The following is a 56,319-nucleotide window of genomic DNA, read 5'->3' as shown; positions in this document are numbered from 1 at the left end:
CCCCCCAGAATGTTCAGCAGGGCGTGCGAGCTGGGCCAGAACTCCCCCAGCCCCCCGGCCCGCACATACCACTCCTTGACCGGGGCAATGGCCTGGAACGGCCCCAGAAAGGTGCCCACCAGCAGCGCAGCCGCGCTGGTGTAGACCGTAGCGCGCACCGCAGGTGCGGCCTTGCGGGCGCTCCGAATCAGCAGGAAGAGGAAAAACCACAACCCGCTGCCCATCCACAGCCCCCCCAGCATCAGCGGCAGGGTGTGCCACAGGCCCATGCGCTCCAGCACCTGGCTGTAGCTGAGCCGCCCGTCCACCACCATGTAGCCTTCCACAAATCCCAGGGTGAGGGCGGCCAGGTAGAAGGCCAGCGAGCCCAGCACCAGCGAGACAAAGAGCCGGTTGGCCGTCCTTGGGCGCACCGGCTCGAGCCCCAGCCGGGGCCCCAGGAACAAGAAGGCCGCCACCAGCAGGGCGACCGAGCCGGTGACCAGGTTAATGTGGGCATGGCTGACCGGGTCAATCAGGGCCCCAGCCTGTCCGGCGGCCTGAATCCAGTCCTCGTTGGCCGGGAGTACCTGCAAAACCCCCTGCACGGTGCCCACAAACAGCCCCAAAACCCCCACCGCGAAGAACTTCAGCAAGTAGCCATAGGGCTTGGGCCCCTCCACCTGGCGGGCGTAGTACAGGGTGAGCAGGGTGTTGAGGGTATAGGTCCAGTACCCCAGGCCCAGGAAGAGGGCGGTGCTGCGCAGGGGAACCCGGTGCCACAGGCCCATGGCCTCTTTAGCCTCGGGATAGGACATCCCCTCGTGCACCAGGCGGGCCTCGAGCACCCCCAGCACCACCCAGGAGAGGTAGAACCCACTCACCCCGATGGCCGTAAGCCAGAAGGAGGCGTTGGCCAGGGCCGCCGAGTAGAGCGGGCGCCGGGCGATGCGGGGCAGGATGTACCAGGTCAGGCCGGTCAGCAGCACCGTGCCAACACCCACCACGAAGATGTGGGTGTTGGAGAGGTCGCGGGCCATGTGCCCGCCGTGGTCACCCAGAATCAGCCACTGGAAGGGGCCGGGCAGGTTCTTCAGGAGGCCCTGTATCGCGCCCACCACCAAAGCCCCCAGGGCAAAGAGGGCGTAGTAGGGCAGTTGCCGGTCGTAGGCGGTGATCTCGGCCCCGCTGAAGCGGCGGGGTGCGGCCTGCTGGCGCCTGGCCGCGGGCACCAGCCAGGCCACCAGCCCGGCCAGGGCCGTCGCCACAAACAGGGCCAGCACGATATCCCAGTTGCTCAGGTCACGTACCCACATAAAACCCCTAGCGGTAGCCGATCCCGGGCTCGAGCAGGTAGATCAGGCCGAACCACAGCACATAAATCACCATCAGGCCCACCAGGATCAGCCAGTCCCGCCGGGTGTCCTTGGGATCCATGCGTTCATAGCCTTCCCAGGCCTGGTTCACGTCCTTATTGCGTTCAAAACGGGCCATCGGGTCTCCTTTCAGGCCAGTTCGGCCAGGTAGCGGGCCTCCAACCGCAGGGGCGGGGGCTCCATCAGGGTCAGCACGTCGTAGGGGGTCTCCTGAGTTTTGAGCCAGGCCTCGAGCTGCTCGGGATGCTGCCAGCGGCTGATCACCACCAGCTTGACCTGTTCCTGGGCCTCGTCCAGCTCGCCCAGCACCTCCATCCCGCTGAACCCCGGCAGGCTTTGCAGCAAGCCCTTGACCGCGGTGAGGGCGAAATAGGCCTCATCCCAAGCGGCCAGGGGCAGCTCGGCCTCGAGCACTTGAGCGACAAAGGTGGTCTCCGGCATATCAGTACACCTGCCCCTGAATGAGCTGCTGGATGGTCAGGGTCAGCATCCAGAAGAACATAAACCAGTAAAACCAGGTCATTCCCCCGCCTACCGGCCCCACGTGTTCCTGCAGGTAACCGCTGTATTCCTCCGGGGGGTAGAGGTCGTTCTTCCAGCGGGCGCGGCTCTGGTAGCGGGTGTAGCGGTACAGACCCCAGGCCATCAGGATCAGCCAGCCAAAGAAGATCAGGACATAGCGGGCGTTGTTGTACAGCGAGAACCACTCCCAGGTCACCGGCCAGTGGTTGCGCAGGTAAAAGCCGAAGAGGTATTCGTAGTAGGGTTGCATCTGGCTAGGCACGTCCACGGGACACCTCCTGGGCCCAGTCGGGCAGGGTTTCCCACTCGCTGGGCGGGGTTTCGTAGTCGGGGTCGGGCTCCTTTAGAAAGTAGCGCTTGGACTCGCCCTCGAGGTCGTGAAAGTAGCCCTTGCGCCAAGCGATGACGGTGACGATCAGGGCCGGAATCATGAACCCAAAAAAGGAGCTCAGGATCATCCAGTCGGTCATCACGAAGTCGCCCACCGGGTCTTCGGGCTGGTCGTGGGCCAGGGCCAGCCCAAAGAACAGCAGCAGTGCCAGCCAACGCCTCATGGCTTGGCCTCCTTCCAGACCTGCGGCAGCGTGGCCGGGCTAATGGTGCTGGGGTCCAGCCACTTCCTGGGGATGAAGGGCGTCTGATCCACCCCCTGCACGGCCCAGCCGGGGGTGGTCTTTTGCCGCTCGGTGGCTTGCTGCATGATCACATCCAGGGTCACGTTCTCGTAGCCCTGGCTCGAGGCCGGGATCACCCCGGGGTGCTCGAGCATCCACAGCGCCACCGCATAGGTGGGGTTGATGCGGCCCTCCTTGACCATGGCCGCCACCGGGCCGCCCACCGCCTCGGAATCGTAGGCCTTGAGGGTGGCAGAGCCCAAAGGATAGAATTTCTCGGCCCAGGGGAAAAGGGCCCCATAGCCCTGCCAGGTGATGTACTGTTCAGGCTTGGGCACCGAGCCTACCTCCTTGAGGGTGCCGTTGGGGATGGTCTTGATAAACAGGGTCAGGCGCCAGGTATCCTCCACGGTCAGGCGGTTGCCGAAGTTCTCCATCAGGGCCCCCGGCACCCCACGCAGGATGCGCCAGTAGTAGGCCCCAGGGCTAGTGTCGGAACCGTGCATTTGGTCGTTGGCCACGTTGAACCCCGGCGGCTGGGGGTTGGCAAAAGACCGGGCAGGCCCCTTGCCATCGCCCTGCGGGCCATGGCAGCCGGTGCACATCTGCAGGTAGAGCACCTTGCCCCGCAACAGGTTCTGCTCGTTCACCGGCAGCGGATTCTCGTGAAACCAGTAGCCCCGCTCCATGGTCATTAGGTTGTGGATGGCCCCTGGGGTCGGGCCGTTGCCCGGCACCCCAGCGGGCCCCCGGTTGCCCCCCGGCAGGTTGTTCACCGCCACGTTGAGGGCCTTCATGTTCTGCTGATGCAGGCGCCGGGCGGCGGCAGCCTTGCCCCCAAGTTCCTGCATGAAGGCGGTCAGATCGGCCACCTCGGCCTCGCTCAGGAACTTGAACTGCGGCATCAGCGAAGGGGGGTTGGCATAGCGGGGGTTCCAGAAGTGGGCGTAGTGCCAGTCGTCGGGGTGGAGCCCCCCTTCCTGCGAGAGATCCGGGCCGGTACGCACCGTGCCAAACAGGTTCGGGGTCCATTTGACGCCGGGCCAGTCACCGGCCTCGGAGATGCGGTTATACACGTAGTACTGCCCCACCTCGTAGTCCTGGGGCCGGGAGAAGTTCGAGTGGCAAAGGAAACAGCCGTTCTTCTGAAAGACCTGCTTACCCCGCCAGGCTGCCTCGGAAAGCTCGGTGGCGTTGGCGTTGGCCGAGGGCTCAAAGGTGGTCAGGGGCAGCACCACTACAAACCCCACCACCAGAAAGAACACCGCCAGGGCCCCCAGGCTCACGATGCCGGGCCCCATCTGCATCAGCTTCTTAGGCGGGCGGCGCCAGGTTTTGGGGTGGCGCGGAACCCCGGGATCCATGGGCTCAGGCATGGCTACCCTCCTGGGCGGTTTGAGGCCCTGCCCCTGACCGGGCTACCTGTTCGAACTCCCGTAAGGCCAGGGCCCGGGTATCCTGGCGCACGGTCTGCCAGAGGTTGTACATCTGCACGATCCCAGACAGCACGATCATCCCCCCGAAGGCGGCCCGGGCGATGTACCAGGGCCTTAGCCAGGCGATCAGGTTGATCTCTGGGACCCCCTGCAAGAAGGCTTGGCCCTGGATGAAACCTGCAATGGTGAGGGACCAGAAGAACCCGCTGAACCCCACCAGGATCAGCCAGTAGGTCCACTCCGAGAGGGCCCGGCTATAGATGGGCTTGCCATAGATGCGCGAGAAAGCATACTCAATGAAGCCCATGCCCACAAAGGTGAACGCCCCCAACAGGGCCAGGTGGGCATGGGCCACCACGAAGTTGGTGAAGTGGGTGAAGCGGTTGAACTGCTGGATGGCCTCAAAGGAACCCTGGATGTTGACCAGCAGGTAAAAGATCAGGGCGGTGAGCCCGTAGCGCAGGGGCATGTTGGTGAAGAACTTGCCCCAGTGCCCGCGCATGGTCAGCACGATATCGGTCACGAAGGTAAACACCGGTACCAGCAGCATTACCGAACGATAGGGTGGCATACGTTTTGAGCCAGCCGGGGATGGGAGCTTGCAGGATGTGGTGATGCCCCACCCCGGTATAAAAGAAGGCCATCCCCCAGAAGGAGATGAACGAGAGGGTTTGCGAGTAGAGAGGGGTATTGGTGATGCGCGGCACCAGGTAGTAGAGCACCGCCAGGAGCATGGGGGTCAGCCAGAGCCCGAAAAGGTTGTGAGCGTACCACCAGTTGAGCATGCCGTCGGCGATCCAGGTCGGGGCTGCCCCGGAACCGCCGGTCCCGGTCAGCAGGTTTTGTATGGGGTCTCCCACATAACCCTGGGGCCGCCACAACACGTTTCCGATGATGTAGTCGGCGGCCAGCCAGAGCGGTGAGGCCACCATCCACCAGACCGTCACGTACAGGGGGCGCACCCGGCGGGTCAGCACGGTGGCGATCACGTTGTAGATGTTGAGCAGCCAGGCTATCACCAACAGGACATCCAGCCACCAGACCAGCTCGCCGTACTCCCGACCCTGGTTCCAGCCCAGGATAGCTACCGTCACAAAAGCCCCGATGAACATCAGATTCCACAGCACCGCGCTAAACCGGGCCAGGCCAGGACTGTAGAGGCCCCGGCCCAACAAGCGGGGCAGCATGAAAAAGACCGCCCCCCAGTACATGGCCGAAAGCCAGGCAAAAATCACCCCGTTCACATGCAAGATGCGGATGCGCGGAAAGGTCAGAAACTCGACGCCCGCGAAGGTCTGGGGGGCCACCAGCTCGGTGGCGATGATGAGCCCGAACAGGTCCACGATGGTCAGCCAGACCACCCCGCTCACCAGCCACCACAAGGCCGCGCGGTCACCGTCGCGCAGCTCCTCCCTCGAGACCAAGCGATTAACCGGCAACAGCTTCTCCAACCAACCAAACCCCTGTGCCATCCTGGCTGCCAAGCTGATCACCCCCAGTTGAATGGTGTTGCCGACCTGCGTTTTTGTTTGTTTTGATTCTTCCGGCAAACCCTACCACTTTGCAGGGCGCCAATGCAAGGGGGGGTAAGGGCCTACCCAGGCGGCTTGATCTTCCCTTTTCGGGAATCCCATAATCGGAAGGGAGCACAGGCATTATGGCTCCAAAGGAGGCCCTTATGGACGAGTACGTGGTTAGCGCGGTTTTCCAAACCCATTCGGCGGCAGAGCAGGCGGTAAGGAAGATGGGAGAGGCCGGTTTGCCCATCAAGCAGGCCTCCATCGTGGGACAAAATCTCCAATCCACCGAGCAGGTGCATGGCTTCATTACCACCGGGGATGTGGCTAGAGGCAGCGCGGGGGTTGGGGCCTGGGTAGGCGGTATTTTTGGCCTGTTGGTGGGAGCGGCTTTCCTGTGGATTCCTGGTGTAGGGCCCTTGGTGGTCGCGGGACCCTTTGTGGCCAGCCTGATTGCGGGCTTGGAGGGTGCGGCCCTAGGAGCCGCGGGCGGGGCTTTGGTCGGCGGGCTGGTGGGCTATGGCCTGAAGCGGGATAAAGCCCTCAAGTACGAGACTGCCATCAAGGCCGGCAGCTACTTGGTACTCATGCATGGCAGCGAAACGGAGTGCAGCCAGGCCAAGGAAATCCTGAGCGCCCAAGGGGGCCAGGACATCGCCCTCGAGGCCAAGGGAAAGTAACCCCCAGATCGCCGGGTATATACAGAGATACGGTATAGCCGGGGTTCGGCTAACCCCGCCCGGCAAAGAAGCCGCCCCAGGTTTGGCCCTGGGCGGCTTTTTTAGAAGATTTGAAACCCCCTCAGGCCGGTGGCCTCGCTCCACTGCACCTCGAGCTGATTCACCCTCGAGCCCCGAGGCCCCTGCCGCAAGTGGTGCAAGAGGTGCTCCAGATCGGCCCGGGAGCCCTCCGCCACCACCTCTACCCGCCCATCGCTCAGGTTTTCGGCGTAGCCCACCAAGCCCAGCTCGAGGGCTCGAGCCCGGGTGAAATGACGATACCCCACCCCTTGAACCACCCCACCAATCAGCACGGTCATGCGCTCCATACCCCCAATCTAACAAGTCGAAAAGCCTTGTGGCTTGAGCGGAGAGCCTAGCCAACCCAGCACATCTCTGGAATTTCGCGGAATCTTTGGGGTATATCCCTGAACTTCCCGTTTTGCTTTCTCCTAAGCTCCCCTCAGTTTTTTCCGCTATCCTGAAAGCCGAGATGCGATTTTGGCGCTGGATTCCGACGGTTGTGTTGCTGGTATTGCTAGCGCTGCCCGCATTCCCACCGCTCATCCAGTATGTGCTCAGCGAAGGCTTGAAGGCTGGAGGGTTCAAGGGCCAGTGGGGAGGGGTCGGGGGGTATCTGCTCACCGGCATCCACGCCAAGGATGTGCAGCTCGAGGGGGGCGGAATCAAGGTACAGGCGGCCCAGCTACACCTGAGCTACAGCTTGCTGAGCCTGGCCCGCAAGGAGCTGCCGCTGCGCATCTTTGCCCAAGATGGGGTGGCCTCGATCGGTTGGGACACCCTCATCCCCAGCAAACCGCCGGGGCCACCGGGGGCGCTCAAGCTGCGGGTAGATGAGCTGCGTTTGGAGAACATCCAGGTCTCGATCAATGAGGGCAAGCGCTTCCCCATCCCCACCCTAAAAGCCCAGATCAACGGGAACGGCCCCTATCAGGTGCGGGTCGAACTGCCCGAGGGGAAAATTAGCGCGGAGGTGCGCCGCACCGGGCGGGAATTCGAGGCTTGGGACCTTCAGGCCAAGGGGGAGCTGCGGGCCGCACGCTACTGGTACTCCGGGATCGAGGGCGGAACCTTCACGGGGCACTGGGTGGTTAATTCCAAAGGGGTTCGCGGGGACAATCAGATCAGCGGGGGCGTGGTGCGCTTCCCCGGCCCCATCACCGCCAGTGCGGTGGCTGGACCGGTGCGGTTTGATGGCAACGTGGTCAGCGCCAACCTCACCGGATATGGGCTGGGCGGGCCACTCAAAGCCAGCGGAACGGTAAACCTGCGCAGGCAACGCTACACCTTTCAGGTCGAGGGCAACCCCACCCTACCGGCCTTGGCGGCCAATTGGAACCTCAAGCTGCCGGTTGAGGGTTCGGGGCCGCTGGTGCTGGAGGGTCATGGCTGGCGGGAGCTGATCCTGACCGGGCGCTACCGCGGGGTGGGCAGACTGCTGGGGGAACCCCTGAACTACCAGGGAACCCTCGAGTTCAATAAGGTCTTTCGCCTGGATGCGGCTGCCGAGGGGCGTTTTTTCGACCGAAGCTTCAGCGCGGAGGTCTCCCTGGTGGGCAGTGGGTATAAGGTAGGCCTGACCGACTCCCTGGGAAGCCAGCTCCAGCTCAGGGGAGCGGGCTCCGACACCACCGGCAGCGGCACCCTGGTCTGGCCCAAACCCCTCCAGGGCAGCGCCGATCTCAAGTTTGAGAGCACCGGCAGCCGGTGGAGGGCTGCGGTGACCTCAGAGGGGGTGGGGTTACCGGCGGCCAAGCCCTTCCGCCTTTCCGGAAGCCTGAGCGGCAATGGCAACCAGGTGGCCGGACAGCTTGGCCCCTTGGGGTTAGATGGATCCTGGAGCAACCTAGGCCTGCGCTTGAGCAGCCTCGAGCTGCTGGTGGGGAGCTTGAGCGGAAGCGGTGCGCTGCGCGACGGTCGGCTAACCGCCCAGCTCAACTACGCCTCGCCCTACACCCAGTTTCCCCTCGAGGTGCGCCAGGAAGGCAAAACCTGGCGGCTTAGCAACCGCTATGCCGACGGGGCCTACCAGAACGGAGTCTTTAGCCTGAGCCTGAAGGCCTTACCCCTACAGCTCGGCGAGGCGCTGGCGCTCTCGGGAAATCTACGCTACGCCGATACCCGCCTGAGTGGAAGCTGGGATCTGCAAAGTCCGCATGCCCGCGTGCAGGGGGTGCTCGAGGGGCTCGGCACGCGCTATCAGGGCCAGTTGCGCACCCCGCTGGGCGATCTTCCCCTCAGCGGAACCGCCGACAGCAGCGAGGTCCGGGCTACCCTCGACACCCTGAGCCTCACGGCCAGCGGAACCGAGGGGGTCCGCATCCGGGGCCCGCTCAAACTGGGGGTGGTGAGCGCACAAGCCGACCTCAGCCTTAAAGGGGGCGCCTACCTCGGTAGTGCGCGGCTTTCCACCCCTTGGCTACAGGCCGACCTCGAGGGGCAAGGCCGCACCCTTTACGCCACTACCCGTGGTTACGCTGAGCTTTCGGGACCCCTGTGGCCTACCCCTGCACTGGCCGGCCAGCTCACCCTGCCCTTCCGAGGAGCGGTAGAGGTGCCGCCCCTGCCCCTGGAGGTGAACCGGGAGGGGGTCCGCCTGCAAGGCGGGAGCGTTCGCTTTCAGGGTGACTTTCCCTTTCAGCTCAGCCTGCCCCTGCGCATCCAAGGGCAGTCGGCCCAGCTCGAGGCCAGCGGCAATCTGCAGGGCGGACGCGTCCAGGCTTTCACCCCCTATGGCTCCTTGGCCGGAACGGGGCCCTGGAGCAGGCTGAGCCTCAGCGGTGCGGTACAGGCTGCCGGGTACAGCGGCCAGCTCTCAGGCCAGGCCAACCTGCTGGAGGCCCGCTACACCCTTGGCCTGGACCTGCCCCAGCTCGAGGGAAGCCTCAGGGCCCAGGGCAAGGGTACTGAGCTGCGCTACAGCGGGCAGTTTCAGGGGGGTCGGCTCTCGCTGTCCGGGGAATATCGCCAGGTGAGCGGAGACCCTTTGGAGGGGTTGCGCTTGCAGGCGGTTGCCCGCAGTTTTGACACCCAGCGCCTGGGGTTTCCCGCCCAGGTTTCTGGGCGCTGGAGCGACCAAGGGGGACAGCTGCGGCTCGAGAGCCCCTATGGGCAGGTGCTGGCTAGCGGCAACGGCCTGCTGGGGCCGCTGAAGGTTGAGGTGCAAAGCCTCTACGGCCAGTTACAAGGCCGGGCCAGCACCGAGGCCCTCGAGCTGCGGGGCAGCCTGCGGTTGCCCTACCTGAGCGGCAGTCTGGCGGTACAGGGCCCCTGGGAACGCCTGGAGGCCAGCGGCAGCGGTGAATACCGGCTCCCTTACCTCGAGCCCCGGGCCTGGCGGCTTTCGGCAGATGTGTTGAAGCAGACCTGGCAGCTCGAGGGGCCCTTGCAGCTCGAGGGCCGGGGCCTTGAGTATCGGGGCCAGGTGGACTGGCCCTACACCTTCCAGGGCCGCTCGGGAACCCTGCGGGGCCAGATGGAGGGCCGCAGCCTGAACCTCGAGGCCCAGTTCCAAACCGAGTACAGCGGAATTCCCCTGAGCGCCGAGCTCCGTGCACAAGGGGCCGACCTGCACAAGTTGGTCGGGGCGGTGCATCTGCCCGAGGGCCAGATTCAGATTGCCAACGCCCACGCGCGCTTCGACCTCGAGACCCGCAGCCTGGCCCGCGCGTTCAACGTCGAGGTGGCCGGCCGGATTGCGGGAAACCTCAACCTGGAGGGAAACGGCGAGGCCAGCGGGCACCTGCAGGTTTATGGCCAGGAGGTCGAGCTGGCCTACCGGGATCGGGTGGTCTCGGCCTTCCTCCCCAGCCTCTCCGCTGGCCTCAGGCTCCAGCTTGGCTCGTCGCTTCAACTCACTGGCCTGGGGGATCTGTCGGGCAGCGTGCGCCTGAGCGAGCCGCTCAGTGGCCGCCTGACCTATCCGCTGGGCCAGACCCGGCTCGAGGCTGAGTTCAGTGGGCCGCGCTCCCGGCCTGGGGTTCAGCTCTCGGCCAGCGGCCCTTGGGGACAGGCCCTGGGCCGCGGCAGCTACCGCCTCGAAGGGGCGCAGGGGCAGGCCAGCCTGGAGGTAAGCACCCCCTACGCCAAAACCCAGCTCGAGCTCTCCAGCAGAGGGACCGCCTACCAAGCCACGGGGCCGCTCGAGACCCTGCAATACCTGAAGCAGCGCGGCCCACTGCGGATCAGCGGGGACGGAGCCCGGTGGAGTGCGGTCTGGGCAGCGCCGCTGCAGCTTCAGGCCGGTGGCCAGGGTGCCGAAATCCTCTCGGCACAGGCTCAGGGGCAAGGCACCCTCGAGGCCGCCGGACGCAGCTTCTCGCTGAGCGGGGAGTTGAGCAACCAAGGGGAGGATTTCAGGGGCCTGATGACCGTCTCCAGCCCCAGCATCGCCTTGGAGCTGAGGGGCCAGGCCGGGGGGGTTCGGGCCAGCGGCCAAGCCTACGGGGTTTCGGTAGCGGCCCAGGTGAGCCGTCGGGGCGATTTGGGCGGCACCCTCTCCTATGCCCAATCCCTGGCCTCCAGTCGCCTCAGCCTCGAGGCCACCCTGAAGGGCAGCGTGCTCAAACCGTTGCTCCAGGGACAGGGGAGCTTGGCTGGAAAGGGCGCCCAGATCGCCCTGAGTTTTGCTTACGATGGCCAGGTACAGGCCAGTGCCCTGGGGCCGGGGCTCCAGGCAGAGTACACCAACGGGGTACTCAAAGCGCAGGCCGAGACCGACCTCGAGCCCTTCCTTGGCCTGCCGCTCAAACTAAAAACCTCGGGCGAAGGCCCGCTCGAGACCCTGGAATTGCCCCTCAAACTGACCGGTCCCCAGCTCGAGGCTTCAGGAATCCTGCTCCCCATGCAGTTGCGTGCCAGTCTGAGCGGAACCTACCAAAACCAGGGGTTTGAGCTGAGCTACGACCGCATCCTGCAAGCCCGGCTCTCCGGCCCCTATGTCACCGGGGTGGTGCGCTACGACCAAACCCCCTCGGGTTCGCTGCTGCTGGATTTACCTGTGCCAGGAGGCCGGCTGGTGGGGAGTGCTGAGGTAGCGACCGGACGCCTCAGCCTGGCAGGTCAAGGGAGCTGGAGCGGCACCCTAAATGCGAGCCTGGCCCAGGGCTGGTCACAGCCCACCCTTTGGCAGGTCGAGGCGGATCTCGGGGGTCCGGTGGGGCTGGAGGGACGGTTTGGCCTCGATCTTTCACCGCTCCGCCTGAATGGAAGCGGCCAGGTCACCCTGCCCGGCTGGGGGCGGGTAGCCCTAAGCGCACAGGACACTCAGGTCAGGCTCCAGGGCGCGGAAGGGCTGGAGCCCTTGAAGGGCACCCTGCGCCTGAACCCTCTGCAGCTGAGCTGGTCCTATGGGGGAGCGCTTCCCAAGGGTCTGGGCCAGCTCGAGGCCTCCGGTACCTATCCTGGGTTATGGGCCTCCGGCACTTACCAGGCCTTGGGCCAAACCTTGATCCTGCGGGGCCAGGATACCCAGCTCAGCCTGAGCGGTTCAGGGCTTCAGGCCCGTCTCACCCCTGAGGGGGTAGAGGCGAAGCTGGACAACTTCAACCTGAGCTCGCTCCGACTGAATGGAAACCTCTCCGGCCCCTGGAGCGCCCTTCAGGCCTCGCTGGACTGGAGCGCTTTGGGGCGCGGGGGACAGATCCAAGCCCGCTGGGAAACCCGCACCCTCCAGGCAAGCCTCGCGGGGGATTTAACTGGTTCGCTCCGCTATGCCCAGGGCTGGAGCGGGGTTCTGAGTTTCCGAGAGGGGCAGGCCAGCCTGAGCGGGGACGGCCTGCCGATCCTGGAAGGGCAGGTGCTGGGCTTCGGGGTACGGCTGGCCTATCCGAGCCTCGAGGTCTTCAACCCGACCCCTTCAGGAGGGTCCAAGCCGGCCCCCCCCACCCTCAACGCCCGTACCGCTTCATCCCAGGTGCTCCAGGGGGCTGGAGGGGCTCCGGCCCAGCATCTCAGCCTCAATCTGGCGGAGCGCAGCGCCTCGGGAAGCCTCGAGGTGCGGGGAGTGACGGTGCAGGGCCAGGGAAGGAGTCTCGAGGCCGCTTATCCGCTGGCGGAGGGGCAGATCACCGCTGGGTTCAACCTCGAGACCTATGCCCTCACCCTGGCGGCTCCAGGGTTGGGCCAAGGAAACCTGGTCTACAGCGGGGGAAAGCTGAGTGGCCGCCTGGACGCCGCACTGTACGGCCTCGAGCTAAGCCTGAAGGGCGAGGACCAGCAGGTGAGTTTCAGCGGCAGCCACCCGGCTACCGAATGGCTGCCCTGGGGGGATGGAACGCTGAACGGGCGCGTGGGGCTGGATGGAACCTATCAAGCCACCTACACCGGTGCAAGCGACAAGCAACCCCCGCAGGTGTTGGAGCTTCAGGGTAAGGCCCTCGAGGCCCGCTTGAAGGCCAAGGGGCCCTGGCTGAACGGGGGTCTCGAGTACGGGTCAGGCGGAGCCTGGGCGGGCTCACTCTCCGTCAACCTACCGCTCCCTGCCCTCGACAGCAACGCGGCCCTCCAGCTACAGGGCAAGGGGGAGCTCAGCGCCCAGGGCAAAGTGGAAGGCGGGGTCGGCACCCTCAACCTCAGCGCTTCGCTGGGGGGCTCCGGGCCTAGAGCCAGCCTCCGCTTCAGCGACCTCAACCTCAGCGAGATCCCTCTGCTGGCCAGCCGAATCCCCTATCTCGAAGGACGGGCCAGCGGGCAAGCAGAGTACAGTGCCGACAAGGCCACATTCAGCCTCAGCAGCCCCGGCCTCTCCATCAAGAACGATGGCCTGAGCCTGGCCACCCGGCTCGAGGGCCACTATCAAGGGGGGGTTTTCCAGGCGGATCTAACCTTCGACCAGGTGAAAAGCGAGGGCCTGTTCCGCCAGGATACCGACCTGGGCTCGAGCCGCAGCCGCATCCACCTGCAAAGCGACGGCCAACACCTCTCCGGCGAGGCCAGCGCCTCCGCCTTCCCTCTGCACTGGCTGCTCTCAGCCTGGGTGGGCGATCTCTCGGGACAAGCCTACTGGACGGGCAAAGCCAGCTTCGACCTCGATTTGCGCAATGCCTGGGCTTCCAAAGGGGTGTTTGTCGGGCAGAATCTGCGCTTCGAAGGGGGCGGGGACGCGCTCTCAGGTCAGGCCGTGCTGCGGTTTGAAGGCGAGCGGCTCTACATTGATGAGCTAGCCCTGGCGGGAAAGGGAACCTGGAAAGGCAGCGGATACTGGGGCCGCAACCGGAGCAATCTCCGGCTCGATCTGGAGAACACCACATTTACCCCAGTCCTTCAGGTCATTCCCAACCTCAAACCCTATGCCCCCGAAGGGAGCGGTACCCTGCGGCTGCGCTCGGATGGCCAGGTTTTTGACCTGAGCTTGGAGAACTTCCGCTTCAAGCTGGGGCCGGTGCGGGCCGAGACCCCCCGGGCTACCCTCCAGGTTGGCAAAACCGCCACCGCTACCGGACGCCTCACCCTGACCGCCCCCTATCCTGCGGTGGCCGATCTTTCCGGTGAAGGCGACGCTGAGGGGTTTACGGTGAGTGCTAAAGGCAGCGCCAATCTGCCCTTGTTATCGCCCAACGAACCGTTCGCCCTCAGCTTCAGCTATCCCAGTTATGTGCTGGACGTGCGGCTGGTCAATCAGCAAGCCCGGCTCAACGGAACCCTCTTCCCTCGGCTGGCCCTGGCCCTGCAAGGCCCGGTCCCGGTGAGCTACCCGCAGTACTTCTTGCTGGACGGCCTGGTCAACACCAACCTGGTGCTCAACTACACCGATGGGGTTTATCGCATCCTGGGCTCGGTGGAGGTCATGCGGGCCCGGTTGGGGCTCCCCCAAGGCCAGCAGGAGGTCTCCATCCCGGCCTCGAGCCCGCCCAGCAACCCCGGCCAGAGCCCGCCGATCCCTGTGCAGTTCGTCAATGTGGAAATCCAGGCGGAGCGTGGAATTCTGATCCAAGAACCGCTGGCCCAGGGCGAGCTGGCCGGGGACCTCTACCTCAACGGTGACGCCTCCAACCCCTACCTGTCCGGGGAAGTGGTGCCCTTGCGCGGGAGTTTCAGGCTGTGGAACCGCGAATTTACCCTGCATGATCGCAGCAGCACCGAGCGCAGCTATGCCCGCTTCAGCCCCGACAACGGCATCCTGCCGGAGATACAGATCACCGCCGATACCCAGGTGCAGGATCAGGCCAAGAACGAGACCGTCAAAATCTACCTCACCCTCAAGGGGCAGTTTGTGCGGCAGAACGGCAAGATCAAGATCAACCTGGACCCGACTTTCACCGCCCAGACCTCGAGCGGCCCCTTGAGCCAGGCCGAGATCTACGCCCTCCTACTGCTGGGGCGCTCCGACCTCTCGGTGCTGCCCAACGATATCGCCCAGTCGGGCATCCAGGGGGTGGTGCAAAACTTCCTGTTGGGGCAGCTCGAGACCGAGCTCTCCAAGGTTTTAGGCCTGGATCAGGTCAAGGTAGATATCCCGCTCTTGAACGGAGGCAAGGTCGAGGAAACCAAGTTCACGATTGGCAAGTACCTCTCCCCCGAGCTGTTTTTCGCTTACTCCGTGGATCTGCGGGGCTACCAGACGGTATATGCCGAGTACCGGCAGGGCGACTACAGCTTCCGCTTTAGCAGCGACCTCATCCCTTACCTGCGGCCAACCTTCAGCTTGGGGTACTCCATCCGGCCCATCGGAGCCGATCTGACCTTAGACATCTCCACCCCCTCGAGCAGCGACAGCCAGACCGATGGATTCCGCTTTGGCGTGGGGTTGACCTTTAGGTTTTAAGCTGCATACCACTTGAATACCAAATCGCCCCACCGTAGAATGGCCCGACAAGCCGGCTAAGGCTCAAGGAGGCGGTATGCGCTGCAGATGGTGGGGAATCTCATTGGCTCTAAGCCTGATGTTCGGTCTGGCCCTGGCTCAAACCCCGGTGCGGGGTGGAACCCTGCAACTGGCCGTAGACTCTTCGCCCGCTGGGTTGGATCCCCAGGTGGCCACTGCCTTTGCCACCTTCCTGATCACTGGAGAAATCTACGAGGGGTTGGTCGAGGTCAATGAGCGCCTGGGCATCCAACCCGCACTCGCCGAGTCCTGGAAGGTCAGCGACGATGGGCTCAGGTACACCTTCAAGCTGCGCTCCGGGGTCACCTTCCACAACGGCCAATCCCTGACCAGCGCGGATGTGGTGTACTCCTTTGACCGGGTTAGGGATCCCAAGACCGGCTCCCCCTTGGCCAGCCGCTTCAATTTGGTCAAAGAAGCCAAAGCCACTGCTCCCAATGAGGTGACCTTCGAGCTGACCCAGCCCTTTGCCCCCTTTCTCAGCGAGCTTGCAGGGCTTTCCATTGTGCCCAGCGAGTATGTCAAGGGCGGCGGCGATCTTCAGCGCAAAGCGGTCGGCACCGGCCCCTTCATGCTCAAGGAGTGGGTGCCCGACACCTTCATCCTGCTCGAGCGCAACCCCCGCTACTGGCGGGCAGGGCGGCCTTATCTCGATGCACTCAAATTCAACATCGTCCCCGATGCCGCTACTCGGCAAGTGGGCCTGGCCAGCAGCACCTATCAGTTCCTGCCCAACATTGACCCTTCGCTGGCGGTCACCCTCAAGGACACCCCTGGGGTCAAGCTGCTGCAAACCCAAGACCTCTCCTACAGCCTGATTGGGATGAACGTCAGCCGCAAGCCCTTCGACAACCCTAAGGTGCGCGAGGCCCTCAACTACGCAATTGACCGAAAAGCCCTGGTCCAGGCGGTGTACTTTGGCAATGGCACCCCTGCGGGGCCGCTCTCCCCCGCCCTCAAGAGCTGGGCTTCTCCCACCAGCGCCTGGGCTTGCTATGACTATAACCCCGCCAAGGCCAAGGAGCTCCTGGCCCAGGCGGGGTACCCCAATGGGGTGGACTTCACCATCCTGACCCTGGGTTCGGTAAAAACCGTGGTGGACGTGGCCCAAGTGGTACAGGCCCAACTCGCTCAGGCCGGGTTCCGTGCCAAGCTCGAGGTGATGGAGTTGGGCAAGTTCGTGCAGGATTGGCGCAACTCCAACTTCGACGCCTTCGCCTCGCTTAACGGCGGCAGCATTGACCCGGACGGTTACTTCTTCCGCACCTTCTCCACCGGGGGCAGCACCAACGTCTTCAAATACTCCAACCCCCAGGTAGATCAGCTGCTCAACCAAGGCCGCACTGCCACCAGCCTCGAGGCCCGGCGCAAAATCTACACCCGGCTCCAGGCCATCCTGGCCTGCCAAGGCCCCATCGCCCATCTGGTCTACGGAACCCTGTTCTCTGCCGCTCGGGATAATGTGCAGGGCTTCCGTCCGAACCCCACCCGCTCGCTGGCCTCGCTGCGCGACACCTGGCTGGCCAAATAAAGTGTTTCCCCCACATGATTTCCTACTTCCTCAAGCGCCTACTAGACCTGATCGTGGTCATGTTTGGGGTCTCGCTGGTGGTGTTCTTGATGATCCGGTTGATCCCGGGCGATGCCGTGGAGATCATGCTGGGGGCCAACACTGAAATCACCCCTGAACGCCTGAATGCCCTGCGCGACAAACTGGGGCTTAACCAGCCCTTGCTGGTGCAGTACGGGCACTGGCTCGGCCAGGCCCTGAGGGGCAATCTGGGCCAGAGCGTGTGGACCGGAACCCCGGTCACCCAAGAGATTGTGCAGCGCTTGCCGCTGACCCTCGAGCTCACCCTGCTCTCGTTGGGAATCGGCTTGTTGTTCGCCATTCCGGTGGGCATTCTCACCGCCTACTGGCGCAATTCGCTGGCCGAGATGTTGATTCGCATCCTCTCCATCACCGGGGTAACCCTGCCTTCGTTCTGGCTGGGCACGCTGTTCATCTTTTTGGCCTTCAAGCTGGCTCCTGCCTGGCCCACCCTGGGGTATGTGCCCTTTAGCGAGAACCCCATAGGCCATCTACAGCGGATCATCCTACCGGTGCTGACCTTAGCCCTTCCCCTTCTGGCGGGGCTCTCGAGGCTGTTGCGCAGTTCGCTGCTCGATCTCTTGAATCAAGACTTCATCCGCACCGCCCGGGCCAAGGGGCTCTCCGAGCGGACGGTGGTCTACAAACACGCCCTGAAGAACGCCCTGATCCCCCTGGTCACGGTGGTGGGCATCCAGGTCGGGTACCTGTTTGGAGGGGCCATCGTGGTCGAGCAGGTGTTCGCTCTACCGGGGATGGGCCGGCTCATCGTAGGGGCCATCAATGAGCGCAACTACCCCCTGGTACAGGGCTCAATCCTGCTGATCACGACCATCTTCGTCCTGATCAACCTGCTGGTAGACCTGTTGTACGCCCGCCTAGACCCTCGAGTGGAGTACGCCTAAACCCACCTATGACCCTGAAGCGCAGCCTTAAGCCCCTTCTGCATAGTCCCCTGGGACTGCTCGGATTGCTGCTGAGCGTATTGGTTATCGGGGCGGCGCTGCTGGGCCCTCCCCTGGCTCCTTTTGCGCCCACCCAGCAGGATATCCTGGCGCGGCTTTCCGGCCCCAGCGCGGCCCACTGGCTCGGCACCGACCAGTTTGGTCGGGATGTGTTTTCAAGGATTCTCTACGGCTTTCGCAGCTCGCTCGAGGTGGCTTTTGCGTCGGTGGGAATTGCCCTGATCCTCGGGGCCCCCCTGGGCATCCTGGCCGCCTACAACGGCGGTTGGCTCGACCGCGTCACCCTGCGGGTGATGGACGTACTGCTGGCCTTCCCTATCATCCTTCTGGCCATCGGCATCGTGGCCCTGCTCGGACCCAGCCAGTGGAATGCGGCGCTGGCCATCGGCATCGTCTACATCCCGATTTTTGTGCGGCTTACCCGCGGGCCAGCCCTGGTACTGCGGGCCTCGGATTACGTCCAGGCCGCACAGGCCTTGGGGGCAGGGGTTGGGCGGGTGGTGCTGCGACACATTCTGCCCAACCTGGCCTCGGTGATCTTGGTTCAGACCACCTTAGCCCTCTCCACCGCCATCCTGGTGGAGTCTTCGCTGGCCTTCCTGGGCCTGGGCACCCAGCCCCCCAATCCCTCACTGGGGCAGATGCTGGCCGAGGGGCGGGCCTACCTGACCCTCTCCCCCTGGACCTCGCTATTTTCCGGGCTGGCCATCCTCCTGGCCTCGCTGGGGTTTAATCTGCTGGGGGATGTGCTCCGCGATACTCTGGACCCCCGACTTCAGGGGCGCTAAGCCTCGCGGCCTCCCGCTTAGCTCGAGCGCAGCTCGGCCACGAAGTCGTAGCGATCGCCGCGGTAGTGGCTGCGGGTGAACTCGAGCACCCCACCGTCCGGCAAAAAGCTGAGCCGCTCGATGTACAGCAAAGGGCTTCCCGATCGCACCCCCAGCAGACCGGCTTCTTGGCGCCCCGCGGCTACCGCCCTTAGCCGCTGTAGAGCCCGCCAAGGCCGCAGCCCTCTGCCCTCCAGATGGGTGTATAGCGAATCCTTCACCGCTTCCGGCTCGGGCAGCAGGTGGGCGGGGATTGCCGCACGCTCCACCGCCATCGGCTCCCCTTGGGCGCTGCGTACCCGCTCGAGCCTCGCCACCCGCTCGCCCGGCGAGAGCTGAAGGGCCAAGACCTCCTCGGGACTGGCAGCGAAAAGCCCCCGCTTGAGCCAACGGTCGCTGGGCTCCAGACCGCGGGCCCGCATGTCCTGGCTGAAACCGGTCAGGGCTGAAAGGGGCTGCTCGAGCCGGGGCGCCACGTAAGTGCCCGAGCCTTGGCGGCGCTGCACCAAGCCCTGGGCCTCGAGGCGCTCCAGAGCCTTGCGCAGGGTTAGCCGCGAAACCCCGAACTGCTGGGCCAACGCCCGCTCAGGAGGCAGGGCCTCCCCGGCTTTCCAGGTGCCGCTGCTCAGGGCATCGCGCAGCCTGGCCTCGAGCTGCAGGTACAGCGGAGTGGTTGCGGTCTGGTCCAGGGTGAGGTACATGTGGCCCAGATTATACCATTCACATACCAATCGGTTGCCAAGGTGGGCCCTGAGCCGTATACTCAGCCTCGAACCTCAGCAGCAGCGGCCCGGGAAGCGGGCAGGTTCGTCAGCTCCTCAAGGAGGCACCATGAAGAAAACCCTTTGGCTCCTGGCTGCCCTGGCGAGCGGTGTAGCCCTGGCCCAGACCAAAACCGTCACCGGCTATGACAGCCTGGGGGTGGTCATTGGCAAGCCCGGCGGCACCCTCACCCTGGCCCTAAGCAGCGCTCCCCAGACTTTTTTTTACTATGGCGCCATAGACAACGCCGGCTCCACCATTGCCAACCAGCTCTTTGAGGGGCTGATCGAGTACAACCTGGCCAACTACAAAATCGAGCCGGCCCTGGCCACCTCCTGGACCATCACCGGGGGCAGCAAAATCTACACCTTCAAGCTGCGCCAGGGGGTTAAGTGGTCGGATGGGCAGCCTTTCACCGCCGATGATGTGGTGTTCACCTACACCCAGGCGGTCGCCAACCCCGAGGCCAAGGGGGGGGATCCGGGCAACTTCGCCGGGGTCAAGGTCGAAAAGGTGGACGCCAGCACGGTGCGCTTCACCTTGCCCAAACCGGCTCCCGCTTTCATCCAGTACATGCGGCTGCCGATACTGCCCAAGCACAAGCTGCTGAGCTTTAGCCAGGAGGCGGGTAAGCCCGCGGCTGAGATCAACAATGCCTGGCCCACCAACGTAGATCCCAAGGAGGTGGTGGGCACCGGGGCCTTCCGCTTGGTGAGCTACACCCCTGGCCAGAAGGTGACCCTCGAGCGCAACCCCAACTATTGGAAGAAGGACGCCGCGGGAACCCCTTTGCCTTACCTGGATCGGCTCGAGTATCTGGTAATCCCTGACTCGCAGGCCCAAGTGGCTCAGTTTTTAGCCGGAAACCTCGGGCAGCTCAACATCACCGGAACCGATTTCCCCACCCTCAAACAGCGCGAGGTCAGCGGGGCCCCCATCAGGGTGGTGCAGTTCCGCGCCCTCTTCGGCTCACCGCCCCACCTGGCTTTCAATTACGACGACAAAAACCCCGAGCTGGCCAAGCTGTTCAAGGAAACAGGCTTCCGCTTGGCAATCCAGTCCGCGGTGAATCGCAAGCGCATCATTGACGATGTTTATAACGGCCTGGCCGAGCTTCCGGGCAATGGGGTGGCTCCAATCAGCGAGTGGTACTACAACACCACCAAGCTGCTGGGCGACTTTGACCTAAAAGCCGCCAGCGCAGCCTTGGACAAGTTGGGCCTAAAGCGCGGACCCGATGGAATCCGCCTTTTGCCCAGCGGTAAACCCCTAGAGTTCACCCTTACCTACGGCTCCAACAGCTCCACTTTTAGCGCCATCGCCACCATCATCCAAAACGACCTCAAAAGCATCGGGGTTAAAGCCGATCTGCAAGGTGTGCTGACCTCCAACCTACTCTCTACCGGACGCGGCAAGGATTGGGATGCCATCATCCTGGGCTTCGGCGACCAGCCCGACCCCGAGCTGCGCACCCCCATCTGGAAACCGGGCGGGGCCCTGTACTACTGGCACCAGAGCACCATGCCTCTCAAAGAGGGGGACCCGCCCCAGTTCAACAACTTCCTGCCCTGGGAAAAAGAGATCTACGACATCTGGGATAAAGCCGCCAGCACCACCAACTTTACCGAACGCAAGGCCCTCTATGACCGCTGGCAAGCCATCTTCGCCCGCCAGGCCATGGTGATCATGATTGCCAAGGCCAACGCGGTGGGCGCCGTGAGCACCAAGTATGGCAACTATATCTACGACCTGGGGGTGATCCCAGGGTACTATCCGGTTCCGCTGATGTACCAGAAGTAAGGATGGGGGTTCGAGGCCTGAGGGCAGCCTCAGGCCCTTCTCTATGTGGGTCTTCCTGCTCAAGCGTGTTCTTATTGCCATTCCCACCCTGCTCTTGATCTCGGTGCTGGTCTTCGCCGTGATCCAGCTCCAGCCTGGTGGGTTCTTGGAAAATATGCTGGACGATCCACGGGTCTCGAGGCAAACCGTGGAGCACATCCGGGCTCAGTATGGCCTGGACCAGCCGGTCTGGGCGCAGTATCTGAACTGGCTTAAAAACATCGTGTTGCACGGAGACTTTGGCTTCTCCTTCCTGAACAACCGCCCGGTCTCGGGGTTGATCTGGGAGCGGATGGGGTGGACGGTGCTGTTGGCCGTGCTCACCATCCTGGCCACCTGGGCCATAGCGATTCCGCTGGGCATCTACACCGCCATCCACCGGCGTGGGCTGGCGGCTACCCTCGCCAATCTGGTCGGATATTTTGGCCTGGCCACCCCGGACTTCCTGGTGGCCCTGCTGCTGATCTACGCGGTGCTCAGCCTGGGGGGAACCAACGTGGGCGGGTTGTTCAGCCCCCAGTACATCGATGCTCCTTGGAGCTGGGCCAAGCTGCGCGACATGCTGGGGCATCTGTGGATCCCCTTGATCGTAATTGGCCTCGAGGGTGTGGCCGGATTAATGCGGCAAATGCGGGCCAACCTGCTGGATGTACTGAATCAAGACTATATTCGTACCGCCCGCTCCAAAGGCCTGGCCGAGCGGGTTGTGCTGTGGAAGCACGCGGTACGCAACGCCATTAATCCCATGATCAGCATCGCGGGCCTGAGTCTGCCCAACCTCATCAGCTCCACGATCATCGCCTCGATCGTGCTCAACCTCCCCACCATCGGGCCCTTCCTGTACCAATCGCTGCTGGACAAAGACCAGTATGTGGTGATGGCCCTGTTGATGCTCTCGGCCCTCCTGCTCATGGTGGGCAACCTCCTGGCCGATCTCACTCTGGCCTGGGCCGATCCCAGGATTCGCTATGAGTAAGGCCCTTCCTGCGTATGGCTGTGGGCTCGAGGTGCTCCCATGAACTCCCCCGTCTCCTCCAGACCGCGCCTCATAGATCGCAACGGCCCGCTCTACCTAGCCTGGCGCCGCTTTAGCAAGAACACCCCTGGGGTGATCAGCGCAGCCATACTCCTTCTGCTCTATCTGATGGCGCTGTTCGCCGGGTTCTTGGCCCCCAACAACATCACCACCCAGCACCCCGAAGCGGTGTATCAGCCGCCTCAACGCCCCCATCTCATCCGCGATGGCAGGCTCACCTGGCCTTTCGTGTACCAGCTTAAGAAAGAGCGCGACCCCGTCACCTTCATCACCCGCTATGTGGAAGACACCGCCCGTCCCACCCCCATCCGCTTTTTCCTGCGCCAGGGAGAGCCTTACCGCTTTCTGGGTCTCAAAACCAACCTGCACCTCTTCGGGGTCGCCGCTTCGGAGGGATATCTGTTCCCTCTGGGTACCGATCAGTTCGGGCGCTGTCTGTTTTCGCGGATCCTGGTGGGATCGCAGGTCTCGCTCACGGTGGGGGTGGTTGGGGTATTCATCTCCTTTGCCCTCGGCATTCTGCTCGGCGGCATCTCGGGCTACTTCGGCGGCTGGACCGACAACCTGATCCAGCGGATCACCGAGGTACTGCTCTCCATCCCCCGCATCCCCATCCTGATGGCTCTTTCTACCGTAATTCCCGCCCGCTGGCCCAGCACCTGGATTTATCTGGGCATCATCGCGGTGCTGGCCTTTATCGGCTGGGCAGGGTTAGCGCGGGTGGTACGGGGGCAGGTACTGGCTTTGCGCGATGTGGACTACGTTACAGCCGCACGCTCTCTAGGTTCGCCCGATCTGCGCACCATCCTGCGGCACATCGTGCCCAACTTGACCTCCTACCTGATCGTTACCGCCACCCTGGCCTTGCCCGGCTACATCATCGGTGAGTCCGCCCTCTCCTTCTTGGGGCTAGGAATCAAGGAACCGATGGCGAGCTGGGGTTTGCTGCTCAAGGATGCACAGAACTTTCAGGCCCTGGGTCTGTACCCCTGGCTCCTTACCCCAGGCCTTCTGATCTTCCTCTCGGTGTTGGCCTACAACTTTCTGGGCGACGCGCTGCGCGATGCTGCCGATGTGCGCAGCCTAGACTAGCGCCGGTTTCCCCTCGAGCCGAGAAGCGCAGAGGGATCGGGAGGGTGGAGGCGTCTTACCGTCACGAAATAACGGGTATATGTGTAAGGCGTAACGCTGACATAACCCCTTCCGTTCTAGAATTAGTTCCATAATCTGAGGTAGGAACTGGAGGTAACGAGAATGCTCTGGGAACACATCGATGAATACGCGGACTTCCACCTCGGGGACGCGGTCATCTGGCTCACCGAGGATCGCACAGAGGACGGGGTGATCACCGAGATCGCGGTGTCGCCTGAAGGCCCGGTATTCTGGCTTTCCTGTGCCCCCTTTTGGGTGCGCCCCGAGGAGGTTCGGCACAACACGGACTTTTTCTCGAGGGGCCTGGCCAAGGTCTGAGCTTTAGTGCATCCCCCTGAGGGTCTGCTCCAAGAAGGCATTCTGGAACTTGCCCTCGGGGTCGTAGGTTTTCATCAACCTCTGAAACTCGGGAAGCCTGGGGTACAAAGGCCCAAGCGCCTCCGGGGGTAGGGTGAAGAGCTTGCCCCAGTGGGGGCGCGGCGAAAAGGGGCGCAGCTGGGCCTCGATTCGCGGCAATACCTCGCGCACCGCGGGCCAGTCCTTGACCCAGGTGAAGTGCAGCCCCACACAGGGCTGCTGATAGTAAGGGCTCATCCAAAGGTGGTCGGCGGCGATGGTTCGCACCTCGGAGGTCTGTAGAACCGGTGCGATCTGGTCGCCTAGCTCAAAGAGGGCCCCCATGGCCTCCAGGGCATGCTGGCGAGGCACCAGGTACTCGCTTTGCAGCTCCTCTCCGTTGCTGGGGGTGTGACCCAGGCGAAAGTGCGGCAAGCGCTCGAGCCAAGGCCCCGGCACATCGAGTTGCGGGGTGGTGTTTTGAGGGGGGCAGCCGGGGAGCATGTGGAGTGGCTCGGTCGCGGCCTTGGCCCCAAACCAGATGGGCTCAGCAGGGGCTGAATCCGCCAGGCTCTTGCGCCACACCTGAGCAAAGCGCCTCCCGCGCCAGTCGGTGAAGAGGCTTAGGCTGTAGGCGCTCGAGGTGATGGCTTCGAAGTGTTGCTCGAGCTGGGAGAACGGCAGGTCAAGGTAGACCCTTTGGCGCAGCGCGAAGCTGGGCACCAGATCCAGGGTTAAGCGGGTGACCACCCCCAGGGCCCCCAAGCCCACCACCGCGCCCTCGAAGGCCCAGTCCTGCCCCCGGCGCAACCACACCACACTGCCATCGGCCAGCACCATTTCCAAGGCCCGCACCGCTGAGGCCAGGCTGGGGTTGGTGTCCCCCGAGCCATGGGTGGCGGTAGCACAGGCCCCAATGAGCGAGATATGGGGCAAGGAGGCCAGGTTGAACAGGGCATATCCGGCGGCCTCGAGCGGCAGGGCCAGCTCGCCATACCGCATCCAAGCGTTCACGGTGACGGTGCGCTCCTGCGGGTTGATCGAGACCTCAGGCGGCATCGCCTCGAGCGAGAGCAGCTCGCCCGAGGTATCGGCGATGGAATTGAAGGAGTGCCGCGAGCCCAGCACCTTCAGCTTGGAGGAGCGCCTCACCCCCTCTTGGAGTTCCTCGAGCGACCTTGGCCGGAGCAAGCGGGTCGCCGAGTAGGTGAGGTTGCCGGCCCAGTTGGTTTCAGCAATGCCCATGGGCTCTCATTCTACAAGGTTAGGCCACCCCATCCGCCCGCCGGGCGCGGTAAGCTGCAGGGGTGGAGGTCTTGACTTGAGCCAACCCGCTGAGCCATCCCCCCCCAACCCCGCCACTGGCACGATATTCCTGCTGGATGTAGACGATACCCTGCTGGACAATGACCAAGTAGAGCACGACCTCCGCCGGCACCTCGAGCGCGAGTTTGGCCGGGAGCGCAGCGAGGAGTACTGGCAGATTTTCGAAGCCCTGCGCCAGGAACTGGGCTATGCCGATTACCTGGGGGCCCTGCAGCGCTACCGCCTAAAGCATCCCCATCAGCCACACCTGCTGTGGGTCTCCTCCTTCTTGCTGGACTATCCCTTTCACCAGCGGCTATACCCCGGAGCCTTGGAGGTCATCCAGCATCTACGCCCATACGGGCCCTGTGTCTTGCTCACCGATGGCGACGTGGTGTTCCAGCCGCACAAAATCGAGCGCTCCGGGCTGGCCCAGGCGGTAGACGGACACGTGCTGATCTACATCCACAAGGAACAGGAGCTGGCCGATGTAGAGCGGCGCTACCCCGCCCGGCACTATGTGTTGGTAGATGACAAGCTGCGCATTCTGGCGGCAGCCAAAGCCATCTGGGGGGAGCGGGTCACCACGGTGTTCCCCCGCCAGGGGCATTACGCCCTCGACCCCCAGGCAACCCAGTATCCTCCGGCCGATCTAAGCCTGGAGCACATCCGCGAGCTGCTCGAGCTGCCCCTAGCTCGGCTTACCCCTGCGGCCCCAGGCGGGTAGAGCGGTGCCGAACCCTTGCACCGCTCGATACTGGGCTTGCGGCACTGGCCGCACAATCTAATCCAGTCAGGCGACCTAAGCTGGGGCAAGGTCGGGCCGCAGTTTCAAAAGCCCCAAGGAGGACCCTATGAAGGCAACCCAAGCCCTACACAACCTCGGCCAAAGCCTTTGGCTCGATACCATCACTCGAGCCCTGCTCGACTCCGGTACCCTCGAGCGCTACATCCGCGAGCTCTCGGTCACCGGGCTCACCTCTAACCCCACCATCTTTGAGGCCGCAATCAAAGGCAGTGCCGATTACGACAGCAGCATTCGGCAAAAAACCCAGGCCGGGCTCTCCGAAGACGCCCTGTTTTTTGAGGTGGCCCTGGAAGACCTGCGCCGTGCCGCCGACCTGTTCCGCCCCATCTATGAGGCTACCGGTGGGACCGACGGGTTTGTCTCGCTCGAGGTCTCCCCGCTGCTGGCCTACGACGCCGCCCAGACCATCCGCCAGGCCAAAGCCCTCCACGCGCAAGCTGGCAAACCCAACCTGTTCATCAAAATTCCCGGAACCCCCGAAGGGCTGCCGGCCATCGAAGAGAGCATCTTCCAAGGCGTGCCGGTGAACGTGACCCTGCTGTTCTCGCGTGAGCAGTACCTGGCCGCTGCCGAGGCCTACCTACGGGGGCTCGAGCGCCGCCTGGCCGCAGGGCTCAAGCCGGACGTGCCCTCGGTGGCCTCGGTGTTTGTGAGCCGCTGGGACCGGGCCGTCGGCGATAAGGTGCCCGCCGGGCTGCACAACCACCTGGGGATTGCCATGATGGGCCGCACCTACAAAGCCTACCGGGACCTGCTCGAGTCCGAGCGCTGGCGCAAACTGGCAGCCGCCGGGGCCAAGCCACAACGGGCCCTATGGGCCAGCACCGGCACCAAAGACCCCAAGGCCTCCGATGTGCTTTACATTGAAGCCCTGGCCGCTCCCGATACGGTGAACACCATGCCCGAGGCCACCTTGCTGGCTTTTGCCGACCACGGCCAAGTTTCCAAGACGATGCCCCGCGATGGCGGCGACGCCGAGGCGGTGTTGGCGCAATTTTCCCAGGCCGGGATTGACCTAGAGGCCCTGGCGGTGCAGCTGCAAAAGGAGGGGGCCGAGGCCTTCGTGAAATCCTGGAAAGGACTCTTGGAGCAAATTCGGCAGAAGAGCGCACAGCTCGAGAAAAGCAGCTAATCCGCCCTAAAAACAGGCCTCCCACACACTCATGTGGGAGGCTTTCCAATCTGGGTTGGGGTGCAATTCGCGAGCTTAGCTGCCCTCGCTCACGGTAGCCCCGTCCCACAGGGCCCCCACCGGCGAGACAATCACCGGGGTACCCAGCTCGAGGCCCCCCGTAATCACCTGGTACGGTGTGCCCGAGGCATCCTTGCCGGAGAGCCCGAGCTGGACCGGGGTTCGGACTGCTTTGCCCTCAACCACACGGTACACGTAGTTCTGGTTGCCGATCTGGGCGATGGCCGAAAGCGGGACCACCGGCACAACGGGCCGGTACTGCACCTGAAGGGTTCCGGTAGCGATCATCCCCACCCGCAGGCGTCCCTGGGGATCAAACACCCGCACCTCGAGGGGAAAGAACTGCCCGGTGGCAATCGAAGCTGGGCCTACCGCGCTGATCTTGCCTTCAAAAGACTCTCCCGGCAGGGCATCGGCGCTTACACGAACCGCCTGCCCAACCTTGATCAAATCGGTCTCGCTGCCAGGCAAGGTGGCCATCAGCTTCAAGGGGCCCGCATCCACAATGGACATCACCGACTGGCCCGGAGCCACCACCTCGCCCACGTTGACCGAGCGGCTGGCCAGGGTGCCGTCCACCGGGCTGGTGATCACGGTTTTGGCCAGCTGGAGCTGAAGGTTCTGTACCTGGGACTGGGCGGCCTGAAGGGCCGCAGTGCTGGCGGTTTGGTAGGCCACCTGAGCGTTGGTGAACTGGGTCTGGGCGTTATTGAGGTCCTGCCTCGAGGCCCCCCCAACCTGGTACAAAGCCCGAATGCGGTCCAGGGTAGAAGCTGCCAGGTCAAGGTTGGCCTTGCTTTGCCGAACGGTGTTTTGAGCCTGTAGGAGCGCGGCCTGGGCCTGCTCGAGCTGCGTGCGCAGGGTGCTGTCATCCAAACGCAGGAGCACCTGTCCCTTCTTCACCGCCTGGCCCACATCCGCTCCCACATAGGTTGCGGTGCCGGAAAGCTGGGGGATGATGTTGAGGGTCGAGCCCGCGGTGAGCGTGCCCACCAGACTCAGCGAGAGGCTCAGCGGTCGTTCATCGGCCTTAACGGTCTTTACCGCAATCGGGTTGAGGGGTGGATCCCCCAGGGTGATCTTGACCGAGGCGCTCATCCCCGGCAGCAATTCAACCGGCGGCTTCTCGACAGGGTAAATCTTGACTGGAACCACCTGGACTACCTTGGTGAAGTTGCCGGTATCGGCGTTGGAGTTGGGCAAGATCGAAAAGGTCGAGGCCGTAGCCTGGCCAATCTCCTGTACCCGGCCCTGGAAGCTGCGCCCTGAAGCATCCAGCCGCACCGTAACCCGCTGTCCCAGCTTAACCCGCCCGATCTGGGTTTCTTTGACATTGGCCGAGATGTAAGCGCTGCTGGTATCCGCCACCACCGCCAGGCTCTGGCCGGCGCTCACCAACTGTCCCACGAGGGCATTCGACTGGATAATGCGTCCGCTAATCGGCGCGCGCACCAGAGCCCGACTCGCCGTGAGCGGGGCCACCTGGCTCAGCGAGTTGAGATTTACCGCGTTTGACTGCGCCACGGTATCGGTATCCAGGCGGCCAATGATCTGCCCCGCCTGTACCACACTCCCTACCCCCACGCTCCAATCCAAGATGCGTCCGGGGATCTGCGGGGTGACCTGGGCGGTGTTGGCTGCGACTCGAGCATTGTCGGTGTTGACAAAATGGCTGCCTTCGTACACGTAGTAAAACACAATCCCAGCAGCCCCCAGTACCATTAGCGCCAGAACCGCAAACACCACAAAGCGACGGCGAAGCGGCGGGCGCTGGGTTGCTGCGGGGGGTTGTGGGGTGGTCTGTGGAGGCTGCGCAGCAGCTTGAGAATTGGCGTTCTCACTCATACCTTCTCCTTACTCTGCAATAGCAGGCGGCTGACCTCGCCCCGCCACCTTACCCTTCTTCAAGAAAAAGGCCGGAATGACGGTCAGCAGCAAAATGAACGACAAAAACACAAACACGTCGTTCAGGCTCTGGACAAACACCTGTTTACCTTCCTGGTTGAGCAGCAAAGCCTGTAGCCCAGTACCGGCTAAGCTGGGGGGGATTCCGCTGGCCACCAGCGCCGTCTGGGTTTGCTGCAGGCTCGCTTGCACCAGGGGATCGTTGCTGTTGATCAAATCGGCATAATGCGCGGAATGCAGATCGCTGGCATGGGTTGCGACCAGCACGGTCATGGTTACCCCAAAGCTGCTGGCGACATTGCGGATGACGTTGCTGATCGCTGCCGCTTGCCCAGCCTGATGCGGGGGAATTTCCGAGATCGAAGCGCTTTGTACCGGGACCAGAGCGAAAGCCTGTCCCACTGAGCGCAAGCTGTTCCACAGGATGATGGTGCCGATGGCCATATCGAGGCTGAGGTGACGAAAGAGCGAGGTGGCGTAGGCCACGATCAACAGGCCAACTGGCACCATTACCCGCGGGCCAACCCGGTCGTAGAGGGCTCCCGCAATCGGCAGCAACGCCCCCGCCACCAAGGCCGGCGGGAACAAGGCCAGGCCTGCCTCAAAAGCCCCCAAGCCGCGCACCGCCTGCAAAAAGAGCGGAAGATAGAAAAGGCTTCCGAACAGTCCTACGGTGATGGCCACCGTGATCAGATTGCCCAGCGTAAAGGAGGGGTACTTGAACAGGCGCAGGTTAAGCAGGGGATGTTCTGTGGTGAGTTGATGCCAGACAAACAGCCCTAAGCTACCGATACAGGTATAGAAGAGCAGCACGATCGGAAGCGAGGTCCAGCCCCAGCTCTGGCCCTCGGTAAGGGCCAGCAGCAGGCAAACCAGCCCCGTAGCAATCAGCCCAGCCCCCAGCCAATCAAAAGGCCCGACCTTGAAACGGGGTAGGTTGGGGACCAGGAAATATGCCATGAAAATGCCCAAGATGCCCACCGGCAGATTGATGGTGAAGATCCAGCGCCAATCTATATACTCCACCAGATAGCCACCCAGGGTGGGGCCGATGGCCGGGGCCAGCAGCACGGTCAGTCCGAAGATGCCGCTGGCCGTACCCAGCCGCTCCCGTGGAACCAGTTGGATCAAGACCGCGTTGACCGCCGGCATGATCAAACCGCCCCCAATGGCCTGAATCACCCGGAATGCGATCATCGCATCTAGGTTCCAAGCAAACGCACAGAGCACTGAGCCCAAGGTGAAGATGGCCAGCGCCGCGATATAAACCCGCTTGAGTCCATAGCGGGCTCCCAGCCAGCCCGACAAGGGGGTCACCACCGCCAGGGTTAGCGAGTAGATCGTGCTTACCCATTCAATCCCGGTCTGGTCGGTGCCGAAGACGTTAATCATCTTCGAGATGGCCACGTTGACGATGCTGGTGTCGAGGATGGCCATAAACGCCCCGATCACCACCGTCAACAGGGGAACAATCCAAGCATTGCCCTTAGCCTGGGTAGGCAACGCCGGAGCCTGGGTGCTCATCCCCGACCTCCGGTTCCTGGTCCGGCCAAGAGGGTGTAGTACGCGCTCAGGTAAGCGTCTCGAGCCTGCTGCGCGGCCAGTTCGGCCTGGGCTGCGCTGAGATCGCTTTGCAGGTAGGCCACCTGGCTGATCAGGCCATTTTTATACCGGGTGGTATCGGTGGCCAACTGGGTTTGAGCGTTCTTGGCTGCATCCTCCTTGACCGCCCGGTTTTTGGCCGCCTGCACAACCTGGTTATAGAGCGACTGGGCCTGGATGCGAAATATGCGTAAAGTGCTGTCTCGAGCCGCCTGGGCCTGGGCCACAGCGGTCTTGGCCTGATTGATCTGTGAAATCGAGGCGTAAAGGGGGTCCAGAAGGTCTACCTGGAGCTGGGCCGCCTCTACCGCCTGGTTGGCCTGAACCAGGCCTGGATTGGCCTGGACCACCTGTTCAACCAACCCGCTGTCTGGGGGTTTGGGCAAGGCCGACGGGGCCACCGGGGCGATTTCCTTGTACTCCCCGACCAGGCTCTTGAGGTTGGTGGTAGCCAGCTCGAGGCCATCCTGGGCAACCCTTAGGGCCTGCTCCGCGGTTTGCTGCCGGTTTTGCGCGTCCAATAGGGCTTGTTGGGTGGCTCCCCCTTTCTTGAGCTGGGTTTGGGCCACCAAAACACCTTTCTCAGCCAGATCCACCCCTTTTTGAGCCACGCTCACACCCATCTGGGCATCAAGCACCTGGGCATACGCGCTCGCGATCTGGGCTCTAGCCTGGGCCAAGGCCTGATTGAGGTTGGCCTGGGCCAGATCCGCGGCCTGCTGGGCCCTGAGCAATACCGGCTTGGTGCTCATAGGGTCTACTTTAGCCCGCTCGAGGTCGGCTTTTGCGGTCTCGAGCACCGCCTTGGCCGAGATCACCGCAGGCTGAAGATCGGCTTTGGCTAAAGCCGATTCCAAAGTAAGGGTTTGGGCCAGAGCCAAGGTCCCTCCAAGCCAGGCCAGGATCACGAATAGCAACTGTTTAACCTTCATAACGAGACCTCCACCAACGGCTGGGCATAAAAGATGTAAAAGTTGAGGACGCTGGCCAGCAAACCCAACCGGGCCTGGTCCAAGGCCAGCGCGGCTTGGTATTGAGCTAGCGCGGCCTGTGCCGTGGCCAAGGGCGTTCCCAGGCCCGAGGCTTCACGGCTCTGGGCGTCCTGCAACGAACGCTGAGCCAGGGCAAAGGCGTTCTGGGCCAGCTCTACCTGGCGTTGGGCCTGAGCATGGGCCAACCGGAGGCTTTCGAGCTGCAGAGCGGCCTGGCGTTGGGCGGCCTCGAGGGCGGCTTGGGCTTGGGTAACCCCTTGCTGGGCGGCATCCAAGGTGGGCAGCGTGCCCGCCGAAAAGTTGACGGCCAGCCCGATATTGAACTGATCGTTGATGCGGTTGTAGGGCTCAACCGTTTGGGAAGGGTTTTGATAGGTCACGCTGGCGCTTGGCTGAAACGACCGGCTGTTGACCCCCAGGGTGAGGCTGGCGGTACTGCTGAGCTTGTGGGTATACCCCAGCTGCACGACCGGGTAGGCATTCCACTGGGCGTTGTCCAGCCCTGCCTGGGCCTTCTGCAGCGCCAGCTCAGCCTGGGCCACACTGGCCGCTTTGCCATCCGCTGGCAAGCCTGGCAACGGCAGGTCTGGAGCCTCCTCTATCCCCACCAAATCTTTGAGGGCGTGCCGGGCTGCCATGAGGTTTTCCTCAGCCTGTAGGCGATTGGCCTGGGCTTGGGCCACACTCTGCTTGGCCTGATCGAGCTCGAGCCCGGTTACTCCCCCTTTTTCCAGACGAATTTGGGTGGCCTGCAGGCTCAAGTTGGCCACCTCTTCCCCCTGCTTGGCCACCTCGAGGGCATTTTGGGCCAGCCTGACCCGGTAAGCCGCCTGTACCGCCTGGGCCTCTAGGCTGGCCAGGGTTTGCCGCTGGCTCAGTTGGGCCTGGGCTAAGCCACTGCTGGCCTGGGCCACTCGAGTGCCCACATCCCCCAACAGTACCGGGGTAAAGCTGAGCCCCACGCTGGCCTGCGAGGCGGAAGTGGGTAAGGGGAAACAAGCCGGATTGGGCTGGTAGCTGGGGTCTATAGGGTTACAGGGCCCGGGGGCATCCGGCGGGCTTACGTTGAGCAACGAATAACCCACACTGGCCTGCACCCCAACCGGGTTCTTGAGCGCCTCAACCTGATCGGCTGCAGCCCGTACCCCCGCAAGGGCCTGCTGTAAGCCCGGATAGGTTTTGAGTGGGGCCAAAAATGCCGCCAAGGGGCTGGTTTGCTGGGCTAGGGCGGTAGCCCCCACCACGGCAAGCACCAGCAGCCCTAAGCGCCGCATGGCCCACCCCGCTCGAGGTATGAATGTGGCTTGATCCCAATCATCGCTTCCTTTCACTTTCGTCAACCCTGACCTGTACCGTAGCTGGATCGCGCTAAGTCCACGCTGGATTCAGCGTGAAGCACCCAAAGAGCTTATACCCTTTATTTGCATAATGCAACTACCGCAAAAAGCAATTTATGCTAGACTGCAAGCATGACCTCGAGCCCCGACCCTGACCCCCTACGCCTGATGAACGCCTTCTGGCAGCTACGAACCCTGCTGGCAGTGCGATTTGGGCGGCGGGTCGAGGGGGAGACGGGGATCAACCCCAAGGATTTCTTCGCCCTAATGGCCATCGATTCAGGGTTCTCCTACCCCAGCGACCTGGCCCAACACTTCATGCAGCCCACCTACAGCGTCAGCCGGATTGTGGAGGGGCTCACCAGTGCAGGGCTCATCGAGCGGGAGTTTGACGAGAGCGATGCCCGCCGTACTCGGCTCTCCCTAACCCCCAAGGGGCAGGAAAAACTCCAAGCGGCCAAAGAGGTCTGGCGGAATGAAATTCGAGCGGTGCTCCGCCGACTGCCCCTCGAGCACCAGGAGCAGCTCATTCAGCATTTGGAAACCCTGGCCCGCCTCAGCCGTGAGGAACCAGAAGGTTAGCTCCAGCCATCGCGATGAAGAGCTGGTGGATCCGGGGATCGTGGGTTAGCTCTGGGTGAAAGGTGCCTGCCAGCAGTTGTCCCTGCCGGGCCAGCACAATTTCCTGATCATGCTGGGCCAACACCTCCACCCCCTCTCCCACGCTCAAAATCACCGGGGCGCGAATGAAAAAGGCGTGGAAGGGGCGATCCAGGCCCTTGACCTCCAAGTCCTCTTCAAAGCTGTCCACCTGGCGGCCATAGGCATTGCGCTGCACGGTTATGTCCATCAGGCCAAGCCGGGGCTGGTCGGGGTACTGAGGGATCTCCTTGGCGATCCAGATAGCCCCGGCACAGGTTCCCCACAGGGCCAGGCTGCCTTCTTGGACCCGCTGACGCACCGCGCTCTCCAGGCCATATTCCCGGGCCAGCATGCCAATGGTGGTGGACTCGCCCCCCGGTACGATCAAGCCGCTGAGGCCCTCGAGGTGCCTGGGCAACCGCACCTCGACCGCCTCCACCCCCAGCGTCTGCAGCATAGCCTTGTGTTCCCGAAAATCTCCCTGTATCGCCAGAACCCCGATTTTCACATCCCTCATCGTCTGGGGATCAAGGGCTCAAGTCAAGGGCGTGGGTCTCTATCTTCTTCGGCTCGCTGAGTCCAGTCTCATACCCGGCGATGATCGGGCTCAAACAGCCGGGCATACTCGTCTAGGGCGTAGCGGTCGGTCATCCCCGCCAGATAATCACACACCGCGCGATGGATCCCCTCCACCTCGGCAGCCTTGCGGGCCTGGGGGGGCAGCATCAGGGGGTCTTCGACATAGCTCACGAACAGTCGCTCGAGCACAAACTTGCTCTTCCCCACCTGACGCACCACATAATGGTGGTGGTACAGATGGTCGTAAAGAAAGCTCCGCAACTCCTCCAGCCGCAAGGACAAGTCCGCGGAGTAGGCCGCCAGGGGGGCCGGGTGGCTGCGCACGGCCTCGAGGCTCTCAATTCCGTTCTTCTCGAGCAGCTGGTGTGTGGCCGTGATGGTGTCTTGAATGAGCAATCCCAGCAACTCGCGGATGAACACCCGGCGCTCCCGCTCCGCAAACCGATCGGGGTGGAAGCCCAGCTCACCCATCAGGTCTCGGAGCAGCGGCACCTCAGGCAACTGCCCCGGTCTCAGCAACCCCGAGCGCAGCCCATCGTCAAGGTCATGGGCGTTGTAGGCGATCTCATCGGCCAGGTTGACGATCTGGGCCTCGAGGCTAGGCCGTAGGCTCGGTTCGTAGCCCTGAGCATCGGGGAGATCGTAGCGGGTCTCGTGTTTGACAATCCCCTCCCGGGTCTCCCAGGTCAGGTTCAGGCCGCGAAACCCAGGGTACCGCTCTTCGAGGTAGGTCACCACCCGCAGGCTCTGCTTGTTGTGGTCGAACCCGCCCGCGCCCTCCATGAGGCCCTGCAACACCCGCTCTCCGGAGTGTCCAAAAGGCGGGTGGCCCAGATCGTGGGCAAAGGCGATGGTCTCGGCCAGATCAGGGTTGAGCCCCAGGGCTCGAGCGATGCTGCGGGCCACCTGGGCCACCTCCAGGGTATGGGTCAGGCGGGTGCGGTAGTAGTCGCCCTCGTAGTTGACGAACACCTGGGTTTTGTACTGCAGGCGCCGAAACGCGGTAGTGTGGTTGACCCGGTCACGGTCCTTCTGGAAAGCGGTGCGGTGCAGCGACTCCCGCTCGGGGTATTCGCGTCCCCGGCTCCTTCCAGACTGGGCGGCATAGGGCGCGAGTTGGGCGGCCTCGAGGCGCTCGAGTTGGGTGCGGTCAAACAGCATGCCCTCAGTCTAAATCTCGGCTGCCCATTGCACCTGAGATAATAGGGGCATGAAGCGCCTTCTTGCCCTCTCCGGGGGCCTCCTGGTCCTCACCCTGGGCTGCGCCCCTACCCGCAACACCGGGCCGCTGGTTGAGTCCAAATCGAGCTACACCCTCACCGTGGACAACAGCCGCTGTCCGGGCACCTACCGCAGCCTTTTCATCTACCGCAACAGCGTGATTCTGGGGCAGGTTCAGGGGGAGCCTCGAGCCTTCCTCGAGGTGCCCGCGGGCAGCGCCGATTACAAAGCGGTGCCCGTGCTGGGCAACAGCCGTCCCATCCAGAAAACCCTAAAGCTCCAAAGCAACGAGCTCTGGATCATCTGCCCTTAGTCGGTTCTAGGAAAACTCTAACCTTTGCCGCGCATGCTTGAAACCAGAGGTTGAACGTGTCTCGAGCCCTTGCCCTATGCCTAGGCCTGGCCTTGCTGGCCGCCTGCGCCCCTACCCAAACCACCGCGGGCCGGCGCTACACCCTGATCGTGCAAAACCAGTGCAAAGGGAGCAATGAGGCCGTATATCTGTACGTAAACGGGCAGTACTGGGGGGTGGTGCAGGGCAGCCGGGCCATCCAAGACCTAGCCCCAGGCAACTATTCGCTGCGTGCGGTGGGCACCCAGCCGGGGGGTCTACCGCTGACCCGTCAGCTCCAGCTCGACCGGGACCAGGTCTGGACCCTGTGCCCTTGAGGGGGTTTGAGCGGTTACTCCCCGGCTCGAGCCCGCTGGATGGCCTCCGGCCACTCCCCTCCTAAGGCCTCCCAAGCCTGCACCATGTCGGGGGGTACAGGGGCCACCCAGTGCAGGTATTTACCGGTGCGGGGGTGTTGGAGGCGCAGTTCGTAGGCATGGAGGGCCTGTCGAGCGATGAGCGGACTCGGCCGGCCATAGGTTAGGTCTCCCAGGATGGGCGCATGCAGGTGCTTGAGGTGCACCCGGATCTGGTGGGTTCTGCCGGTATGCAACACCGCGCTCACCAAAGCGGCATCCCCGGCTCGAGCCAGCACCTCGAACTCGGTCTCGGCATACCGCGCCGCCACCCCCCCCACATGCATCCGGGTGCGCTCTACCGGGTGTCGCCCGATGGGGGCCGAGATCCTCCCCTCTTTGGGAACCCCTTCGGTGAGGGCCAGATAGCGCTTATACACGCTGCGCCGGGCAAAGGCTTCTGCCAGTCGGCGATGGGCTGCTTCGTGACGGGCAATCACAATCACCCCGCTGGTGTCCTTGTCCAGGCGGTGCACGATGCCCGGACGCACCAGCTCAGGCTTATCGGCTTCTGGGACCTCGAGCCCATATCGCCCCAACACCGCATTGACCAGGGTTCCGCTGAAAACGCCCGGAGCGGGGTGGGTAATCATCCCAGCGGGCTTATTGACCACAATCAGGTCGGAATCCTCGTAGAGGACCTCGAGCGGAATCGCCTCGGCCGCAACCGTGGCTGGGCGTTCCGGTGGGGGGTCTACCTCTACGATCTCCCCTTTCAGCTTGTAGGCCGGCTTGGTCTGGGGCTTGCCATCCACCCGCACCCATCCCCCCTCAATCCACTCCTGGGCCTTAGCCCGACTGGTCTGGGCCTCAAAGGCCACCGCCTGGTCCAGACGAACCCCCTGGGCAGAAAACCGCAACACAAGAGCATTGTCAAAGACCGGTGGGCCAAAATCAAATGGAGCGGCCCGGCCAGTCCAGAGAATGTTAGAACAGGGGGCCACCCTTGGCCCCCCGTCTCGAGCAAATCCTCAACGGAAGGACGCGCCGAAGAGCAGCCGGCTACGGGGCGGGCTATCAAAGGGGAAAATCCCCTGCCCACCGATAAATAGGCCGGTGCTTCGGTCCAGGGCGAACTCCACCCCTGCATCGAGCGTCAGGGCAAAGCTGACCGTGCTGGGAAACTCTACCCCCAGCCCCCCCCCGAAATAGGGGCTAATCCCCCGCAGATCACGGTCAAACTGGCCTAGATCCGGCTTAAACAGCACCTCACCCCCCAGTATGAAGGAAGGCCCTCGGAACACCAGATCCCCGTAGATGTTGGCCACCAGATTGCGCTGCAGATCGGCCTCAACCCCAAACCCTAAGGAGGGGCCGGGAACCCCGATGCGCAGCTGAAAAGCGCGTTGAGCAAACGCTGAGGAAGCGGCACAAAGGGCGAGCAGGACAAGCACGATAGATAGTCGCTTCATTCGATAACCTCCAGAGCGTACCCTAAAGCATAGGGCGTTAAAAATACCAGGGGGGTAGCTCTCACCTTACCCTAAGGCCCGGCCCGTACAGTACGGGCGTATGAAGCGCGGTATAGTCTTCGCCCCGGTGCTGCTGGCCTTGCTCTGCGGAGGATGGCTCATGGCCCAGAACAAGTCCGTCCCCACCGAGGTGGGCTATGTGGATAGTGACCTTCTCCTGCAAGCGCATCCAGGTTTTTCCAAGGTGAAGGAGATTCAGGGTCAGGCCCAGGCCGAGCTCAATCCGCTGAGGGAACAGCTTCAAAGCCTCGAGGCCAAGTCTCGAGCCGGCAACCTCAGCGCCAAGGAACAGCAGGATTTCCAGTCGCTGTCCAAAGCCTATCAGGACACGCTCAACCGCTGGCAAGACAAGGAGGATGCGGTCTTAGGCCCCATCACCGATCAGGTCAATCAGGCCATCGCCAAAACCGCTCAGGAGCAGGGCTTCGCTCTGGTTCTGGATAAGCGTGTGGCCGGAACCAGCGGTCTTGTAGTATATGCGGACGCTAGCCTCGATCTCACCGACGCTGTGGTCAAGGCGATGCCCAAATAAGCCCACGTAAGGAGTGATGCATGAAACGCAGTTGGTTCTTTGTACCCGTTCTCGCCGGCCTGTTGCTCGGCGGCTCGCTCGTCGCCCAAAACAAGGCCGTTCCGACCAAGATTGGCTATATTGATGCCGAAAAGGTGGTACAGGCCTACCCAACCTATAAAAACATCAAGGACATCCAAACCCAAGCGCAAAATGAGCTGAAGCCCCTTCAGGACAAGCTCACCCCCCTCCAGGCCAAGATCCAATCCGGCAGCGCCACCGCTAAAGATCAACAGGACTACCAGGTGATGCTCAAGGCCTATCAGGAGGCCGCGAAGAAGTGGCAGGACAAGTCTCAAGCTGCCCTCAAGCCCATCACCGAAGCGATTGATAAAGTGATAAGCACGGTGGCTCAACAGCAGGGCTTTGCCATGATCTTTGACAAAAAGGTTGCGGCCAGCAGCGGGCTGGTGGTCTATGCGGATGAGAGCCTGGACCTTACCGAGGCCGTGATCAAAGCGCTACCCAAATAACCCGGATTAGACCTTTACGCGGGGAGGCCATTCCCCGCGTTTTTGTCTTTCGGTCAGGATAACCCGGTGGGATCCTCTTTCCAGCGGGGGGCTCGAGGGAACTCCAGGCCGAACAAATCCAGAATGCGTTGGGTGAGAAACCCCAGCAGATCCTCTATGGAGGTCGGTTTGTGATAAAAACCGGGGCTGGCCGGAAGAATGGTGGCCCCAGCCTGGGCCGCTCTGAGCATGGCCTCGAGGCTCGGCAGGGGCAGCGGAGCCTCCCGCGGCACCAGCACCAAGGGGCGGCGTTCCTTGAGGGTGACATAGGCCGCGCGGGTCAGGAGGTTATCGGCCAGTCCATACGCAATCTTGGACAAAGAGGTAGCACTGCAGGGCACCACCACCATCCCCAAGGTGCGAAACGAACCAGAGGCCACCGCGGCGCCCAGATCACTGCTGCGGTGCACCACATGGGCCAGGGCTTCCGCCTCCTCTACGCTGAGCCCGGCTTCTTCTACCAGTACCCGTTTGGCCCCTTGGGTCATGATCAGATGGCTCTCTACCGTGGGGATCTGGGCCAGAGTCCGTAGCAGATCCAGGGCATAGGGCATCCCCGAGGCTCCCGAAAGGCCTACCACCAAGCGCTTGGGTGTGCTCACAGGCCTGAGTTTACCGGAAGAACCGGGCCGGGGGCCGCATTTGGCCGCTCAGGCGATGTACACTACCCTCAACCACCATGCCCAGTGTTCTGATCCTTCACGGCTTCACCTCCCACCCCATCTTGACCATGGGGCCCCTACCGGAGGTGCTGCGGGCCGCCGGCTACACCCTAGCCCAACCCGCCCTTCCCGGTCACGGCACCAAGCCCGAGGACCTCATCGGCGTGCGGTGGCAGGATTGGGAGCGGGTGGCTCGAGAGGCCTATCTCTCCCTGCCGGAGCCCCGCGGCATCGTGAGCCTCTCTATGGGTGGCTTGCTGGGGGCCAAGCTGGCCGCGGAGTACCCATGCGCTGCCCTCGTAGCCCTGGTTCCGGCCTTAGGCTTTGTGAACCCAGCAGCCTACCTGGCCCCCTACATCCACTGGCTAATGCCCTGGGCCGGAGGCACGGCCTCGGTCCGCGACCCAGATCAGCGCAAGCAAAGCCCCAACTACCCCCGCTTTCCCACCGTTGCCCTGGCCGAGATGGTCAAGCTCCAGCGGCAAATCCCAGCCCTGTTGCCCAAAATCAAAGCCCCTGCCCTGGTCGCGCAGGCTGCCCATGACTCCACCATCCCCGCCAGGGCGGTGCGGCACTACTACGACCTGCTGGGCAGCGCCCAGAAGGAATATCGGGTCTATGACAGCGAGCACGATCTGCTGCTGGACACCCAGGCCGAGCAGGTAGCGACCGAGGTGCGGGACTGGCTGGCCAAAACCCTACCGGGGCCGTCAAGCCAAGGCTAACCCCCTTATCCTCACAGATTCCCCTGCGTTGCTCCCCACCAGCGGGTTAAGTAGACTCCTACCAAAGGAGTCCTTATGTCTTTGAGCCCTCTTGCTGGCCAGCCTGCCCCCCAGGAAATCTTGAGCAACATCCCCCGCCTGATCAGCGCCTACTACTCCCTGCACCCCGACCCCACCGATCCCGGCCAGCAGGTGGCCTTTGGTACCAGCGGGCACCGGGGCACCTCCTTGAACGGTACATTCAATGAGGCCCACATTCTGGCGATCTCACAGGCAGTGGCCGAGTATCGCGCGGCCCAGGGCATCAGCGGACCGCTCTACCTCGGCATGGATACCCACGCCCTCTCCGAAGCCGCCTGGGGTACGGCCCTCGAGGTTCTGGTGGCCAACGGGGTCAGGGTGTGCTATCAGTCTGGGCGGGGCTACACCCCTACCCCGCTGATCTCCCACGCCATCCTCAGCCACAACCGGGGCCGCCGCGACGGGCTGGCCGATGGAATCGTCATCACCCCCAGCCACAACCCCCCAGCCGATGGCGGCTTCAAGTACAACCCCCCCAGCGGAGGCCCCGCCGATACCAGGGTCACCAAGGCCATCCAGGAGCGGGCCAACACCCTGCTCGCCGAGGGGTTGGGGGCGGTCAAGCGGCTCTCGCTGGCAAAGGCCCTGGGCCGTGCCGAGGCCTTTGATTTCGTCTCCCCCTATGTGCAGGGGCTCGAGCAGATCGTGGATCTGGAGGCGATCAAAGGGACGGTGAAGCTCGGGGTAGACCCTTTGGGGGGCAGTTCGCTAGCGGTTTGGCAGCAGATCGCTGAGCACTACGGGCTAGACCTCAGCGTGGTCAATACCCGCATAGATCCCAGCTTTGCTTTCATGACCGTGGATAAAGACGGCAAAATCCGCATGGACTGCTCCTCTCCCTACGCCATGGCCTCGCTGATTGGGCTCAAGGACCGCTTTGATGTGGCGGTGGGCAACGACCCCGATGCGGACCGGCATGGCATCGTCACCCCAGAGGGGCTCATGAACCCCAATCACTATCTGGCGGTGTGCGTTCATTATCTCTTTCAACACCGCCCCCAGTGGCCACAGACCACCGGCGTAGGTAAAACCTTGGTCTCCAGCAGCATGATTGACCGAGTCACCCACAGCCTGGGTAGGCGGTTGGTCGAGGTGCCGGTAGGGTTCAAGTATTTTGTGGAAGGGCTCCTGGACGGCAGCTTAGGGTTTGGAGGGGAAGAGAGCGCGGGGGCCAGCTTCCTGCGGATGGACGGCTCGGCCTGGAGCACCGATAAAGATGGAATCATCCTGGGGCTACTGGCCGCGGAAATCCTAGCCAAAACCGGCAAGAGCCCCAGCCAGCACTACCGTGCGCTCGAGGCCCGCTTTGGCTCGAGTGCCTACAGCCGCATGGATGCCCCGGCTAACCCCGCGCAGAAAAAGGTTCTGGCCAACCTCAACCCGGAGAGCGTGCAGGCGACCGAGCTGGCCGGCGAGCCGATCATCGCCAAGCTGACCCGGGCACCGGGGAACGACGAGCCTATCGGCGGGCTCAAGGTGAGTACCGAAAACGCCTGGTTTGCCGCCCGGCCTAGCGGCACCGAGGATGTGTACAAAATCTACGCCGAGAGCTTCAAGGGGCCGGCCCACCTCGAGCAGGTCTTGCTCGAGGCCCAGCAGGTCGTAAGCGCAGCCTTCCACGCCGCAGGCGTTTAGACAGGCTACCAGGGAGTTCAGCCCTCCGGTCTCCTTGGGGTGGCCTGGGTTCAAACTATGAGCCAGGCAACAACACGGGGAGGCCCAACCGCCATGATGGAAGGCAGGGGGAGGGTTGAGTCTGAGCCAGGCACTGCGCACCTTACGGGCATTGGATCCGGTCACAGCGGTGGCCTTGCCCCTAAACCGCGGTCGAATTTCGGGCAAATGGCCCCCTCGATGGGCCTTGGACCGGGCTTGGGGGCATGAGCCTGGGGAGTGAATGTGGCCCTACGTCTGCGCCTCGCGCTTATCTATGGTCTCTTGGCCAGCCTGGCCCTGGTGCTGGCCTTGCTGGTAGGATATGGGTTTTACGAGCGAGCGGCCTATCGCAACCTTGATGAGCTGTTGCAGCTCTTCGTGCGTCAAAACGCGGCCCACCTCGCCAGTGGAATCCCCCTCGAGCCCCCCCGCATCGGTTCCCCCGTGGCGCTGCGGCTCTTCAGCCCAGAGGGGGAGCGGTTGGACGCGGTGGGCGATCCTCAGGCCCCGTCCATACCCCCCTTGCCCGCCCTCAGCAAGGGGGTACCGGCTTATGCCCACTGGATCCACTGGCTCCCCCCAATCAATCCCGTCTTCTCCGACTCATCCCAGAGCGCCGAGATCGGGTTTGGGCTCACGGTAGCCGAAGGCAGCCGCTGGCGCAGCTATACCCAGCGCTTGCCCGACGGGCGGCTGCTCCAGGTAGTGGTCTCGCTCTACCCCACCGATCGGGCTCTAGGAGTGGCCTGGCGTAATTTCTTGGGCCTGGCCGCCCTGGGAACCCTGCTGGTCATGCTCCTGGGTTCGCTCTTGACCGGCCCCAGTTTGCGCCCTTTGACCCGCCTGGCTGCCCGCGCACGGGAGATCGCTCGAGTCACCCGACACAGGCCCGGAAATCAAGGCCTCTCGCAGGACGAGCTGGGCCTGCTGGCCTCTACGCTGCAGGCCACCATCGGCCACCTCGAAGAGGAGCAGGACCGGCTCGAGCTGGCCCTGGGTGCAGCTCGGATGGGCTGGTGGGAGTGGGACGCCCAGCACGACCGGCATCGCTGGTCGCCCGAGTTTGAACGGCTGTTGGGGCTGGAGCCCGGAACTTTCCGGGGGGGGATCGAGGCGTTTCTCGAGTGCGTCCACCCCGAGGACCGGGCCCGGGTCGAGGCGCTGATACGCGGAAGTGGGACCGCAGACCGTCCGCCTACCTTTGAGTACCGCGTGGCCTTGCCCGGCGGCGGGGTACGCTGGATCGAGAGCCGGGCCCAAGTCTACCGAGGCCAAAACGGCGCGGTGCTGCGACTGCTGGGGCTCGACCTGGACATCACCGAGCGAAAGCAGAACGAGCAGGAATTGCGAGAGAGCGAGGCGCGCTTCCGCCAGCTCGCCGAGACCATTCCCCAGCTGGCCTGGATGGCGGATGAGCATGGGTCTGTCTTCTGGTACAACCAGCGCTGGTACGAGTACACCGGTACCACCTTTGAGGAGGTCGCGGGGTGGGGGTGGCAAAGGGTTCACCACCCTGAGGTGTTGCCTCAGGTGCTCGAGCGCTGGAAAGCCTCTTTAGAAAATGGGGAGCCCTTCGATATGACCTTCCCGCTGCGCGGAGCCGATGGGGTATTCCGGCCCTTCCTGACCCGCATTGCCCCCTTCAAAGATGCCAACGGGCGGCTCCGACGGTGGTTCGGCACCAACACCGATGTCACCGCACAGCTCGAGGCTGAGGCTCGGCAGGCCTACTTGGTACAACTCTCCGACGCGGTGCGCCCGCTGACCGATCCAGCGGCAATTCAGATCGAAGCCGCCCGACAGCTTGGCCAACACCTTCAGGTGGATCGCGTGGTCTACTTCGAGGTGCGGGGCGAGGAGTATATAGTCGGGCACGATTGGTCCAAAGGGGGAGGTTCCCTGGCGGGGCGCTATCCGGTCGCTTCGTTTGGCCAGTGGCTCCTGGATGAATACCGCTCTGGGCGTACCGCCGTTTTGGCCGATGTGACCGCCGAGGCGCAGCGGTCGCCGGAGGAGCAGCAGACCTATGCTGCGGCTGAGATTCGGGCCTATATCGGGGTGCCCCTGGTCAAGGGGGGTCGCCTGGTGGCGGGGCTGGCCGTACACAGCGCGCAGCCTCGGAACTGGAGCCAGAGCGAGATCACCCTGGTCGAAGAGACCGCGGAGCGCACCTGGGCCGCCCTCGAGCGGGCCCAGGCCGAGACCGCCCTCCGCCAGAGCGAGCAGCGCTACCGCGAGCTTTCAGAGGGCCAGAAGCGTTTTGTGGCCGACGCCGCCCATGAGCTGCGGGCCCCCCTCACTGCCATCCAGGGCAACCTGGACCTGCTCGAGCGCTTCAAAGACATGAGCGTGGAGGATCGGGAGGAGGCCATCGCCGAGGCTGCCCGCGAAGCCGGGCGGCTGGCCCGCTTGGTCAACGACCTGCTGGCCCTGGCCCGGGGCGACGCGGGGGCTCGGGTGCGACAGGAGCTGCTGCAGCTCGAGGAGGTGTTGCGTGAGGTCTTTTCCAGCGCGCAAGGGTTGGCTCGAGGGCACACCCTCGAACTAGGGAGCCTGGAGCGCGCACATGTCCAGGGCGACCCCGATCGCCTTAAGGAGCTGTTCCTGATCTTGCTAGACAACGCCCTCAAATACACTCCGCTCCCCGGTCACGTGCGGCTGAGCTGTGCCCTGCAAAAAGGAGCCGCAGAGGTCCGGGTGGAGGACAACGGCATCGGCATCGCCCCTCACGACCTGCCTCGAGTGTTTGAGCGTTTTTACCGTGCCGATCACGCCCGCACCCCAGGCCGTGACCCTGGGGGTACCGGATTAGGCCTCTCCATCGCCCGCTGGATCGTCGAGCAGCACAGCGGAAGCATCTGGCTCGAGAGCGCGTTGGGTCAGGGCACTACCGCGGTGGTAAGGCTGCCGCTGGCCGCTTCCAGCCCCCAGGCTTAGGCCCCCTGGCTGGGTGGCGTAGACTGGGAGCCATGCGACTCCAGCAGTACCTCGCCCGAGCCGGTGTGGCCAGCCGCCGCAAGGCGGAAGCGCTCATCCGGGCTGGACGGGTTTCGGTTAATGGGCAGATCGTGGAGATCGGGGCCACGGTAGGCCAGGACGACGTGGTGCGGCTCGACGGGGAACGGGTACGGCTGCCCCAAAAAACCGTAACCATCGCCCTGAACAAACCCAAGGGCTACACCACCACCCACGAGGATGCCCACGCCGAGCGGCTGGTCTACGAGCTGGTTCCCGAGCATCCCGGCCTGCACTCGGTGGGGCGGCTCGACAAGGATACCGAAGGGCTTTTGCTTCTGACCACCGACGGCGAGCTCACCCACTTCCTCAGCCATCCCAAAAACGCGGTTCCCAAGCTCTATCGCGCCTGGAGCAAACGGGGGCGACTCTCTCGGGAGGAGTGCCGGCAGCTCGAGCAGGGCGTGCTGCTGGGGGATGGGCTGGCCAGAGCCCTCGAGGCCCGCCCCACCAAGGAGGGGGTTCTGCTGGTGCTCACCGAGGGGCGAAAGCGCGAGGTGCGGCGCATGTTGGGCCGAATCGGCCACCCGGTACTCCGCTTGGTGCGCCTGGCGGTGGGTCCGGTGGAGCTGGGGGAGCTGAAGGAGGGGGAGTGGCGTTACCTCGCTCCGGGCGAGGTACAAGCCCTCTTGGCCAATGCCCCAGTGGCCTGGTTGAGGCACCCGGAAGCCCCCGCCAGGCCACACTCCCCCAAGCCCAAAGCCCGGGCGAGCAGGCCCCCAGCCCCCAGTCCGAGGGGAGGGTCGGCCCATGGCCAAAACACCGGGGGATCCAACCCGACCCCTCGAGGGGAGCAGGGTAGCGTAAAATCTTCCCGTGAGCATCTTTCAGACCGGGAAAGGCCCGGTTCAACTCAGCGAGGCGCAGATCGCAGCCCGCATTCGCGAACTCGGCGCGCAAATAAGAAGTGACTATGCAGACCAACAACCGCACCTGATCTGCGTCTTGAACGGGGCGTTCATCTTCATGGCCGACCTGGTGCGCTCCATAGACCTGCCGCTCTCCATGGACTTCCTGGCGGTCTCCTCCTATGGCAACGCCACCAAATCCAGCGGCGAGGTTGAGCTGATCAAGGATCTGCGCTACCCCATCTCAGGCCGCCCCGTCCTCATCGTGGAGGACATCGTGGATACCGGTATCACCCTCAACTACCTGCTGCGGATGCTCGAGGCCCGTCTGCCTGCCTCGCTCAAGGTCGCCGCCCTGCTCTCCAAACCCAGCCGCCGCAAGATCGAGGTGCCCATCCACTACCTGGGCTTCGAGATCGAGGACGCCTTTGTCTACGGCTACGGCCTGGATCGCTCCCAGCTAGATCGAAACCTCCCCTTCATCACCTCGCAAGCCGGGTAACCCTTTCCCCTACCCTAAACCAGGGCTCGCTCATACTGCGGGGGCCAGACTTTCCCAGCGTTTAGGGCTTTTGCCGCCCGGTATCCCCAGTACGGATCCCGCAGCAAAACCCGCCCCAACAAAACTACCTCAGCCTCTCCCCGCTGCAGGATCTCCTCGGCCTGCAGTGGGTCGGTGATCAGCCCCACCGCTCCAGTCGGAAGACCGGTCTCCTGGCGCACTCGAGCCGCAAAGGGAACCTGATAGCCTGGAGCAGCCGGAATTCGAATTCCTGGGGCAATCCCGCCGGAGGAACAGTCCAGCAAATCCACCCCACCCCCGGCCAGCTCACCGGCCAGGGCTACGGTGTCTTCGATGTCCCACCCCCCCTGCACCCAGTCCGAGGCCGAAACCCGTACCCACAGGGGCAGTTCGGCAGGCCACACCTCCCGCACCGCAGCGGTCACCTCGAGCACAAAGCGCATCCGGTTCTTGCGGCTTCCCCCATATTGATCGGAGCGTTGATTGGTTAGAGGGGAGAGAAAAGAGTGCAGCAGATAACCGTGCGCCGCGTGCAGCTCGAGGAGCCGAAACCCAGCCCTGAGCGCTCGCCTGGCGCCCTGCACAAAGGCCTCACGAACCTGCTCCAAGCCGATCCAGTCAAGCTCGCGGGGGGTGTCCCAGCCCTCGGAAAAGGGCAGGGGGCTCGGGGCCACAGGGGTCCATAGGTGCAGGGGCTGCCCCCCCTTCCAGGGGCTCGAGACCCCCGCCTTGCGCCCGGCGTGGGCCAGTTGAATCCCCGGCACCGCTCCAGCCTCTGCAATATCTCGAGCCAGGGCCTCTAAACCCGGCAGATGCGCATCCGACCAAATGCCCAGGTCATCCGGGCTGATCCGGCCCCGACTTTCCACCGCGGTCGCCTCCACCAGCACCGCCCCGACCCCGCCGATGGCTCGGGTGGGGTAGTGCAGCCGGTGCCAGGCCTTCACCAGGCCGTCCTGGGCTGAATACTGGCACATTGGGGACATTACCATGCGGTTCTTGAGCTCGAGGGAGCGCAGCTTCAGCGGAGTAAACAGCAAGCTCATGGGGCGGATTCTATGCCCTCAGACTCCCCCCGCTTTGTGATCGAGACCATTTAGAACGCTTTTTCGCCGGGAAAGCGGTGATACGATAGGAAAGCCGCCTTGCAAGGGGCGAGGCGAAAACTTATACTTGGTCAAAGAAAGTGCAGGATTTGTTGTGCCGATGTGAAAAATCAAAGTCTACCGAGGAGGTGAATCAACGCTGAATGCCTAAAGCCCCAGGCCCTTGGCCTTCAGCCTTCCATGTATGGCCATAGACTTCACCCTGAGCGAGGAACAAAAGCAGTTGCAGGCCCTGGCGCGGCGCTTTGCGAAAGAGCAGATCGCCCCGGTCGCCGCGCTTTACGATGCCAAAGAGGAGATGCCCTGGCCGGTGATCGAGAAGCTGCACGGGGTTGGACTCTTGAACGCGGTCATCCCCGAGGAATACGGTGGGCTCGGGCTCTCGATGGTAGACGAGGTCATTTTGGGGGAAGAGCTGGCCTGGGGTTGCATGGGGATCTACACCATCGCCATGGCCTCCGACCTCGGGATCACCCCGGTGCTGCTGGCCGGTTCCTCTGAGCAGAAGGAGCGCTTCCTCAGGAAGCTGACCCAGAAGCCCAGCCTGGCTGCCTTTGGCCTGAGTGAGCCCGGCAACGGTTCTGATGCGGCCGCCTTGCGCACCCGGGCGGTGAAAAGCGGTGATGGGTATATCTTGAACGGCAGCAAAACCTGGATCACCAACGGCGGGGATGCCGAGTTCGTGGTGGTCTTTGCTACGGTCAACCCCGAGGCCCGGCACAAGGGCGTGGTGGCCCTGGTGGTCGATAAGGGTACACCTGGGTTTAGGGCCCATAAGCTGCACGGCAAGATGGGCCAGCGGGCCTCGGCAACCTACGAGCTGGTCTTTGAGGAGTGCTGGGTTCCGGCCGAGAACCTGCTGGGCCAGGAGGGGGACGGCTTCAAGCTGGCCATGAACACCCTAGACAAAACCCGCATTCCCGTAGCCGCGGGGAGCGTGGGGGTGGCGCGGCGGGCTTTGGAGGAGTCCACTAAATACGCCAAAGAACGGGAGGCGTTTGGCCAGCCCATCGCCCAGTTCCAAGCGGTGCAGTTCAAGCTAGCCGAGATGCTGATGGGCCTCGAGACAGCTCGAGCCTACACCTACTACGCGGCCTGGCTCACCGACCAGAAGCTGCCACAAGCACACGCTGCGGCCATCGCGAAGGCCTATGCTTCAGAGATCGCCTTCGACGCCGCCAATCAGGCCATTCAGATTCACGGGGGCTTTGGCTACATGCAGGAATACCCGGTGGAAAAGCTGCTGCGCGATGTGAAGCTCAACCAGATCTATGAGGGCACCAACGAGATCCAGCGTTTGATCATTGCGCGGCATATCCTGAACAGTTAAAGTCGCCCATGAAAGAGAGGAACAATGAAATTCATCGCAGTCCTGCGGCAGGTTCCTGACAACGAAGCAAAGCTCAAGATCGAGGGCGGCCAGGTGAGCCTCGGTGGGGTAACGCTGATCCTGGACGGGATGGACGAGTGGGCCGTGGAGGAGGTCATCCGCCTCAAAGAAGCCCACGGCGGCGAGGCGGTGGTGATGGCGCTGGGCCCCGAGCGCTTTGAAGAGGCCCTGCGCACCGCTTTGGCCATGGGAGCAGATCGCGCGGTGCACCTAGTGGCTGAGGGATACGTAGACCCCATCAGCCAAGCCCAGCATCTGGCAGAAACCATTCGCGAGGAGGCCCCCACCTTGGTGTTTACCGGGGGGCAGCAAGCCGACTGGGACTCTCAGGCCCTGGGCCCGGCCCTGGCCGAGGCCCTGGGTTGGCCGGTGGTGACCTGGACGACCCAGCTCGAGCTCGAGGGGGAAACCCAGGCCAAGGCCAAACACGACCTGGACGAGGGGGCTGAGCTGGTGCGGGTGCCGCTTCCAGCGGTATTCACCAGCCAGCAGGGCCTGAACGAGCCCCGCTACCCCACCCTGCCGGGCATCATGAAGGCCAAGAAGAAAGAGCTGCGCAAGGTGCCCCTCAGCGTTCAGAGCAAGGTGGAGGTGCTCGAGCAAACCATCCAGGAGCGCCAGCGCCTGAATCAGGTCATCGATGGCAGCAAAGACCCCGTTGCCGCCGCCAACCAACTGATCCGGCTCCTGCATGAAGAAGCCAAAGTCATCTGAAGCCCCTCAGGGCGGGGGCCTGCACCCCCCCTGAAACGTGTCCTGGAGGTTTGCATGATTCTAGTCATCCTCGACCACGACGGAAGCCATTTGCGCAAGGGAGCCCTCGAGGCCATCGCTCGAGCCCGGCAGCTCTCGAGCCTGGGGAATCTCGCCGGCCTGGTGATCGGAGAAAATCTGGGAGCGGTGGCGGAAGAGGCCAGAAACTACCTCCCCACCGTCTACACCGCCGAGGTTGGAAGCTACACCCCCGAACGCTGGGCGGCGGCAGCCTATGCGGCGGTGCAAAAATCCGGGGCCCAGGTGGTGGTGGTGGCCTCCAGCCGCCAGAGCCGTACCTGGACCGCCCGGCTGGCCCTGAAGATGAACGCCGCCCTCTTGGAAGACACCCTGGAGAGCAGCACCGATGGCTCGAGGGTTCTGGCCAGCCGCTACAGCTTTCTCAACCGCGTCACCGAGAAACAGGCCGCCCACCTCCCGGTGGTGCTGACCGCCAAGCCCAACACCACCCCACCGGCCGAGCCGCAGGGCCAAGGGGGGATTGAGGCCCTAACCGTAGAGCAGCCTGGGGCTCAGGTCGAGGTGCTCGAGCGCGTAGCCGAGCAGAAGAAAGGGGTCTCGCTCTCCGAAGCCACGGTGGTGGTTACCGGCGGGCGTGGGCTGGGAAGCGCGGAAGCCTTTGCCGGGGTGGAGGCCCTGGCAAGCGTGCTGGGGGGGGCTGTAGGGGCAACTCGAGCGGTGGTGGATGCGGGCTGGCGTCCCTACGGCGAACAGGTCGGGCAAACCGGTAAAACCGTCCAACCCAGTGTTTATATCGCCCTAGGGGTTTCCGGCGCGGTGCAGCACCAGGCCGGGATGAACAAGAGCAAATACATCGTGGCGGTGAATAAGGACGCCGAAGCCCCCATCTTCAAAATCACCGATTACGGCGTGGTGGGAGACGTACACCAGGTGCTTCCGGCCCTGCTCGAGGCCGCAAAAAAGCTAAAGGATTAGGAGCCTTGAGGCCTCAGATCCGCTTGGCGTCGGCCCAAAACCCCTCGAGGTCGTAGTAGTCGCGGGCCTCGGGGCTCATCAGGTGCACCAGCACCTCACCGTAGTCGAGCAAAACCCATCTGGGGCTGGGGCCTTCGACCTTGTTGGCCCGTATCCCCTCCCCCTCGAGCCGTTCGCGCACGGCCCGCTCGAGGGCTTGCAGGTGCGGCTGTGAGGTCCCGGTAGCGATCACGAAATAGTCCAAGGAATCGGAGGCTTCTCGCAGATCGAGGGCCACCACCTTTTCCGCTTTCTTGTCCTCGAGGGCAGCACGAATCTCAGCAATAAGGGCCTGGGCAGAGAGGGTTTGTGTCATCCGACCTCAGTGTAGCAAATCTCCGGACGGGCTCGGCGGCTGGAGTTTGGGCGCGGTATGCTGCTGGCATGAACCCTTTGGTTGGCCTCATCATGGGTTCGCACTCAGACTGGGAAACCCTGAGTCACGCTGCCCAAACCCTCGAGCGCTTGGACATTCCCTTCGAAACCCGGGTGGTCTCGGCCCACCGCACCCCCGATCTGCTCTTCGAGTACGCGGCCACCGCTGAGGGCCGGGGCCTCGAGGTGATCATCGCCGGGGCCGGTGGAGCCGCCCACCTGCCTGGGATGTGTGCAGCCAAAACCCCCCTCCCGGTGCTGGGCGTACCGGTTGAGTCCAGGGCCCTCAACGGGCTCGACTCCCTGCTCTCCATCGTGCAGATGCCGGCAGGGGTGCCGGTGGGCACCCTGGCCATTGGGCGGGCCGGGGCCGTCAACGCCGCACTCCTGGCCGCCAGCATCCTGGCCGGCAAGTACCCCCAGTTCAAGGCCGCCCTACAGCACTACCGCGCCGAGCAAACCCGCCGGGTGCTCGAGCACCCCAACCCCCAGGAGGGCCGATGAGAATCGGGGTGCTGGGGGCCGGACAACTGGGGCGGATGCTGGCCTTGGCGGGGTTGCCCCTGGGCCTCGAGTTCCGCTTTTTTGACACCACCGCCGAGGCCCCGGCTGGACAGTTGGCCGAGCTCCAGGTGGGTTCCTATGACGACCCCACCGCCCTGGCTGGCTTTGCCGAAGGCTGCGACTGCATCACCTACGAGTTTGAAAATGTCCCCGTGGGTGCTACGCGTTTTCTGGCGGAGCGGGTTCCGGTATACCCGCCGCCGCAGGCCCTCGAGGTGGCCCAGGATCGGGTGGTGGAAAAGACCTTCCTGGGGGGGTTGGGTCTCCCCACCCCGGTGTTTTACCCGGTTCTGAGCAAAAACGACCTGTTGGACGGGCTGGAGCGCACCGGTCTGCCCGCCGTGCTCAAAACCCGAACCCTCGGCTACGACGGCAAAGGGCAGCGGGTGTTGCGGGAGCAGGCCGACATTGACCCGGCCTGGACCGCGCTCGGTGGGCAACCCTTGATCCTCGAGGGCTGGGTTCCGTTTGAACGGGAGGTCTCGAGCCTGGCGGTACGAAGCCGAAGTGGGGAGACGGCTTTCTATCCGCTGGTGGAAAACACCCACCGCGAAGGGATTCTGCGCCAGAGCTGGGCCCCGGCCCCGGCCCTCTCCCCTGAATTGCAAGCCCAGGCCGAGGCCTACACCCTGCGGGTGTTGGAGCGGCTTGAGTACGTAGGGGTGCTGGCCATCGAGTGGTTCCAGGTAGGAGGCCAGCTCCTGGCCAACGAGATGGCCCCACGGGTGCACAACTCCGGTCACTGGACGATCGAAGGGGCCGAGACCAGCCAATTCGAGAACCATCTGCGGGCCCTGCTGGGGTGGCCCCTGGGGGCTTCCCTCTCCAGGGGCCATGCCGCCATGCTCAACCTGATCGGCCAGCAGCCCGAGGCCGCTCGAGTGTTGGCCGTTCCCGGAGCCCACCTGCACTGGTATGGCAAGGCCCTCAAGCCTGGGCGCAAGGTTGGGCATATCACCGTGCGGGCCGACAGCGCTGAGGTTCTGGCGGAGCGGGTCGCTGCGGTTGGGGCCCTGCTGTAGGGAGGGATATGCTCGAGTGGATCATTCGCCAAGCGCAGATTGTCCGCCCACAAGGGGTTCTCCAGGCCGATCTGGGGATCGCGGAGGGAAAAATTGCTCGGCTCGAGCCCGAGATCGCTGAGCCGGCCCGCCAGGAGATTCGGGCCGAGGGGCTGCACCTATTCCCTGGGACCATTGATGTCCATGTCCATTTCAACCAGCCCGGTCACACCGACTGGGAGGGGATCGCCAGCGGCAGCGCGGCCTTGGCCGCAGGGGGTGGGACGCTGTTTGTGGACATGCCGCTCAACTCCGTGCCCTGTACCCTGGACGCCGAAAGCTTTGACCTCAAGCTGGCCGCGATGCGCTCGCTCTCTGCCACCGATTTCGCGCTGTGGGGCGGGCTCACCCCTGGCAACCTGGAGCACCTGCCCGAGCTGGCCGCGCGGGGGGTGGTGGGGTTCAAGGCCTTCATGTCCAACTCCGGGCTGCCGGAGTTCCCCTCCTGCGACGTGGCCACCCTCTACGAGGGCATGAAGGTTGCGGCTGAACTGGGGCTGCCGGTAGCCGTGCATGCCGAGAGCGATGCACTGACCGCCCACCTCACGCGAACCCTGCGCGCACAGGGCAAGACCACCTGGCACGACTACCTGGCCTCGAGACCGGTCTTCACCGAGCTCGAGGCCATCGCCCAAGCCCTGATCTTGGCCCGGGAAACCGAGTGCAAGCTGCACATCGTGCATATCAGCTCCGGCAGTGGGGTAGCCCTGGCTGCCGAGGCCAAGGCCCAAGGGGTGGACGTGAGCCTCGAGACCTGCCCCCACTACCTGGCCTTCAGCGAGGCCGACCTCGAGCGCCTGGCCTCCAGGGAAGTGGCCGGGCTGCGGTTTAGCGCCCTCACCAAGTGTGCCCCGCCCCTGCGCAGTGAGCTCGAGAGGGAGCTGCTGTGGAGCCAGGTGCTGGAGGGCAAGGTAGACCTCATCGGCTCCGACCACTCCCCCAGCCCGGCCCACCTGAAACAAGGCCAGGATGCGTTCGCGCAGTGGGGTGGGGTGGCCGGGGTCCAGTCTACCCTGGGGGTGTTGCTCCGCGAGGGCTGGCACCGCCGGGGGCTGCCGCTAGAAGCCATCGCCAGCCTGCTGGCCGAGGCCCCCGCCCGGCGGTTTGGCCTGGAGGGGAAGGGGCGGCTCGAGCCCGGCTACGACGCCGATTTCACCCTGGCGGACCTGCAGCAAAGCTTCACCCTGCAGCCCGAGGATCTGTTCTATCGGCATAAGCTCAGCCCGTACCTGGGCCAGAGCTTCATCGGAAAGGTGCAGCGCACCTTCATACGCGGCCAGCCGGTGTTCGCTGACGGCATGGTGCGCCCGGTAGCAGACCCCACCCTAATCCGCCCAAGGGTAGAATTGCCCCCATCCCCAGCGAGCTTTGACCCTAAGGAGAGCCCATGAGTCTGACCGGAGCCACCCGCACTCGAGTTCAACCTGACCACGCCCTGCTCACCCCCGACACCTTTGTTCGGGTGCCCCTCCCCGGTTGGAGCAACACCCCCTGCATCGTGCACATCTCGCCCGAGCTGGGGGCTCGCTTCAAGATGTACACCGCCGAGATGCCCGCCGGCGGTACGGGGGAGATGGCCCTCGCCGGGATCGAACGTTTCGCCTATGTGCTGGAAGGGGCGGTGAGGCTCGAGGTCGCAGGGACCACCCATCGCTTAGAAGGCGATGGGTACGCTTACCTTCCCCCCGATGTCCCTCACCGCCTCGAGGCCGAGACGGCGGCTCGAGTTTTGCTGATCGATAAGCCCTACCAGCCGTTGGTGGGCGCGGATCTACCCGAGGTGATCGTAGGGGCCGAACCCACCCTGTCCAGCACCCCGCTGATGGGGGATGAGGCCCTTCAGGTGCGGCAGATGCTGCCCGACCACCTCTCCTTTGATATGGCCGTAAACACCATGGCCTACGCACCAGGAGCCCACCTGCCTTTTGTAGAAACCCACGTGATGGAGCATGGGCTGCTGATGCTCGAAGGGGGCGGGGTGTACCGCCTGGCCGAGCAGTGGTATCCGGTCGTGGCCGGGGACGTGATCTGGATGGCCTCTTACTGTCCCCAGTGGTTCGGGGCGCTGGGTAAGACCCAGGCCAAATACTTGATCTACAAAGATGTAAACCGGCATTCGCTCGAGGCCCTGCTCTGACCCCGCATTCCAAGTGCAGTCTGGGAAACGAAAAACGCAGTAGACTGGAGGCGCCGTGACCATTTCACCTCCGCAGACCCTGCCCGAGGCCGCGCTATGATTCCCAAACCCTCCCTGGATCCAGAACGCTTGTTGCAAGAGCTCGAGCAGCTCGCCACCTATTCCGACACCCCCAAACCCGCGGTCACTCGAGTGGTCTTCAGCCCACCCGACCTGGAAGCCCGGGCCTATCTCACCAGGCTGTGCCGGGAGGCTGGGCTTAGCCTGCGCGCCGATGGCCTGGGCAACCTTTTTGCCCGCTGGGAAGGCACCGCGCCCGAGCTTCCAGCGGTAGCCACCGGCTCACACTACGACGCCGTTCCCTATGCCGGGATGTACGATGGCACGGTAGGGGTGCTGGGGGGCCTCGAGGCCATCCGTTCTTTGCAGCGAGCAGGATTCCAGCCCAAGCGCAGCATCGAGCTGATCCTCTTCACCGCCGAGGAACCTACCCGTTTCGGGATCGGCTGCTTGGGTTCGCGCGGCCTGGCGGGGGCCTTGGTCCCCGACTCCCTGCGTGAGCTGACTGACAGCGAGGGGCGCAGCCTCGAGGAGCTTCGCCAAATCGCCGGATATACCGCCGATCTGGATGAGGTGCTCTTGCCCGAGGGGTTTTATCACTCCTTCGTGGAGCTGCACATCGAGCAAGGGCCCACCCTGGAACAGGAGCAGGTACCCATTGGAATCGTCACCGCGATCGCGGCCCCGGCTTCGCTGCGGGTCACCCTAGAGGGGCGGGGAGGGCATGCTGGAACGGTGCTGATGCCTGAACGCCGGGATGCCCTGTGCGCGGCGGCCGAGATCATTCTGGGGGTGGAGGCCTTTGCCAAGAACAGCGGCAGCATCAATACCGTGGCCACCACCGGGCTGTGCGAGGTCTACCCCAATGCGGTCAACAGTGTGCCCAGCCAGGTACGGCTCGAGATCGACGTGCGGGACGTGGATCCTCAGCGCCGCGACGGGGTTATCCGCAGCATCATCCAGGGGGTCGAGCAGGTCGGAACCCGTCGGGGCATAGACTACAACGTGCAGATCGTCAACCTGGACCCACCGGCCAAGTCCGGCACGGAGGTGCTGCGGGCCCTGGCTTCAGCCTGCGGGGAAGCCGGGGTCAAGTTTAAGCCCATGGTGAGCCGAGCTTACCACGACACCTTGTTCATGGCCCGGGTCTGCCCTACCGCCATGATCTTCATCCCTTGCCGCAACGGGGTTAGCCACCGCCCCGATGAATACGCTTCCCCAGAGGATATCGCCCGGGGCACCTATATCCTGGCCCTGGCCCTGGCCCACCTCTCCTACGCCGAGGACAAGCCCAGCGAGGAGAAACCGGGCGCACCCAAAGACAGCCCGCCGATCTTCATTGACTGAAGCGGTCGCCGCCGGACCCCTCGAGGGGAGCCCGTACCCTTAGGGTTCTGGGGGCTTTGCCGTACAATTGCCCCATCTCAGGAGGCGTGACCGGGTGTTTAGCTTTAAGCTCAACGGAAAGACGGTAGAGATCTCGGAGGTGGATCCCCACACCACGGTGTTGTCCTGGCTGCGGCACAACGGCTTGACCGGCAGCAAGGAGGGCTGCGCCGAGGGGGAGTGTGGGGCTTGTGCGGTGCTGTTGTTGCGCCCGGACGGCAACACCTCGAGGTTCGAGTCGGTGAACGGCTGCTTGTTGCTGCTGCCGAGCCTGGCCGGGCAGGAGGTCTGGACGGTAGAGGGGCTGGAAACCCACGGGCTGCACCCGGTGCAAACCGCCATGCTCCAGGGGGGTTCGCAGTGTGGGTACTGCACCCCGGGCTTCGTGGTGAGCATGGCAGCGGAGTACTACCGCAAGGAACGCCAGGGCTTTGACCTCGAGGCCCTCTCCGGCAACCTCTGTCGCTGTACCGGTTACCGCCCCATCAAAGACGCGGCGGAGTCGCTGGGTAAGCCTGATCCCAACGACCCTTTAGCCCAGCGCCTGACCCAGCCCGCCCCCACCCCCGCCCCCCTGAAT

General features: G+C 63.7%; 52 protein-coding genes (1 of these 52 only partly in view). 30 read left to right on the top strand and 22 right to left on the bottom strand.

All coding sequences use genetic code 11. The features are described from left to right. The 8 genes in view from Mgrana_RS05995 to Mgrana_RS05965 are tightly spaced (at most 11 nt apart) and all read right to left on the bottom strand, a layout consistent with a single transcriptional unit that may run on beyond the window. A protein-coding gene (locus tag Mgrana_RS05995; RefSeq protein WP_119356698.1) for a hypothetical protein crosses the window boundary here: on the bottom strand, positions 1–1,295 show its 5' portion. The gene continues 2,062 nt to the left of window position 1, outside the view; 1,295 of the gene's 3,357 nt are visible here — the first part of the coding sequence; the start codon lies at positions 1,293–1,295; its stop codon lies off the left edge, out of view. A gap of 7 nt (positions 1,296–1,302) precedes the next feature. Further along, a complete protein-coding gene (locus Mgrana_RS16805) occupies positions 1,303–1,473 on the bottom strand; it encodes a hypothetical protein (protein WP_170146410.1) in 171 nt (56 codons plus the stop codon). An 11-nt stretch (positions 1,474–1,484) separates the two neighbouring features. Further along, a complete protein-coding gene (locus tag Mgrana_RS05990; protein WP_119356697.1) occupies positions 1,485–1,796 on the bottom strand; it encodes a hypothetical protein in 312 nt (103 codons plus the stop codon). Between the two features lies 1 nt (position 1,797). After that, positions 1,798–2,145 carry a hypothetical protein gene (locus tag Mgrana_RS05985; RefSeq protein ID WP_147021137.1) on the bottom strand — a complete coding sequence of 116 codons (348 nt, stop codon included), beginning with the start codon at positions 2,143–2,145 and terminating at the stop codon, positions 1,798–1,800. Beyond that, entirely contained in the window at positions 2,132–2,431 is a 300-nt protein-coding gene (locus Mgrana_RS05980) for a hypothetical protein (protein ID WP_119356695.1), read from the bottom strand. The genes Mgrana_RS05985 and Mgrana_RS05980 overlap by 14 nt, the downstream gene beginning before the upstream one ends. Beyond that, the gene (locus Mgrana_RS05975) at positions 2,428–3,867 is read right to left on the bottom strand and encodes a cbb3-type cytochrome c oxidase subunit II (protein WP_119356694.1); all 1,440 of its coding nucleotides are present in this window, start codon (positions 3,865–3,867) and stop codon (positions 2,428–2,430) included. The genes Mgrana_RS05980 and Mgrana_RS05975 overlap by 4 nt, the downstream gene beginning before the upstream one ends. Continuing rightward, the gene (locus tag Mgrana_RS17230) at positions 3,860–4,429 is read right to left on the bottom strand and encodes a cbb3-type cytochrome c oxidase subunit I (RefSeq protein WP_170146407.1); all 570 of its coding nucleotides are present in this window, start codon (positions 4,427–4,429) and stop codon (positions 3,860–3,862) included. The genes Mgrana_RS05975 and Mgrana_RS17230 overlap by 8 nt, the downstream gene beginning before the upstream one ends. Continuing rightward, on the bottom strand, positions 4,329–5,411 hold the full coding sequence (locus Mgrana_RS05965; RefSeq protein WP_170146409.1) for a cbb3-type cytochrome c oxidase subunit I: 1,083 nt from the start codon (positions 5,409–5,411) through the stop codon (positions 4,329–4,331). The genes Mgrana_RS17230 and Mgrana_RS05965 overlap by 101 nt, the downstream gene beginning before the upstream one ends. 194 nt (positions 5,412–5,605) lie before the next feature. Between Mgrana_RS05965 and Mgrana_RS05960 the strand changes: the two genes are divergently transcribed. Further along, positions 5,606–6,124, top strand: a complete 519-nt coding sequence (locus Mgrana_RS05960; RefSeq protein WP_206075056.1) for a general stress protein — start codon at positions 5,606–5,608, stop codon at positions 6,122–6,124. 101 nt (positions 6,125–6,225) lie between these two features. On the opposite strand, the gene Mgrana_RS05955 is transcribed toward Mgrana_RS05960, so the two are convergent. Beyond that, a complete protein-coding gene (locus tag Mgrana_RS05955) occupies positions 6,226–6,492 on the bottom strand; it encodes an acylphosphatase (protein ID WP_119356692.1) in 267 nt (88 codons plus the stop codon). A 164-nt stretch (positions 6,493–6,656) separates the two neighbouring features. On the opposite strand from Mgrana_RS05955, the gene Mgrana_RS05950 reads away from it, so the two are divergent. From Mgrana_RS05950 to Mgrana_RS05935, 4 genes are all read left to right on the top strand, one after another. After that, a complete protein-coding gene (locus Mgrana_RS05950; protein ID WP_119356691.1) occupies positions 6,657–14,948 on the top strand; it encodes a translocation/assembly module TamB domain-containing protein in 8,292 nt (2,763 codons plus the stop codon). Positions 14,949–15,024: 76 nt separating this feature from the next. Next, entirely contained in the window at positions 15,025–16,539 is a 1,515-nt protein-coding gene (locus Mgrana_RS05945; protein WP_119356690.1) for an ABC transporter substrate-binding protein, read from the top strand. 14 nt (positions 16,540–16,553) lie between these two features. Continuing rightward, positions 16,554–17,504: an ABC transporter permease gene (locus Mgrana_RS05940; protein WP_119356689.1), complete on the top strand. Its 951-nt coding sequence runs from the start codon at positions 16,554–16,556 to the stop codon at positions 17,502–17,504. A gap of 8 nt (positions 17,505–17,512) precedes the next feature. Next, entirely contained in the window at positions 17,513–18,352 is an 840-nt protein-coding gene (locus Mgrana_RS05935; protein WP_119356688.1) for an ABC transporter permease, read from the top strand. A 17-nt stretch (positions 18,353–18,369) separates the two neighbouring features. Here Mgrana_RS05935 and Mgrana_RS05930 read toward each other — a convergent pair whose 3' ends face one another. Continuing rightward, positions 18,370–19,092: a GntR family transcriptional regulator gene (locus Mgrana_RS05930; RefSeq protein ID WP_119356687.1), complete on the bottom strand. Its 723-nt coding sequence runs from the start codon at positions 19,090–19,092 to the stop codon at positions 18,370–18,372. Positions 19,093–19,222: 130 nt separating this feature from the next. Between Mgrana_RS05930 and Mgrana_RS05925 the strand changes: the two genes are divergently transcribed. The 4 genes from Mgrana_RS05925 (at position 19,223) to Mgrana_RS05910 (ending at position 23,498) form a co-directional block, all read left to right on the top strand. After that, the gene (locus tag Mgrana_RS05925) at positions 19,223–20,953 is read left to right on the top strand and encodes an ABC transporter substrate-binding protein (RefSeq protein ID WP_119356686.1); all 1,731 of its coding nucleotides are present in this window, start codon (positions 19,223–19,225) and stop codon (positions 20,951–20,953) included. A 43-nt stretch (positions 20,954–20,996) separates the two neighbouring features. Continuing rightward, positions 20,997–21,968 carry an ABC transporter permease gene (locus Mgrana_RS05920; protein WP_119356685.1) on the top strand — a complete coding sequence of 324 codons (972 nt, stop codon included), beginning with the start codon at positions 20,997–20,999 and terminating at the stop codon, positions 21,966–21,968. A gap of 39 nt (positions 21,969–22,007) precedes the next feature. Then, on the top strand, positions 22,008–23,120 hold the full coding sequence (locus Mgrana_RS05915) for an ABC transporter permease (RefSeq protein WP_119356684.1): 1,113 nt from the start codon (positions 22,008–22,010) through the stop codon (positions 23,118–23,120). A gap of 162 nt (positions 23,121–23,282) precedes the next feature. Further along, complete coding sequence (locus Mgrana_RS05910; protein ID WP_119356683.1) at positions 23,283–23,498, top strand: hypothetical protein; 216 nt, start codon at positions 23,283–23,285, stop codon at positions 23,496–23,498. Positions 23,499–23,501: 3 nt separating this feature from the next. On the opposite strand, the gene Mgrana_RS05905 is transcribed toward Mgrana_RS05910, so the two are convergent. Beyond that, positions 23,502–24,761: a D-arabinono-1,4-lactone oxidase gene (locus tag Mgrana_RS05905; RefSeq protein ID WP_119356682.1), complete on the bottom strand. Its 1,260-nt coding sequence runs from the start codon at positions 24,759–24,761 to the stop codon at positions 23,502–23,504. A 76-nt stretch (positions 24,762–24,837) separates the two neighbouring features. On the opposite strand from Mgrana_RS05905, the gene Mgrana_RS05900 reads away from it, so the two are divergent. Next, entirely contained in the window at positions 24,838–25,548 is a 711-nt protein-coding gene (locus tag Mgrana_RS05900) for an HAD family hydrolase (RefSeq protein ID WP_206075055.1), read from the top strand. 127 nt (positions 25,549–25,675) lie between these two features. Next, a complete protein-coding gene (gene tal, locus Mgrana_RS05895; protein WP_119356681.1) occupies positions 25,676–26,761 on the top strand; it encodes a transaldolase in 1,086 nt (361 codons plus the stop codon). A 75-nt stretch (positions 26,762–26,836) separates the two neighbouring features. Here tal and Mgrana_RS16800 read toward each other — a convergent pair whose 3' ends face one another. Genes Mgrana_RS16800 through Mgrana_RS05875 form a run of 4 tightly spaced genes read right to left on the bottom strand, consistent with a single transcriptional unit; the run spans position 26,837 to position 32,594 of the window. Beyond that, complete coding sequence (locus tag Mgrana_RS16800) at positions 26,837–28,666, bottom strand: efflux RND transporter periplasmic adaptor subunit (RefSeq protein ID WP_170146408.1); 1,830 nt, start codon at positions 28,664–28,666, stop codon at positions 26,837–26,839. A gap of 9 nt (positions 28,667–28,675) precedes the next feature. Then, entirely contained in the window at positions 28,676–30,250 is a 1,575-nt protein-coding gene (locus Mgrana_RS05885) for a DHA2 family efflux MFS transporter permease subunit (RefSeq protein WP_119356680.1), read from the bottom strand. Beyond that, the gene (locus tag Mgrana_RS05880; RefSeq protein WP_119356679.1) at positions 30,247–31,260 is read right to left on the bottom strand and encodes a TolC family protein; all 1,014 of its coding nucleotides are present in this window, start codon (positions 31,258–31,260) and stop codon (positions 30,247–30,249) included. The genes Mgrana_RS05885 and Mgrana_RS05880 overlap by 4 nt, the downstream gene beginning before the upstream one ends. Further along, positions 31,257–32,594 carry a TolC family protein gene (locus tag Mgrana_RS05875; protein ID WP_119356678.1) on the bottom strand — a complete coding sequence of 446 codons (1,338 nt, stop codon included), beginning with the start codon at positions 32,592–32,594 and terminating at the stop codon, positions 31,257–31,259. The genes Mgrana_RS05880 and Mgrana_RS05875 overlap by 4 nt, the downstream gene beginning before the upstream one ends. Positions 32,595–32,789: 195 nt before the next feature. Here Mgrana_RS05875 and Mgrana_RS05870 point away from each other — a divergent pair, with 195 nt between their 5' ends. Then, positions 32,790–33,239 carry a MarR family winged helix-turn-helix transcriptional regulator gene (locus Mgrana_RS05870; protein WP_119356677.1) on the top strand — a complete coding sequence of 150 codons (450 nt, stop codon included), beginning with the start codon at positions 32,790–32,792 and terminating at the stop codon, positions 33,237–33,239. Here Mgrana_RS05870 and pdxT read toward each other — a convergent pair. Both pdxT and Mgrana_RS05860 read right to left on the bottom strand, forming a co-directional pair. Continuing rightward, on the bottom strand, positions 33,214–33,816 hold the full coding sequence (gene pdxT, locus Mgrana_RS05865; protein ID WP_119356676.1) for a pyridoxal 5'-phosphate synthase glutaminase subunit PdxT: 603 nt from the start codon (positions 33,814–33,816) through the stop codon (positions 33,214–33,216). The two genes, Mgrana_RS05870 and pdxT, sit on opposite strands and share 26 nt — an antisense overlap. A 68-nt stretch (positions 33,817–33,884) precedes the next feature. After that, the gene (locus Mgrana_RS05860; RefSeq protein ID WP_119356675.1) at positions 33,885–35,039 is read right to left on the bottom strand and encodes a deoxyguanosinetriphosphate triphosphohydrolase; all 1,155 of its coding nucleotides are present in this window, start codon (positions 35,037–35,039) and stop codon (positions 33,885–33,887) included. Between the two features lie 49 nt (positions 35,040–35,088). Between Mgrana_RS05860 and Mgrana_RS05855 the strand changes: the two genes are divergently transcribed. After that, positions 35,089–35,412: a hypothetical protein gene (locus Mgrana_RS05855; RefSeq protein WP_119356674.1), complete on the top strand. Its 324-nt coding sequence runs from the start codon at positions 35,089–35,091 to the stop codon at positions 35,410–35,412. 56 nt (positions 35,413–35,468) lie between these two features. After that, positions 35,469–35,768: a hypothetical protein gene (locus tag Mgrana_RS05850; RefSeq protein WP_119356673.1), complete on the top strand. Its 300-nt coding sequence runs from the start codon at positions 35,469–35,471 to the stop codon at positions 35,766–35,768. Between the two features lie 14 nt (positions 35,769–35,782). Here Mgrana_RS05850 and Mgrana_RS05845 read toward each other — a convergent pair whose 3' ends face one another. Further along, on the bottom strand, positions 35,783–36,709 hold the full coding sequence (locus Mgrana_RS05845) for an RluA family pseudouridine synthase (protein WP_119356713.1): 927 nt from the start codon (positions 36,707–36,709) through the stop codon (positions 35,783–35,785). A gap of 108 nt (positions 36,710–36,817) precedes the next feature. Further along, complete coding sequence (locus Mgrana_RS05840) at positions 36,818–37,258, bottom strand: hypothetical protein (protein ID WP_119356672.1); 441 nt, start codon at positions 37,256–37,258, stop codon at positions 36,818–36,820. 100 nt (positions 37,259–37,358) lie between these two features. Between Mgrana_RS05840 and Mgrana_RS05835 the strand changes: the two genes are divergently transcribed. Both Mgrana_RS05835 and Mgrana_RS05830 read left to right on the top strand, forming a co-directional pair. Further along, positions 37,359–37,850 (top strand): OmpH/Skp family outer membrane protein, encoded by a 492-nt coding sequence (locus tag Mgrana_RS05835; RefSeq protein WP_119356671.1) that lies wholly within the window; start codon positions 37,359–37,361, stop codon positions 37,848–37,850. Between the two features lie 20 nt (positions 37,851–37,870). Further along, complete coding sequence (locus Mgrana_RS05830; RefSeq protein ID WP_119356670.1) at positions 37,871–38,362, top strand: OmpH/Skp family outer membrane protein; 492 nt, start codon at positions 37,871–37,873, stop codon at positions 38,360–38,362. A 53-nt stretch (positions 38,363–38,415) separates the two neighbouring features. Here Mgrana_RS05830 and Mgrana_RS05825 read toward each other — a convergent pair whose 3' ends face one another. After that, positions 38,416–39,003 (bottom strand): UbiX family flavin prenyltransferase, encoded by a 588-nt coding sequence (locus Mgrana_RS05825; protein WP_119356669.1) that lies wholly within the window; start codon positions 39,001–39,003, stop codon positions 38,416–38,418. A gap of 77 nt (positions 39,004–39,080) precedes the next feature. Here Mgrana_RS05825 and Mgrana_RS05820 point away from each other — a divergent pair, with 77 nt between their 5' ends. The 5 genes from Mgrana_RS05820 (at position 39,081) to hpt (ending at position 45,890) form a co-directional block, all read left to right on the top strand. Then, on the top strand, positions 39,081–39,788 hold the full coding sequence (locus Mgrana_RS05820; protein ID WP_119356668.1) for an alpha/beta hydrolase: 708 nt from the start codon (positions 39,081–39,083) through the stop codon (positions 39,786–39,788). 75 nt (positions 39,789–39,863) lie between these two features. Continuing rightward, positions 39,864–41,504 carry a phosphoglucomutase (alpha-D-glucose-1,6-bisphosphate-dependent) gene (gene pgm, locus Mgrana_RS05815; protein WP_119356667.1) on the top strand — a complete coding sequence of 547 codons (1,641 nt, stop codon included), beginning with the start codon at positions 39,864–39,866 and terminating at the stop codon, positions 41,502–41,504. A gap of 258 nt (positions 41,505–41,762) precedes the next feature. Continuing rightward, positions 41,763–44,462, top strand: a complete 2,700-nt coding sequence (locus Mgrana_RS05810; RefSeq protein WP_119356666.1) for a PAS domain-containing sensor histidine kinase — start codon at positions 41,763–41,765, stop codon at positions 44,460–44,462. A 32-nt stretch (positions 44,463–44,494) separates the two neighbouring features. Continuing rightward, on the top strand, positions 44,495–45,451 hold the full coding sequence (locus Mgrana_RS05805) for a pseudouridine synthase (RefSeq protein ID WP_119356665.1): 957 nt from the start codon (positions 44,495–44,497) through the stop codon (positions 45,449–45,451). Next, on the top strand, positions 45,363–45,890 hold the full coding sequence (gene hpt, locus Mgrana_RS05800; RefSeq protein ID WP_170146411.1) for a hypoxanthine phosphoribosyltransferase: 528 nt from the start codon (positions 45,363–45,365) through the stop codon (positions 45,888–45,890). The genes Mgrana_RS05805 and hpt overlap by 89 nt, the downstream gene beginning before the upstream one ends. A 14-nt stretch (positions 45,891–45,904) precedes the next feature. On the opposite strand, the gene Mgrana_RS05795 is transcribed toward hpt, so the two are convergent. Continuing rightward, entirely contained in the window at positions 45,905–46,957 is a 1,053-nt protein-coding gene (locus Mgrana_RS05795) for an NADH:flavin oxidoreductase/NADH oxidase (RefSeq protein ID WP_119356663.1), read from the bottom strand. Between the two features lie 244 nt (positions 46,958–47,201). On the opposite strand from Mgrana_RS05795, the gene Mgrana_RS05790 reads away from it, so the two are divergent. From Mgrana_RS05790 to Mgrana_RS05780, 3 genes are read left to right on the top strand one after another with little or no spacing between them, the layout of a single operon-like run. Continuing rightward, positions 47,202–48,347, top strand: a complete 1,146-nt coding sequence (locus Mgrana_RS05790; protein WP_119356662.1) for an acyl-CoA dehydrogenase family protein — start codon at positions 47,202–47,204, stop codon at positions 48,345–48,347. A 24-nt stretch (positions 48,348–48,371) separates the two neighbouring features. Continuing rightward, the gene (locus tag Mgrana_RS05785) at positions 48,372–49,121 is read left to right on the top strand and encodes an electron transfer flavoprotein subunit beta/FixA family protein (protein WP_119356661.1); all 750 of its coding nucleotides are present in this window, start codon (positions 48,372–48,374) and stop codon (positions 49,119–49,121) included. Positions 49,122–49,175: 54 nt separating this feature from the next. Next, positions 49,176–50,117, top strand: coding sequence for an electron transfer flavoprotein subunit alpha/FixB family protein (locus tag Mgrana_RS05780; RefSeq protein WP_119356660.1), 942 nt, complete (start codon positions 49,176–49,178; stop codon positions 50,115–50,117). Between the two features lie 13 nt (positions 50,118–50,130). Here Mgrana_RS05780 and rsfS read toward each other — a convergent pair whose 3' ends face one another. Beyond that, positions 50,131–50,472, bottom strand: coding sequence for a ribosome silencing factor (rsfS, locus tag Mgrana_RS05775; protein WP_119356659.1), 342 nt, complete (start codon positions 50,470–50,472; stop codon positions 50,131–50,133). A gap of 68 nt (positions 50,473–50,540) precedes the next feature. Here rsfS and purE point away from each other — a divergent pair, with 68 nt between their 5' ends. The 6 genes from purE to Mgrana_RS05745 all read left to right on the top strand — a co-directional run. Further along, positions 50,541–51,035, top strand: coding sequence for a 5-(carboxyamino)imidazole ribonucleotide mutase (gene purE / locus Mgrana_RS05770; RefSeq protein WP_119356658.1), 495 nt, complete (start codon positions 50,541–50,543; stop codon positions 51,033–51,035). Beyond that, entirely contained in the window at positions 51,032–52,117 is a 1,086-nt protein-coding gene (locus Mgrana_RS05765; protein ID WP_119356657.1) for a 5-(carboxyamino)imidazole ribonucleotide synthase, read from the top strand. Before purE ends, Mgrana_RS05765 begins: the two co-directional genes overlap by 4 nt. An 8-nt stretch (positions 52,118–52,125) precedes the next feature. Next, entirely contained in the window at positions 52,126–53,547 is a 1,422-nt protein-coding gene (locus Mgrana_RS05760) for an allantoinase (protein WP_119356656.1), read from the top strand. Further along, positions 53,544–54,293, top strand: coding sequence for a (S)-ureidoglycine aminohydrolase (gene allE, locus Mgrana_RS05755; protein WP_119356655.1), 750 nt, complete (start codon positions 53,544–53,546; stop codon positions 54,291–54,293). The genes Mgrana_RS05760 and allE overlap by 4 nt, the downstream gene beginning before the upstream one ends. 96 nt (positions 54,294–54,389) lie before the next feature. Continuing rightward, positions 54,390–55,700: a M20 family metallo-hydrolase gene (locus Mgrana_RS05750; protein WP_119356654.1), complete on the top strand. Its 1,311-nt coding sequence runs from the start codon at positions 54,390–54,392 to the stop codon at positions 55,698–55,700. Between the two features lie 94 nt (positions 55,701–55,794). Further along, a partial coding sequence (locus Mgrana_RS05745) for a 2Fe-2S iron-sulfur cluster-binding protein (protein ID WP_147371287.1) occupies positions 55,795–56,319 on the top strand: 525 nt, incomplete at its 3' end.

The organism is Meiothermus granaticius NBRC 107808 (assembly GCF_003574355.1).
In the GTDB taxonomy this organism is placed as follows: domain Bacteria; phylum Deinococcota; class Deinococci; order Deinococcales; family Thermaceae; genus Meiothermus; species Meiothermus granaticius.
This window is presented reverse-complemented; position numbering and strand designations above follow the sequence as displayed.

Bases quoted from the DNA above. Each gene is read 5' to 3' on its own strand.
- Mgrana_RS16805 (WP_170146410.1), bottom strand. From the start codon at position 1,473: ATGGCCCGTTTTGAACGCAATAAGGACGTGAACCAGGCCTGGGAAGGC.
- Mgrana_RS05990 (WP_119356697.1), bottom strand. From the start codon at position 1,796: ATGCCGGAGACCACCTTTGTCGCTCAAGTGCTCGAGGCCGAGCTGCCC.
- Mgrana_RS05980 (WP_119356695.1), bottom strand. From the start codon at position 2,431: ATGAGGCGTTGGCTGGCACTGCTGCTGTTCTTTGGGCTGGCCCTGGCC.
- Mgrana_RS05975 (WP_119356694.1), bottom strand. From the start codon at position 3,867: ATGCCTGAGCCCATGGATCCCGGGGTTCCGCGCCACCCCAAAACCTGG.
- Mgrana_RS17230 (WP_170146407.1), bottom strand. From the start codon at position 4,429: ATGCGCGGGCACTGGGGCAAGTTCTTCACCAACATGCCCCTGCGCTAC.
- Mgrana_RS05960 (WP_206075056.1), top strand. From the start codon at position 5,606: ATGGACGAGTACGTGGTTAGCGCGGTTTTCCAAACCCATTCGGCGGCA.
- Mgrana_RS05955 (WP_119356692.1), bottom strand. From the start codon at position 6,492: ATGGAGCGCATGACCGTGCTGATTGGTGGGGTGGTTCAAGGGGTGGGG.
- Mgrana_RS05950 (WP_119356691.1), top strand. From the start codon at position 6,657: ATGCGATTTTGGCGCTGGATTCCGACGGTTGTGTTGCTGGTATTGCTA.
- Mgrana_RS05945 (WP_119356690.1), top strand. From the start codon at position 15,025: ATGCGCTGCAGATGGTGGGGAATCTCATTGGCTCTAAGCCTGATGTTC.
- Mgrana_RS05940 (WP_119356689.1), top strand. From the start codon at position 16,554: ATGATTTCCTACTTCCTCAAGCGCCTACTAGACCTGATCGTGGTCATG.
- Mgrana_RS05935 (WP_119356688.1), top strand. From the start codon at position 17,513: ATGACCCTGAAGCGCAGCCTTAAGCCCCTTCTGCATAGTCCCCTGGGA.
- Mgrana_RS05930 (WP_119356687.1), bottom strand. From the start codon at position 19,092: ATGTACCTCACCCTGGACCAGACCGCAACCACTCCGCTGTACCTGCAG.
- Mgrana_RS05925 (WP_119356686.1), top strand. From the start codon at position 19,223: ATGAAGAAAACCCTTTGGCTCCTGGCTGCCCTGGCGAGCGGTGTAGCC.
- Mgrana_RS05920 (WP_119356685.1), top strand. From the start codon at position 20,997: ATGTGGGTCTTCCTGCTCAAGCGTGTTCTTATTGCCATTCCCACCCTG.
- Mgrana_RS05915 (WP_119356684.1), top strand. From the start codon at position 22,008: ATGAACTCCCCCGTCTCCTCCAGACCGCGCCTCATAGATCGCAACGGC.
- Mgrana_RS05910 (WP_119356683.1), top strand. From the start codon at position 23,283: ATGCTCTGGGAACACATCGATGAATACGCGGACTTCCACCTCGGGGAC.
- Mgrana_RS05905 (WP_119356682.1), bottom strand. From the start codon at position 24,761: ATGGGCATTGCTGAAACCAACTGGGCCGGCAACCTCACCTACTCGGCG.
- tal (WP_119356681.1), top strand. From the start codon at position 25,676: ATGAAGGCAACCCAAGCCCTACACAACCTCGGCCAAAGCCTTTGGCTC.
- Mgrana_RS16800 (WP_170146408.1), bottom strand. From the start codon at position 28,666: ATGAGTGAGAACGCCAATTCTCAAGCTGCTGCGCAGCCTCCACAGACC.
- Mgrana_RS05885 (WP_119356680.1), bottom strand. From the start codon at position 30,250: ATGAGCACCCAGGCTCCGGCGTTGCCTACCCAGGCTAAGGGCAATGCT.
- Mgrana_RS05880 (WP_119356679.1), bottom strand. From the start codon at position 31,260: ATGAAGGTTAAACAGTTGCTATTCGTGATCCTGGCCTGGCTTGGAGGG.
- Mgrana_RS05875 (WP_119356678.1), bottom strand. From the start codon at position 32,594: ATGCGGCGCTTAGGGCTGCTGGTGCTTGCCGTGGTGGGGGCTACCGCC.
- Mgrana_RS05870 (WP_119356677.1), top strand. From the start codon at position 32,790: ATGACCTCGAGCCCCGACCCTGACCCCCTACGCCTGATGAACGCCTTC.
- pdxT (WP_119356676.1), bottom strand. From the start codon at position 33,816: ATGAGGGATGTGAAAATCGGGGTTCTGGCGATACAGGGAGATTTTCGG.
- Mgrana_RS05860 (WP_119356675.1), bottom strand. From the start codon at position 35,039: ATGCTGTTTGACCGCACCCAACTCGAGCGCCTCGAGGCCGCCCAACTC.
- Mgrana_RS05855 (WP_119356674.1), top strand. From the start codon at position 35,089: ATGAAGCGCCTTCTTGCCCTCTCCGGGGGCCTCCTGGTCCTCACCCTG.
- Mgrana_RS05840 (WP_119356672.1), bottom strand. From the start codon at position 37,258: ATGAAGCGACTATCTATCGTGCTTGTCCTGCTCGCCCTTTGTGCCGCT.
- Mgrana_RS05835 (WP_119356671.1), top strand. From the start codon at position 37,359: ATGAAGCGCGGTATAGTCTTCGCCCCGGTGCTGCTGGCCTTGCTCTGC.
- Mgrana_RS05830 (WP_119356670.1), top strand. From the start codon at position 37,871: ATGAAACGCAGTTGGTTCTTTGTACCCGTTCTCGCCGGCCTGTTGCTC.
- Mgrana_RS05820 (WP_119356668.1), top strand. From the start codon at position 39,081: ATGCCCAGTGTTCTGATCCTTCACGGCTTCACCTCCCACCCCATCTTG.
- pgm (WP_119356667.1), top strand. From the start codon at position 39,864: ATGTCTTTGAGCCCTCTTGCTGGCCAGCCTGCCCCCCAGGAAATCTTG.
- Mgrana_RS05805 (WP_119356665.1), top strand. From the start codon at position 44,495: ATGCGACTCCAGCAGTACCTCGCCCGAGCCGGTGTGGCCAGCCGCCGC.
- Mgrana_RS05795 (WP_119356663.1), bottom strand. From the start codon at position 46,957: ATGAGCTTGCTGTTTACTCCGCTGAAGCTGCGCTCCCTCGAGCTCAAG.
- Mgrana_RS05790 (WP_119356662.1), top strand. From the start codon at position 47,202: ATGGCCATAGACTTCACCCTGAGCGAGGAACAAAAGCAGTTGCAGGCC.
- Mgrana_RS05785 (WP_119356661.1), top strand. From the start codon at position 48,372: ATGAAATTCATCGCAGTCCTGCGGCAGGTTCCTGACAACGAAGCAAAG.
- Mgrana_RS05780 (WP_119356660.1), top strand. From the start codon at position 49,176: ATGATTCTAGTCATCCTCGACCACGACGGAAGCCATTTGCGCAAGGGA.
- rsfS (WP_119356659.1), bottom strand. From the start codon at position 50,472: ATGACACAAACCCTCTCTGCCCAGGCCCTTATTGCTGAGATTCGTGCT.
- purE (WP_119356658.1), top strand. From the start codon at position 50,541: ATGAACCCTTTGGTTGGCCTCATCATGGGTTCGCACTCAGACTGGGAA.
- Mgrana_RS05765 (WP_119356657.1), top strand. From the start codon at position 51,032: ATGAGAATCGGGGTGCTGGGGGCCGGACAACTGGGGCGGATGCTGGCC.
- Mgrana_RS05760 (WP_119356656.1), top strand. From the start codon at position 52,126: ATGCTCGAGTGGATCATTCGCCAAGCGCAGATTGTCCGCCCACAAGGG.
- allE (WP_119356655.1), top strand. From the start codon at position 53,544: ATGAGTCTGACCGGAGCCACCCGCACTCGAGTTCAACCTGACCACGCC.
- Mgrana_RS05750 (WP_119356654.1), top strand. From the start codon at position 54,390: ATGATTCCCAAACCCTCCCTGGATCCAGAACGCTTGTTGCAAGAGCTC.